Consider the following 56,851-nt stretch of genomic DNA (forward strand, 5'->3'; position numbering starts at 1 on the left):
GACGCTTCGCATCCGAGAACGAAGACGCGAGAGACCGGCCCCAGTCGGCTGGTTCGTCACCGGGAGGAAATGATGAGATTCTTCAACACAGCGGTTGGTGCCGTGGCGCTGGCTGCCGCCGCATTCGGCGGCCCGTCCCTTGCTCAGGACAAGGGCTATGTCGGCGTCGCGATGCCCACCAAGTCCTCGGCGCGCTGGATCGACGACGGCAACAACATGGTCAAGCAGCTGCAGGACGCCGGTTACGAGACCGACCTGCAGTACGCCGAGGACGACATCCCGAACCAGCTCGCGCAGATCGAGAACATGATCACCAAGGGCGTGAACGTGCTGGTGATCGCGGCCATCGACGGCACCACCCTCTCCAACGCGCTGGAGAACGCCGCCGCCTCCGACATCCCCGTGATCGCCTATGACCGGCTGATCCGCGATTCCGAGAACGTCGACTATTACGCCACCTTCGACAATTTCCAGGTCGGCGTGCTGCAGGCGCAGTCGATCGTGGATGCGCTGTTCAAGGACGGTGCCGAGGGGCCGTTCAACATCGAGCTCTTCGGCGGCTCGCCCGACGACAACAACGCCTATTTCTTCTACAACGGCGCGATGTCGGTCATCCAGCCGCTCATCGACGAGGGCAAGCTGGTGGTGAAGTCCGGCCAGATGGGCATGGACAAGGTCGGCACCCTGCGCTGGGACGGCTCGGTGGCCCAGGCCCGCATGGACAACCTGCTCTCCGCCCATTACACGAACGACCGCGTCGACGCGGTGCTCTCGCCTTATGACGGGCTGTCCATCGGCATCATCTCCTCGCTCAAGGGCGTGGGCTACGGCTCGGCCGAGCAGCCGATGCCCTACATCTCCGGGCAGGACGCCGAGGTGCAGTCGGTCAAGGCCATCCTGCGCGGCGACCAGTATTCCACCATCTTCAAGGACACCCGCGAGCTGGCCCGCGTGACCGTGGGCATGGTCGACGCGCTGCTCGAGGGCGGCGAGCCGGAGATCAACGACACCGAGACCTACGACAACGGCATGAAGGTGGTCCCCTCCTTCCTGCTCAAGCCGGTGCTGGTGACGAAGGACAACTGGAAAGAGGTCCTGATCGGCTCGGGCTACTACACCGAAGCCGAGATCGAGTGACAGGCTGGCAGGGCGCGGGCGGCATTGCCCCGCGCCCTGCCGAACCCGGCATGAGCCGCGCGCGACGGGCCCCCGGGCCCGCCGCCCCGGCGGAGCCTTGTCCAGCGGGGGCATGAATGGATACCATTCTCGAGATGCGCAACATCACCAAGACCTTTCCGGGGGTGAAGGCGCTCGACAACGTGAACATGAAGGTGCGGCGTGGCGAGATCCACGCGCTCTGCGGCGAGAACGGCGCCGGCAAGTCCACCCTCATGAAGATCCTCTCCGGGGTCTATCCCCACGGCTCCTACGAGGGCGCCATCTTCTACGAGGGGCAGGAGAAATCCTTTCGCGGCATCAATGACAGCGAGGCCGAGGGCATCGTCATCATCCACCAGGAGCTCGCGCTGGTGCCGCAGCTCTCCATCGCCGAGAACATCTTCCTCGGCAACGAATGCGCGAAGAACGGGGTGATCGACTGGTCGGAGACCTACCGGCGCACCGCCGAGCTGCTGGCCCGCGTGGGGCTGAAGGACAGCCCGCGCACCAAGATCTCCGATCTCGGGCTGGGCAAGCAGCAGCTCGTCGAGATCGCGAAGGCGCTGGCGAAGGACGTGAAGCTGCTCATCCTCGACGAGCCCACCTCCTCGCTCAACGAGAAGGACAGTGCGGCCCTGCTCGAGCTGATGCTGGAGTTCAAGCGCCGGGGCATCTCGGCCATCCTCATCAGCCACAAGCTCAACGAGGTGAGCAAGGTGTCGGACTCCATCACCGTGCTGCGCGACGGACAGTCGGTGAGCACGCGCGAGGTGGTGCCGGGCCAGATCTCGGAGGATGACATCATCCGCGAGATGGTGGGCCGCTCGCTCTCCGACCGCTACCCCCCGCGCGAGCCGAAGATCGGCGAGGTGCTGCTGGAGGTGAAGAACTGGAACGTGCGTGACCCGCAGCATTCCGAGCGCATGGCGGTGGACGACGTGTCCTTCTCGGTGCGCGCGGGCGAGGTGGTGGGCATCGCGGGGCTGATGGGCGCCGGGCGCACCGAGCTTGCGATGAGCCTCTTCGGCCGCTCCTGGGGCAGCGGCATCAACGGCACGGTGGAGATGCGCGGCCAGCCGGTGGACACCTCCACCGTGAAGAAGGCCATCGCCGCGGGCATCTGCTACGTGACGGAGGACCGCAAGTCCCTCGGCCTGGTGCTCGACGACTCGATCCGCCACAACACCACGCTGGCAAACCTCGAGGGCGTGTCCGAGCGCGGCATCATCGACAGCCAGCGCGAGATCTCGGTGGCCGAGGACTACCGCAAGCGGCTCAACGTGAAATCCTCCGGCATCGCGCAGGCGACCAAGAACCTCTCGGGCGGCAACCAGCAGAAGGTGGTGCTGGGCAAGTGGCTCTTCGCCGACCCGCAGATCCTGATCCTCGACGAGCCCACCCGCGGCATCGACGTGGGCGCCAAGTACGAAATCTACACCATCATCCGCGACCTCGCCGCCTCGGGCCGGGGGATCCTCGTGATCTCCTCGGAAATGCCCGAGCTGCTCGGCATCTGCGACCGGCTCTACGTGATGAACGAAGGGCGGTTCCTGGGCCAGATGCAGGCGGCCGAGGCCAGCCAGGAGAAAATCATGAGCATGATCATCCGTGCCGACGGGAGGGCCGCATGAGCGACGAGACCATCCAGCAGGGGGGGCGGGCCGCGCGCGGCTCCTCCTTCGGCTTCATCCGCAACCACATGCGCGAGTACGGGATTCTCGTGGCGCTCGTGGTCATCATGGCGCTGTTCCAGGTGCTCACCGGCGGCATCCTGCTGCGCCCGGTCAACCTCACAAACCTGCTGCTGCAGAACTCCTACATCGTCATCATGGCGGTGGGGATGATGCTGGTCATCGTCTCGGGCAACATCGACCTGTCGGTGGGCTCGGTGCTGGGCTTCGTCGGCGCGCTCTGCGCGGTGATGACCGTGCAATGGGGGGTGAACTGGTTCCTCGCCTCCATCGCCTGCCTCATCGTGGGCGGCGCCATCGGGGCGGCGCAGGGCTACTGGGTGGCCTACTGGAAGATCCCCTCCTTCATCGTCACCCTCGCGGGCATGCTGGTGTTCAAGGGGCTCTCGCTCTGGCTGCTCGACGGCGCCTCGGTGGGCCCGTTCCCGGCGAGCTTCGGCAAGATCGCCTCGGGCTTCATCCCCGACATCATGACGATGAAGGGCTTCTCGGTGATCTCGCTCATCCTTGGCGTGGCGACCACCGCGATCATGCTCTACCTCTCCTTCCGCTCCCGCGCGCGGGCCGAGCGCGGCGGCTCGGTGGACGAGCCCTTCGCCTTCTTCCTGGGCAAGAACGTGGTGATCGCCCTCGCGCTGCTCTACATGACCTGGACGCTGGCCGATTTCCGCGGCTTTCCCAACGTGCTCATCATCATGGCGCTGCTGATCGCGGTCTATTCCTTCGTGACCACCCGCACGGTCACCGGCCGGCGCATCTACGCGCTCGGCGGCAACGAGGGGGCGACCCGCCTCTCGGGCGTGGACACCAAGCGCCTCACCTTCCTCACCTTCGTGAACATGGGCGTGCTCACCGCGCTCGCCGGCCTCGTCTTTGCAGCAAGGCTCAACACCGCGACGCCGAAATCGGGCCTGGGCTTCGAGCTCGACGTGATCGCGGCCTGCTTCATCGGCGGCGCCTCCATGTCGGGCGGCGTGGGCACGGTGATCGGCGCCGTGGTGGGGGCCTTCATCATGGGCGTGATGAACAACGGCATGTCGATCCTGGGCATCGGCATCGACTATCAGCAGGTGATCAAGGGGCTGGTGCTGCTCGCCGCCGTGATCTTCGACGTTTACAACAAGAACAAGGCCTGAGGGCCGGGGAGACATACCGAAATGCTCATTTCCCAGATCAAGGATGCCGGCGGCGCGCTGCGCGTGGTGGTTCGCAACGGAACCGAGGCCTACACCGTGCGTGACGCGGCGTCCGTCTACGAGATCGCGCAGTCCTGCATCGCGAGCGGCACGAAGATGATCGACCGCATCAACGCCCTGGGCTTCGGCGAGGCGGTGGACCTCGAGCGCGCCTACGAGGAGGGCCGCGTGCTGCTGCCCATCACTCACCCCGACCTCACGCACATGCATCTCACCGGCACCGGGCTCACGCATCTGGGCTCCGCCTCCACCCGCTCGGCCATGCACGAGAAGGACAAGGCGGCGGCCGAGGAAGAGGTGCTGACGGACTCGATGAAGATGTTCCGCATGGGGCTGGAGGCCGGCCGGCCGAAGCCCGGCGAGGTGGGCGTGCAGCCCGAGTGGTTCTACAAGGGCAACGGCCATGCCGCCGTGGCCCCCGGCGCGCCCCTCGTTTCCCCCGCCTTCGCCGAGGACGGCGGCGAGGAGCCCGAGATCGCCGGCATCTACGTGAACGGGCCGGACGGCACGCCCTACCGGCTCGGCTTCGCGCTCGCCAACGAGTTTTCCGACCACGTGACCGAGCGGCAGAACTACCTGTTCCTCGCCCATTCCAAGCTGCGCCCCTGCTCCTTCGGCCCCGAGATGCTGCTGGGCGACCCGCCGGCCGACATCGCCGGCACCTCGCGCATCCTGCGCGACGGCAAGGCCTACTGGGAGAAGCCGTTCCTCTCGGGCGAGAAGAACATGTCCCACACCATCGCGAACCTCGAGCATCACCACTTCAAGTACGGCATCTTCCGCAGCCCGGGCGACGTGCATGTGCACATGTTCGGCACCGCCACGCTTTCCTTCGCCGACAAGATCTCCGTGGCGCCGGGCGACGTGTTCGAGATGGAGGCCGGGCCCTTCGGCCTGCCCCTGCGCAACCCGCTGGCCGTGGCCGCCCCCGAGCCCGCCTCGGGCGGCGCCTATGCCGTCGCCACCCTCTGACGCTCCTCATTCCGAACGGATACCCGACCGATGACCTTCAAACCCGCCGCCTGGCCCCGCCGCCTCCGTTCGCAGGAATGGTATGGCGGTGACAGCCGGGACAACATCTACCACCGCTCCTGGATGAAGAACCAGGGCCTGCCCGCCGACCTGTTCGACGGCCGCCCGGTGATCGGCATCTGCAACACCTGGTCCGAGCTCACGCCCTGCAACGCCCACCTGCGCGACCTCGCGCAGCGGGTGAAGAACGGCATCTACGAGGCCGGCGGCCTGCCGGTCGAGTTTCCGGTGTTCTCGCCGGGCGAGAGCTCGCTGCGCCCCACGGCGATGATGTACCGCAACCTCTGCGCCATGGACGTGGAGGAGGCGCTGCGCGCCAACCCGGTGGACGGCGTGGTGCTGATGGTGGGCTGCGACAAGTCCACGCCCGCGCTGCTGATGGGCGCGGCCTCGGCCGACATCCCGGCCATCGTGGTCACCGGCGGGCCGATGCTCAACGGCTGGTTCCGCGGTGAGCGCGTGGGCTCGGGCACCGCGCTGTGGCAGATGTCCGAGGCGATCAAGGCGGGCGAGATGACCCGGGATGATTTCCTCGAGGCCGAGATCGCCATGTCGCGCAGCCCCGGCTCGTGCAACACCATGGGCACCGCCTCCTCGATGGCGAGCATGGCCGAGGCGCTCGGCATGGCGCTCTCGGGCAATGCCGCCATCCCGGCGGTCGACGCGCGGCGCCGCGTGATGTCCCAGCTCACCGGAAGGCGCATCGTTCAGATGGTGAAGGACGACCTGAAACCTTCTGATATCCTTACGAAAGAAGCCTTCGAGAACGCCATTCGCACCAATGGCGCCATCGGCGGATCGACCAACGCCGTCGTCCACCTGCTGGCCATTGCGGGGCGCGTGGGCATCGACCTCACGCTCGCCGACTGGGACCGGCTGGGCCGCGACATCCCGACCATCGTCAACCTCATGCCCTCGGGCGAATACCTGATGGAGGAGTTCTTCTACGCGGGCGGCCTGCCGGTGGTGCTCAAGGCGCTGCTGGAGAGCGGCAACCTGCATGGCGACGCGCTCACCGTCTCCGGTCGCTCCATGGCCGAGGAGGTGAAGGATGTCACCAACTGGAACGAGGACGTCATCCGCCCGCTCGACCGCCCGCTCACCGAGCATGGCGGCATCGCGGTGCTGCGCGGCAACCTCGCGCCGCTGGGCGCGGTGCTCAAGCCCTCCGCCGCCTCGCCTGCGCTGATGAAGCACCGCGGCCGCGCGGTGGTCTTCGAGGACATCGACGACTACAAGGCGAAGATCAACGACGAGAGCCTTGATATCGACGAGACCTGCATCATGGTGATGAAGAACTGCGGGCCCCGCGGCTACCCCGGCATGGCCGAGGTGGGCAACATGGGCCTGCCGCCGAAGGTTTTGCGCAAGGGGATCAAGGACATGATCCGCATTTCTGACGCGCGCATGTCCGGCACCGCCTATGGCACGGTGGTGCTGCACGTGGCGCCGGAGGCCGCTGCCGGCGGCCCGCTCGCCATCGTGCAGAACGGCGACATGATCGAGATCGACGTGGAGGGCCGCCGCCTGCACCTCGATGTGCCGCAGGAGGAGATCGACGCGCGCCTGGCCGCCTGGGCCTCGCCGATCCGCACGCCGAAGGGCGGCTATGCCCAGCTCTTCCACGACCACGTGCTGGGCGCGGACCGGGGTGCGGATTTCGACTTCCTCGTCGGCTGCCGGGGCCACGAGGTTCCGCGCGACTCGCACTGAGGAGACGAGATGACCAAGCAGCCCTGGAAGGTCGCGGTCGTGGGCCTCGGCAAGATCGCCCACGACCAGCACCTGCCCTCCATCGCCCGGCTGCCGGAGTATGAGCTCGCCGCCACGGTGAGCCGCTCCGGCGGGGTGGAGGGGGTGGAGACCTTCACCGATCTCGGGGACATGCTGGCCGCCCGGCCGGACATCCCCGTCATCTCGCTCTGCGTGCCGCCGCAGGTGCGCTACGACATGGCGCGCGCGGCACTCGCCGCCGGGCGCCACGTGATGCTCGAAAAGCCCCCCGGCGCCACGCTGGGCGAGGTGGAGGATCTCGCCGCCTTCGCGAAGGAGCGCGGCCTCGTGCTCTACGCCACCTGGCATTCGCGCCACGCCCCCGCCGTGGCCCCGGCGCGGGAATGGATCGCCGATCGCAGCCCCTCCGCCGTGCGCATCAACTGGAAGGAGGATGTGCGCGAGTGGCACCCCGGCCAGCAGTGGATCTGGGAGCCCGGCGGGCTGGGGGTGTTCGACCCCGGCATCAACGCGCTCTCCATCCTCACCGCCATCTGGCCCGCGCCGCTTCGGCTGCTCTCGGCCGAGCTGGGCTTCCCGGAAAACCGCGCCACGCCGATCCGCGCCGACCTCGCCCTGCGCGATGCGGCCGGCACGCCGATGGAGGTCGCCTTCGACTGGGCGCATGACGGCCCGCCGCTGTGGGACCTCGAGGTCGACGCCTCCGGCGAGACGCTGAAGCTCTCGGGCGGCGGCAAGCGCATGGAAGTGGACGGCAAGCTGGTGCTCGAGGAGCAGGAGGCGGAATACGACGGGCTCTACACCGAGTTCGCCGGTCTCCTTGACAGCGGCGCCCGGGATGTCGACGTGACACCCCTGCGCATCGTCGCCGATGCCTTCCTGACCGGCCGGATCACCCGCACCGCGCCGTTCCACGACTGAACACGAAACGACCAGCCCCCGGGGCCGGGCCGCCGTGAGGGCGGGCGGTTCCCCGGGGGCTACGCACAGGAGACAGTCATGACAGACAGCTACACCCCCACCGGCCGGCATCTCATCGCCGGGGACTGGGTCACCTCCGCCACCACCTTCGACTCCGACCCGGTGAGCGGGCCCTCCGCGAAGATCAGCCTCGCCAGCGCGGCCGATGTCGACAACGCGGTGCAGGCCGCCGAGGAAGCCTTCTGGACCTATGGCTACACCACGCGCGAGGAGCGCGCGGTGTTCCTGGAGAAGATCGCCGAGGAGATCGAGGCGCGCGGCGCCATCATCACCGACATCGGCACCCGCGAGAGCGGCCTGCCCGCCGGCCGGCTCGAGGGTGAGCGCGGCCGCACCACCGGCCAGCTCCGCCTCTTCGCCGCGCATATCCGCAAGGGCGACTACCTCGACATCCGCCATGACAAGGCCCTGCCCGACCGCCAGCCGCTGCCGCGCCCGGACATCCGGCTGATGCAGCGCCCGCTCGGCCCCGTGGGCGTGTTCGGCGCCTCGAACTTCCCCCTCGCCTTCTCCACCGCGGGCGGCGACACCGCCTCCGCCCTCGCCGCCGGCTGCCCGGTGGTGGTGAAGGGCCACCCGGCCCACCCCGGCACCGGCGAGATCGTGGCCGAGGCGATCGACGCGGCGATCCGCGCCTGCGGCCTGCCGGCGGGCGTGTTCTCGCTGCTGCAGTCCAACACGCGCGAGGCCGGCGAGGCGCTGGTGCAGCACCCGCTCATCACCGCCGTGGGCTTCACCGGCTCGCTCGGCGGCGGCCGGGCGCTCTACGACCTCGCCTGCGCGCGGCCCAACCCGATCCCGTTCTACGGCGAGCTGGGCTCGGTGAACCCGATGTTCGTGCTGCCCGAGGCGCTGGCCGCCCGCGGCACCGAGATCGCCTCCGGCTGGGCGGGCTCGCTCACCATGGGCGTGGGCCAGTTCTGCACCAACCCCGGCGTGGCGGTGCTGATCGACGGCGCGGAGGCCGATGCCTTCGAGAAGGAGGCGGCCTCCGCCCTCTCCTCGGCCGAGGCACAGCCGATGCTGGTGGGCGGCATCGCCGATGCCTACCGCCGCGGCCGTGACACGCTCTCCGGCCACGAGGGCGTGCGCCACCCGCTGTGCTCCTCCGGCGAGGGCCGGCGCAACGCGCCCGACCTGCTGGTGACCAGCGGCGAGGCCTTCCTCGCCGACACCGGGCTGCACGCGGAGGTGTTCGGCCCCCTCGGCCTGCTGGTGCGCGCGGCCGACGAGGGCGAGATGCTCGACATCGCCCGCAGCATCGAGGGCCAGCTCACCTGCACCCTGCAGATGGACGCGGGCGACGCCGAGCTCGCCGGCGACCTGCTGCCGGTGCTCGAGCGCAAGGCCGGCCGGCTGCTGGCCAACGGCTTCCCCACCGGCGTGGAGGTCTGCGACGCGATGATGCACGGCGGCCCCTACCCGGCGGCCACCTCGCACACCACCTCGGTGGGCACCATGGCGATCCGCCGCTTCCTGCGCCCGGTGAGCTACCAGAACATTCCCGAGGGCCTGCTGCCCGCCGACCTGCAGGGCGGCGCGGAATGACGGCCGCGCCGGAGATCCGCAGCCTCGGCGCTCCGGCGGCGACCCTGGGCGAAGGCCCCTCCTGCGATCCCCTCACGGGGGTCGTGCACTGGTTTGACATCCTGGGCCGGCGGCTGTTCGAGCATGACCCGGAAAGCGGCGAGACGCGCGAGCACCCGCTGCCGATGCGCGCCTCCGCCATGGCCGCGGTGGACGGCGCGCGCCAGCTCCTCGTCTCCGAGACCGGGCTGCACCTGCGCGACCGCGCCACCGGCGCGCTCACCCCGCATCTCGCCATCGAGGCGGAGAACACCGCCACCCGCTCGAACGACGCGCGCACCCACCCCTCCGGCGCCTTCTGGATCGGCACCATGGGGCTGGAGGCCGAGCGTGGCGCCGGCGCCATCTACTGGTACCGCGACGGTGCGCTGCGCACGCTCTTCGAGGGCATCACCGTGCCCAACTCCATCTGCTTCTCGCCCGACGGCGCCACGGGCTATTTCTCCGACAGTCCCACCGGCGTGATCCGCCGCGTGCCGCTCGACCCCGCCACCGGCCTGCCCGCGGGCGAGGCCCGGCCCTTCGATGCCGGCCGCGGCCGCGGCGCGCCCGATGGCGCGGTCACCGATGCGGAGGGCTGTCTCTGGGTGGCGCGCTGGGACGGGGCCTGCATCGAGCGGCTCTCGCCCGAGGGGGCGCTGATGCTCACCTACGACCTGCCGGTGCCGCGCCCCACCTGCCCGGCCTTCTTCGGGCCCGATGCGGCGCGTCTGCTGGTGACCTCGGCGCAGGAGGGGCTCGACGCCGCCGCCCTCGCCGAAACCCCGCTCTCGGGCGAGACGCTGGAGCTGTTGCTGCCCGCGCCCTGCCCCGGCCGGCTGGACGCGCCGGTGCGCATCGGCTGAGCCTCAGCCGGGCGGCTGTGTCGGCAGGCGGCGGTCGTCGTCGATGAGCACCACCCGCGCGGGGCGGTCTTCGCCCCAGTTCCAGAACACGATGTTCTCCTCGCCCGGCTCGGCGCCGCGGGCGTAGCTCTGCACCCGCATCGCGGCATAGCCGGCCACGGCCAGCCGGGTCGCGAGCGCCTGCGAGGCCGGCACCCGGCCGTCCAGCATCTCGCGGTTCCAGTTCGGGCAGTCGAGCGCGGCCTGCCCCACGCCTTCGCCGGCAAGCGCGGCGGGGTCGGTGGCGTCGAACAGCGCCTCGGTCTCCACCGCATAGGCGCACAGGGTGAGCGGCTGCATCGGCCGGCCCAGCGGGCTTGCCTCGCGGATGGCGCCGAGCGGGGTGAGGGCGGTGTAGAGCGCCGGGGTGCCCGGCGCGTTGAACCGCCCGCCGAAGCGCCGCGCCCCCTCGCCCGACAGCGGCGCCCAGGCCCATTGCGGGTTGTGCGCCCGGTAGACGAGCCCCTTGAAGCGGGTGGCAGCGGCAGGCATCGGCGGATCTCCGGCAGGTCGGGCGGCGTGAGGCGGGGGCGAGGGCCCGGGATCAGTCCTCCCCCGGCTGTCCCGGCTCGAAGGAGATCTCCAGCGTCTTCGCCCGGATGAAGCCGTCCATCCCGTAGCAGGGGCGCAACTCGATCTCGATGTCGTCCTCATCCTGCGGCAGGCCGTGCTGGCCGGCACCGCCCCTGTCGCTTGCGCGCCGGAGGATGAGGCCCGCGATGACGTTCTGGCTGCTGAACCCGTCGAGCCGGAGGTCCGTGATGCCGGTCATGCTGAACGTCACGACTGCGTGCCTGTCCAGCCTGAAATGACCGTCGGAGCTGCGCTCGTCGGTCATGATCCAGCCATGTATCTTCAGGGCGCTGCGTCCGGCGCTGTTGAGGGACAGGCTGACGATTTCGGCATCATGAAAGCTCGGAACCTCTCCGAACCAGTTCAGCAGAGCATCGCCCCCGGCAACATCCGAATAATTCATCCGTGACCGCCCCGATGTGGTTTGTCTGCGGATATCGCTGAGACGGAGCCCGCGCTCCGCGCGTCAGGCATAGCCGCCGGCCATCACCCGGTCGAGCCAGGCATGCACCTGGTCGGCCCTGCCCTCGCGCACCAGCTGGTCGGGGGTCATGCCGCCGAAGCCGGGCAGCGGCTCGGAGCGAAACCAGGCATAGGCGGCGAGCTGCGAGCCCGCCATCGGCTCCACCCGGTTGAGGATCTCGACCATCTCGCGCAGCCGGGTCTGGGTCTTGCGCGCGGCAATGCGCGAGGCGCGGGAGAACGCGTCCTGCCCCAGCCCCAGGGTGCTGGCGATCTCGGTGCGGGTGGTGCGCAGCGCGGTGGCGATCCGCGCCGGGGAAAACACCTGACCCTCGATGAACTGTGCAAGCTGCATGACCGTCACCTCATGTTTCCTCACGCAATATAGCGTCAAGAAACCTGTGCTTCAAGTGACCGGGTCGGCGGCGGGCCCGGCGGCGCCGGGAAGCCCGCCCGCACGGGGCTGCCCGGGGCGTGACGCGGGTGGATCGCGCGGGGCTCGGGGTCCGGTCGCGCGCGTCAGGCCGGGGCGACGGATGCCCCGCGCAGGCCGGGCGCCGGGGCCTCCGCAGCGGTCCGGCCCGAGGCCGGGCTCACCAGCGTGCGGCGCACCGCGTCGCGCCAGCCCGCGTGGCGGGCCTCGCGCGCCTCGGCCGGCATCGCGGGCTCGAAACGGCGTTCCAGCGCCCATGTGCGCGCGAACTCCTCCGGCCCGGGGCAGAGCCCGGCCTGCATGGCGGCGAGGAAGGCGGCGCCGAGGGCGGTCGTCTCCTTCACCACCGGGCGGTCGACCGGGGCGCCGAGCATGTCGGCGAGGAACTGCATCGACCAGTCGGAAGCGGACATCCCGCCGTCCACCCGCAGCACCGTGTCGGTGGCGCCGTCCCAGTCTCCGCGCATGGCGTCGAACAGGTCGCGGGTCTGGTAGGCGACGCTCTCGAGGGCGGCGCGGGCAAGCTCGGCCGGGCCGGTGGCGCGGGTGATGCCATAGATGGCGCCGCGGCATTCCGCGTCCCACCAGGGCGCGCCGAGCCCGGTGAAGGCAGGCACCATGTAGAGGCCCGAGGCGGGGTCTGCCGCCTCGGCGAGGCCTTGTGTTTCAGAGGCTTCGCGGATGATCTTCAGGCCGTCGCGCAGCCATTGCACCACGGCGCCGGCGATGAAGATAGAGCCCTCCAGCGCGTAGGTCGGCGTGCCGCCGAGCTGGTAGGCAATGGTGGTGAGCAGCCGGTTCTGCGAGGTCACCGGCTCGGCCCCGGTGTTGAGCAGCGCGAAGCAGCCGGTGCCGTAGGTGCTCTTGAGCATGCCGGGGCGGAAGCAGGCCTGGCCGAGGGTGGCGGCCTGCTGGTCGCCCGCGACGCCGAGGATGGGGATCGGCCGGCCGAAGAGATCGGCCCGGGTCATGCCGAAGGGCGCGGCGCTGTCGCGCACGCGGGGCAGCATGGCGGCGGGGATGTCGAGGAGCTTCAGCAGGTCCTCCTCCCAGCGGCCGCGGTGGATGTCGTAGAGCATGGTGCGCGCGGCGTTCGTCGCGTCGGTCACGTGCTCGGCGCCGCCGGTGAGCTTCCAGATCAGGTAGGTGTCCACGGTGCCGAACAGCAGCTCGCCCCGGCGGGCGCGGGCGCGGGCACCCTCCACGTGGTCGAGGATCCAGGCGAGCTTTGTGGCGGAGAAATACGGGTCGAGGCGCAGGCCGGTGCGCGCGGCGAAGAGTGGCTCGCAGCCCTCCTCGCGCAGGCGGCGGCAGGTCTCGGCGGTGCGCCGGTCCTGCCAGACGATGGCGCGGTGCACCGGGCGGCCGGTGGCGCGCTCCCAGACCAGCGTGGTCTCGCGCTGGTTGGTGATGCCGATGGCGGCGATGTCGGAGGGGCCGAGGCCGGCGCGCTCCAGCGCCTCGCGGCAGGTGCCGGCGGTGGTGGACCAGATGTCCTCGGGCGCGTGCTCGACGCAGCCGGAGGCGGGGAAATGCTGGGCGAACTCCTCCTGCCCCACCGCCTTCACCTGCAGGGCCGCATCGAAGACGATGGCGCGGCTGGAGGTGGTGCCCTGGTCGATGGCGAGCACATGGGTCATTGCGGCTGGCTCCGGAGGTGGTGGGAAGAAGGGTCCGGCGCGGGCCGGGGGATGGCCCGCGCCGGGGGTGCGGGCGGCGGCTGTCACCGCCGCCCGGGCCTGCTCACTGCTGCCAGGACTTGATCAGCTCGTCGTAGCTCACCGTGATCGGCTCCGGCTTCTCGTTCTCCAGCTTCGGCTTCGGCGCGCCGGGCTGCTCCAGCCAGTACTCGGCGCTTTCCTCGTCGTTCAGCTTCGGCCCGAGGTCGCCCTGGATGCCGGCGCGCTCGAGGCGCGAGAGCACCTTCTCCTGGGCCTCGCACAGGCTGTCGAGGGCTTCCTGCGCGCTCTTGGCGCCGGAGGAGGCATCACCGATGTTCTGCCACCAGAGCTGCGCGAGCTTGGGGTAGTCCGGGATGTTGGTGCCGGTGGGGGTCCACTGGGTGCGGGCCGGCGAGCGGTAGAACTCCACCAGGCCGCCGAGCCTGGGCGCGCGCTCGGTGAAGCTCTCGTCCTCCACGGTCGACTTGCGGATGAAGGTGAGCCCCTCGTGGGACTTCTTCACGTCCACGGTCTTGGAGGTGACGAACTGGGCGTAGAGCCAGGCCGCCTTGGCGCGGTCCACGGGGGTGGATTCCATCAGCGTCCAGGAGCCCGCGTCCTGGTAGCCCACCTTCATGCCCTCTTCCCAGTACGCGCCGTGCGGGCTGGGGGCGAGGCGCCATTTCGGCGTGCCGTCATCGTTCATCACCGGCAGGCCGGGGGCGACCAGCGAGGCGACGAAGGTGGTGTACATGAACATCTGCTGGGCGATATTGCCCTGCGCGGGCACCGGGCCCGCCTCGGAGAAGGTCATGCCGGCGGCGGCGGGCGGCGTGTAGTTCTGCAGCCAGTCGATGTATTTCTCGATGGAGTAGACGGCGGCGGGAGAGTTGGTCGCCCCGCCCCGGGTCATGCACGAGCCCACGGGCTGGGAGTTCTCGTTCACCCGGATGCCCCATTCGTCCACCGGCAGGCCGTTGGGCGTGCCCTTGTCGCCGGCGCCGGCCATGGAGAGCCAGGCATCGGTGAAGCGCCAGCCGAGCGAGGGGTCCTTCTTGCCGTAGTCCATGTTGCCATAGACCTTCTGGCCGTCGATCTCGCGGCCGGTGAAGAACTCGGCGATGTCCTCGTAGGCCGACCAGTTGACCGGCACGCCCAGCTCGTAGCCGTATTTCTCCTTGAACTCGGCCATGATCTCGGGGTCGGTGAACCAGTCGTAGCGGAACCAGTAGAGGTTGGCGAACTGCTGGTCGGGCAGCTGGTAGATCTCGCCGTCCGGCCCGGTGGTGAAGGACAGCCCCATGAAATCGTCGAGGTCGAGCGTGGGCGAGGTGACATCGGCGCCCTCGCCTTCCATCCAGGCGGTGAGGTCGCGGGCCTGCTTGTAGCGCCAGTGGGTGCCGATGAGATCGGAATCGTTCACGTAGGCGTCGTAGATGTTCTCGCCGGACTGCATCTGCGTCTGCAGCTTCTCCACCACGTCGCCCTCGCCGATCAGGTCGTGGGTGAGGTTGATGCCGGTGATCTCGGAGAAGGCGCGCGCCAGCGTCTTGGACTCGTATTCATGCGTGGCGATGGTCTCGGACACCACGCGGATGTCCATGCCCCTGAAGGGCTCGGCGGCCTTCATGAACCATTCCATCTCCGCCTTCTGCTCGGCTTCGGAGAGCGAGGAGGGCTGGAATTCGGGCAGCCATTTCTCGATGGCCGCTTCGTCGGCCCATGCGCCGGACGATCCGGCGATGAGCGCCACCATTGCGGCGGTGGCCCGGAATGCGGATTTCATTGTTCTTTCCTCCCGTTGCGAATGTCCGGACCGGGTGCCCCAACGCCCCCGGCCCGACCGGCCCGGCTCAGGCCCAGCGGAACATTGCCGCTGCCCATGCCAGGCAGATGATGAGGGCGCCCCAGAGCGGGGCCCCGAAGATGGCCAGCCAGATCAGGCAGATGAAGGCCGATCCGAGCAGGCTGATGAAAAAGCGGTCTCCCGGCGTCGTCTCGAAGCGGAAGAGCCCCATGCGCGGCGCCTGCGGTGCCACGATCCCCCAGACGAGCATGCCCAGCAGCAGCAGGGCGATGACGCCGAAGAAGGTGGCTGTCGCGGGGGTCCATGCCATCCATGCCATGTCTGTGTCCCTCCCTCAGACCCGGCCCAGGGCGAAGCCCTTGGCGATGTAGTTGCGCACGAAGTAGATCACGAGCGCGCCGGGGATGATGGTGAGCACGCCGGCGGCCGCCAGCACCCCCCAGTCGAGCCCCGAAGCGGAGACGGTGCGGGTCATCGTCGCCACGATCGGCTTTGCGTCCACCGAGGTGAGGGTGCGCGAGAGCAAGAGCTCGACCCAGGAGAACATGAAGCAGAAGAACGCCGCCACCCCGATGCCCGATGCCACCAGCGGCATGAAGATCTTCACGAAGAAGCGCGGGAAGGAGTAGCCGTCGATATAGGCGGTCTCGTCGATCTCCTTCGGCACGCCGGACATGAAGCCCTCCAGGATCCACACCGCCAGCGGCACGTTGAACAGGCAATGCGCCAGTGCCACGGCGATATGCGTGTCGAAGAGCCCGATGGAGGAGTAGAGCTGGAAGAACGGCAGCGCGAAGACCGCGGGCGGCGCCATGCGGTTGGACAGCAGCCAGAAGAACAGGTGCTTGTCGCCCAGGAAGTGATAGCGCGAGAAGGCATAGGCCGCCGGCAGCGCCACCGCGATGGAGATCACCGTGTTCATCACCACGTAGATGATCGAGTTCACGTAGCCCATGTACCAGCTCGGGTCGGTGAGGATGATGGCGTAGTTCGCCAGCGTCGGGTTGTCCGGCCAGAGGGTGAAGGTGCTCAGGATCTCCTCGTTGGTCTTCAGGCTCATGTTCACCAGCCAGTAGATCGGCAGCATGAGGAAGACGAGGTAGAGCAGCGTGACAAGGGCGGAGCCGTTGAAGCGGCGCGATTGCATGACGGCGGCCATCACTTGCCCTCCGCTTTCTCGAGCGTCTTCATCACGGTGTAGAACACGTAGCTGAAGAGCAGGATGATGAGGAAATAGACGATGGAGAAGGCGGCGGCGGGGCCGAGGTCGAACTGGCCGATGGCCATCTTCACCAGGTCGATGGAGAGGAAGGTGGTGGCATTGCCCGGGCCGCCGCCGGTGACCACGAAGGGCTCGGTGTAGATCATGAAACTGTCCATGAAGCGCAGCAGCACGGCGATGAGGAGCACGCCCTGCATCTTGGGCAGCTCGATGTAGCGGAACACCTTCCAGCGCGAGGCGCTGTCGATCTTCGCGGCCTGGTAATAGGCGTCGGGGATCGATTTCAGCCCGGCGAAGCACAGCAGGGCGACGAGCGAGGTCCAGTGCCAGACATCCATCACCACCACGGTGATCCAGGCATCCTCCACGTCCCGGGTGTAGTTGTAGTCGATCCCGAGCGCGGCGAGCGTGTGGCCCAGCAGGCCGATGTCGACCCGGCCGAACACCTGCCAGATGGTGCCCACCACGTTCCAAGGGATCAGCAGCGGCAGCGCCATCAGGATGAGGCAGACGGAGGACCACACGCCCTTCTTGGGCATGTTCACCGCCACCACGATGCCGAGCGGGATCTCGATGGCCAGGATGATCGCCGAGAACAGGATCTGGCGCAGGAAGGCATCGCGGATGCGCTCGGAGGAGAGCACGTCCTCGAACCACTCGAGCCCCGCCCAGAAGAACTCGTTGTTGCCGAACGTGTCCTGCACCGAGTAGTTCACCACCGTCATCAGCGGGATGACGGCCGAGAAGGCCACCAGCACCAGAACGGGCAGCACCAGGAACCAGGCGCGATGGTTGGTTGTCTTGTTCATGCCTGGCCCTCCCCTGCGATGCGCCATCCGTCGCGGTAGACATTCACCCGCGAGGGCTCGAACACCACGCGGCGCGCGCCCTCGGGCACCGGTGCGCCCTCGGGCGAAAGCACGTTGATCTCGCGGTCGTGGAAGCGGGTGCGGATGATCTTGTGGCGGCCCACGTCCTCGATGCGGGTGATCTCCACCGGCAGGCCGGCCTCGCCCTCCACCAGGCGGGTGAACTCGGGGCGCACCCCGATCTCGAGCCCCTGCCCGCCCGGGTAGCGCGCGGCGAGCGGCACCTGCGCGCCCTCCACCGTGGCCATGGCGCCGTCGATGCTGGCAGGCAGCAGGTTCATGCCCGGCGAGCCGATGAAATAGCCCACGAAGGTGTGGGCGGGCCGCTCGAACAGCTCCTCCGGCGTGCCGATCTGCACCACCTCGCCCTCGCTCATCACCACCACGTGGTCGGCGAAGGTGAGCGCCTCGGTCTGGTCATGGGTCACGTAGATCATCGTGTGGCCGAATTCCTCGTGCAGCGCCTTCAGCTGGGTGCGCAGCTCCCATTTCATGTGCGGGTCGATCACGGTGAGCGGCTCGTCGAACAGGATGGCGTTCACGTTCTCGCGCACCATGCCGCGGCCGAGCGAGATCTTCTGCTTCGCGTCCGCCGTGAGGCCGCGGGCCTTGCGCTTCAGCACGTCTTCCATGCCGATCATCGCGGCGATGGCGCGCACCCGGCGGTCGACGTAATCGGCGTCGGCCCCCTTGTTGCGCAGCGGGAAGGCGAGGTTGTCGTAGACGGTCATCGTGTCGTAGACGACCGGGAACTGGAACACCTGCGCGATGTCGCGTGCCGCGGTGGGCAGGTCGGTCACGTCGGTGTCGCCGAACAGGATGCGGCCCTGGCTGGGGCGCAGCAGGCCGGAGATGATGTTGAGCAGCGTGGACTTGCCGCAGCCCGAGGGGCCGAGCAGCGCGTAGGCCGCCCCGTCCACCCACTCGTGGTTCAGCGTGGGCTTCAGCTGCCAGTCCGAGGGTGACTGCGGGTTCGGGCTGTAGGAATGTGCCAGGTCTTTGAGCGTGATGCGTGCCATTGTTCCCCCCTCAGGCCGCGCTGGCGTAGGACGCGGCGGCGATCAGCCGCTCGTCGGGGCCGAAGACGTAGACATGCGCGGGGTCGACATAGATCTCCGCCGGCGCGCCGTAGCGCAGCGGGTGCACGCCATGCACCAGCGCCACCCAGCGGTCTGCCCCGTGGTCGAGATGCACGAAGGTCTCCGAGCCGGTGATCTCGGTCACCGCCACCTTCGCGTGGAAGGCGAGCGCGTGCTCCACGGGGCGGGCGATGTGCAGGTGGTCGGGGCGGAAGCCGAGCTGCAGCGGCCCGTCGGGCAGGCCGGCGAGCGGGCCGGTGGCCTCCACGCTCTCGCCCGCGCCGTAATGCAGCCTGTCGCCGCGCTTCTCGGCGGCAAGGAAGTTCATCGGCGGGTCGGAGAACACGCGGGCGGTGGTGGCGTCGGCCGGCCGGCGATACACCTGCGGCGTGGGGCCGAACTGGCTCACCCTGCCCTGCCACAGGCACACGGTGTTGCCGCCCAGCAGCAGCGCCTCGTGCGGCTCGGTGGTGGCATAGACGAAGATGGCGCCGGAGGCCTCGAAGATCTTCGGGATCTCGGCGCGCAGCTCCTCGCGCAGCTTGTAGTCGAGGTTGGCGAGCGGCTCGTCGAGCAGCACGAGCCCTGCGTTCTTCACCAGCGCGCGGGCCAGCGCGCAGCGCTGCTGCTGGCCGCCGGAGAGCTCCAGCGGCTTGCGGGTGAGCTGGCGCTCGTTGAGCTTCATCAGGGCCGCCGCCTCGCGCACCCGGGCGTCGATCTCGGCCTTCGGCACACCGGCCACGCGCAGCGGCGAGGCGATGTTCTCGTAGACGGTCATCGCGGGGTAGTTGATGAACTGCTGGTAGACCATGGCCACCTTGCGGTCCTGCACCCGGCGGCCGGTGACATCCTCGCCCTCCCACAGGATGCGGCCCTCGCTGGGCTGGTCGAGCCCGGCCATCAGCCGCATGAGCGAGGTCTTGCCCGACAGGGTCGGGCCGAGCAGCACGTTCATCGTGCCCTTCGCAAGCGTGAGATCGGTGGGGTGTATCCACACCTCCCCGTCCACGACCTTCGAGGCGCCTTCAAGCACCAGGGTCATTCCGTCTCCTCCCTGTTCCGCGCGCCCCTCCCCGTGGAGGCGGCGCCGGCGCAGTATCTTTCTTCGTGTGCCGCGAGCCGCCCTCAGGCGGCGGCTGCGCGGCGGGTCCTGATCCAGGCGTCGAGCGCCCGGGTTTCGTCTTCGCTGAGCCGCAGCCCCATCTTGGAGCGCCGCCACAGCAGGTCTTCGGCCGAGCGCACCCATTCATGGGCCACCAGCCAGTCCACCTCGCGCTCGGTGAGGTTCCAGCCGAAATGCCGGCCGAGATCCTCCGCCCGCGCGGCATCGCCGAGCAACTCGAACGCCTCGGTGCCGTAGGCGCGCACGAGGCGGCGGGCCCAGCGGTCATCGAGGAAGGCGTATTGCCCCTTCAGCCGGGCGATCAGCGCCTCCACCTCGCCCACCGGGAAATTCCCGCCGGGCAGCGGTTTGCGCGCGGTCCAGGCCGCCCCCATCTGCGGGAACCAGGGCGCGAGCTTGGCCAGTGCCGCCTCCGACAGGCGGCGGTAGGTGGTGATCTTGCCGCCGAACACGTTGAGCGCCGGCAGGGCGCCCTCCGCGTCATCCACCTTCAGCACGTAGTCGCGCGTCGCGGCGGTGGCCGAGGAGGCGCCGTCGTCGTAGAGCGGGCGCACGCCGGAATAGGTCCAGACCACGTCCTCGCCCGTGAGCGGGGCGGCGAAATATTCCGAGGCGGCCTTGAGCAGGTAGGCCTGTTCCTCGGGCGTGCAGGTCGCGGTGCCCGGCGCGTCCTTGTGCTCCTGGTCGGTGGTGCCGATCAGGGTGAAGTCGGTCTCGTAGGGGATGGCGAAGATGATGCGCCCGTCCGCCTGCTGGAAGATGTAGGGCCGGTCATGCTCGAACAGCCGCTTCGTGACGATATGGCTGCCGCGCACCAGGCGGATATGGTCGGCGCTGTTCTGGCGCACGCGGTTGCGCAGCACGTCGTCGACCCAGGGGCCGGCGGCGTTCACCACCGCCTTCGCGTGCTCGATGCGCTCGGCGCCGGTGTCCATGTCGCGCAGGCGCACCTGCCAGGCCTCGCCCTGGCGCTCGGCGCCCTCCACCCGCACCCGGGTGCAGATGCGCGCGCCGCGGGCGGCGGCGTCCCGCGCGTTGAGCGCCACGAGGCGGCTGTCCTCCACCCAGCAGTCGGAATACTCGAACCCGCGGCGGAACTCCGGCTTCAGCGGCTTGCCGGCCGCGTCGCGCGTGAGGTCGAGCGAGCGGGTGGCCGGCAGGATCTTCCGCCCGCCGAGATGGTCGTAGATGAACAGGCCCAGCCGCAGCAGCCAGGCCGGGCGCAGCCCCTTGTGATGCGGCAGCACGAAGCGCAGCGGCCAGGAGATGTGCGGCATGGCGACGAGCAGCGTCTCGCGCTCGATCAGCGCCTCGCGCACCAGGCGGAACTCGTAATACTCGAGGTAGCGCAGCCCGCCGTGGAACAGCTTGGTGGAGGAGGAGGAGGTGGCCTGCGCCAGGTCCCCCTGCTCGGCCAGCAGCACCGAGAGGCCGCGGCCGGCGGCGTCACGGGCGATGCCGCAGCCGTTCACGCCGCCACCGATGATCAGGAGGTCGTAGCTGTCCGAGGGGCTTGTCATCGTGGCGGCTTTTGTTCGTTACCGTTCATTGCGTTTCCAGATGCCCCTAGTCATGCGCGGATTCGCGCGCTTCTGTCAACAGATTGGTGTTAAGAATTGATGTGACAGCCCGTGACGTGGCGGAAGCCGCGCGGCGGAGTGGCGCATTCAGCGCGATCTTGCGCCGGCAAGGCGCCAAGTGTTTGTATTGCAGGTGCAAAACGCATGTGCAGCAAGGCACAAGCCGGTTGCACGGCCCTGCCCGGTGGCCTATAGGAAGTGAACGAAAAACAACGAAAGCGAACATGCTCACCTCGGTCCGCCAGCAGCAGATCCTCGAGATCGCCCGCGAATCCGGCCATGTCGTGGTCGAAACCCTCGCCGAGCGCTTCGGCGTGAGCCCGCAGACCATCCGCCGCGACCTCAACGAACTGTGCGACCGCTCGCTGCTCGCGCGCACCCATGGCGGGGCGATGCTGCCCTCGGGCGTGGTGAACGTGGGCTACGACACCCGGCGCGACTTCATGTATGCCGAGAAGGAGGCCATCGGGAGGATCTGCGCCGAGCACATCCCCGACGGCAGCTCGATCTTCATCAACATCGGCACCACCACCGAGGCGGTGGCGCGCAACCTGATGCGCCAGCGCAACCTGATGGCCATCACCAACAACGTGAACGTGGCCACCACCCTCGCGGCCAACCCGAGCTGCGAGGTGGTGGTGGCCGGCGGCGTGCTGCGCCGCTCCGACGGCGGTATCATCGGCGAGGCGACCATCGATTTCATCCGCCAGTTCCGGGTGGATATCGGCGTGATCGGCGCCTCGGCCATCGACGCCGACGGCACCCTGCTCGATTTCGACTACCGCGAGGTGCGCGTGGCCCAGGCCATCATCGAGAACGCCCGGCGGGTGTTCCTCGTCGCCGATGCCTCGAAATTCGACCGCACCGCCCCGGTGCGCATCTGCCCCTTCACCAACCTCTCGGCGCTGTTCACCAACGCGCAACCCCCCGAGGCCATCATGGCCATGGCGCGGGAAAACGGCATCACGATCGAGATCGCGGGTGAGCCGCGGCCGGCGGGGGAAGCGGCCTGAGGGCGCGGGCGGCGGTGGCTTGCGCTCAGTGCCGGGTGGCGAAGCCGGGCTGGCTGGCGGGTGCCTCGAGCAGGGCGGCAAAGGCCGCGGCCGGCATCGGCTGGCCGAAGAGAAAGCCCTGTCCCTCCTCGCAGGCCTGGCGGCGCATGCGCCCGGCCTGCTCCAGGGTCTCCACGCCCTCCGCGATCACGCCGAGGTTGAAGCCCGCGGCGAGGCGGGTGACCGCGTCGATGATGGCGAGGTCATGCGGGCTGTCGCCGGCACCCACGAAGGAGCGGTCGATCTTCAGCCGGCTGGCGGGGAAATGCTTGAGCATGCTGAAGGAGGCGAAGCCGGTGCCGAAATCGTCGAAGGCGATGCCCACGCCGCGGGCGCGCAGGTATTGCAGCGGCGCGATCAGGGCGGCGTCGTTGGTGAGCATCACCTTCTCGGTGATCTCCAGCTCCAGCGCCTCCGGAGGTAGGCCGCTGTCGGAGAGCGCGCGGTCGACCGTGGCGACGAAGTTGCGGGTGTTGAACTGGCTGGCGAAGACATTCACCCCCACGCGCAGCGCCCGCCCGGTGTCGCGCCGCCAGGCGGCGGCCTGCGCGCAGGCGGTGCGCAGCACCCATTCGCCCACCGGGATGGCGAGGGAATCGCTCTCCAGCACCGTGATGAAGGCGGGCGGCGAGAGCAGGCCGCGCTCCGGGTGGTGCCAGCGGATCAGCGCCTCGGCGCCGGTGATCTCACCGTCGCGCAGCCGCACCTGGGGCTGGTAGAAGAGCTCGAACTCGCCCTGCTCCCAGGCTTGCCGCAGGCCGGAGCTGATGGCGCTGCGCCGGCGCGCGGAGAGGCGCAGGTCCTGGGTGAAGATGCGGGTGTTGTTCGCCCCGCTTGTCTTGGCGCGCAGCAGCGCGAGATCGGCGTTGCCGATCAGCTCGTCCGGGCCGGGGCCGCCCTCGGGCTCGGCATCCGCGATCCCGACATTGGCGCCGACATGCAGGATGTCCTTGCCCAGCCGGATCGGCTCGCGCACGGCGGCGATGAGCGCGTCCGCCAGCTCGGCGGCGCGGGAGAGGTCGGCCTCCGCCCCCTCGAGGCAGATGGCGAACTCGTCGCTGCCCAGCCGGGCCACGCTGCCCTGGGCGCGCAGCGCGTCGACCAGCCGGCGGGCGACCACCTGCAGCACCTCGTCGCCGATGCGGTGGCCGCGCATCGTGTTCACGTCCTTGAAGCCGTCGATGTCGAGCAGCAGCAGCAGCGCGCGATGCCCGGCCCCGGCGGCGCCGGACAGCCTGGCGCGCAGCGCGGCGCGGTCCTCCAGCCCGGTGAGCGCGTCGCGCCCCGGCGCGGGCGGGCCGGCGGCAAGCGGGCTCAGCTCGCGCAGCAGCGCGCCGAACATCGGCGCCCCGCCCTGCCGCCAGCCGTTGAGGCTGATCTCGACAGGCAGCTCGCGCCCGTCGCGGTGGCGCGCCATGGTGCGCATCGGCCGGGACAGCCGGGGCGCCGCCGCATCGGCCCGCCGGTCGAGCCCGTGGCGGTGGCGCTCCTGCAGGCGCTGCGGGATGATGAGGTCGAGCGGCTGGCCGAGCGCCTCGGCGGCGGAATAGCCGAACATCCGCTCCGCCGCGGCATTCCAGTCGATGATGCGGTTGGTGTGGTCGGCGCAGAGCACGGCATCGCCGGGCACGGCGCGCGGGGTGGCGGCGGTGGAACGGGCGCCGGCGAGCCCCTCGGCCGCCAGCGCCGCCAGCTCGCCCAGCAGGGCGACATGGGTGGCGGGCAGCGTGGCGCGCGTGCCGGGGGCCGCGACGCACAGGCAGCCCAGCAGCCGGCCGGCACTGTCACGCACCGGCGCGCCGGCGGCGAAGCCCAGCCCGGTGTCGCTGCCCGGCGGAAGCTCGCAGGGGGCGCCTGCCCGGGCGAGGGCCTCCAGCGTGCCGGGAGCGGCGACCGCGCAATCCGGCGATCCGGTGCGCAGCAGCACTTCCGGGGCGCCGCCGTCCTCCGCGCAGCGGGCGATACAGGCGAAGGGCACATCGAAGGCGAGTTGCGCGAGCCGCACCACCCGCTCAGATGGGCTCTGTACCGGCAGGGTTCCGTCGAGCGCGCCTGGTCCGGTGGTCGAGTCCGACGGCGCGGCCGGACGGGGTGCGTGCTCTCGGGGCATGGCCTTCTCGCTTCGATGAATGGCTCTGTTCGAAACAGTCCGCGTCGGGGGCCTGAAATGTGGCACCCTGCGGAGATCATTATTCAATTCCTCGGATCAACTAAAGGCATAGTTTCTGTCCGATTTCCACAACTTTGAGGGGAATCGGCCGGCATTTTCGGCTGCCGCCGCCGCGGGCCGGGCCGCGACGGCGGGGGGGGAGCCCCCGAGGGCCCCGCCCGCGCCCGCTACCAGACGCGCTCGAGCAGGGAGAGCCAGTTCTCGCCCATCACCCGGGCGATGCGCGAATCACTCCAGCCGGCGCGCTGCATGGCGGCGGTCATGTTGGGGTAGTCGGCGATGGTCTTGAGCCCCTCGGGGAACTCGACCTGCCAGAACTCGGTGAGCTGGCGACCGTCGCCCTTGTCGCGGTTGAGGTATTCGAAGAAGGGCGTGCCGTAGCCCTGGGTGAAATCGGTGCCGAAGCCGACGCTCTCCTCGCCCACGAGGTTGGAGATGTAGTCGATGGCGGCGACGTAATCGTCCACCGTCGCGGAATTGCCGGCGGCGAGGAAGGGCGGGAACATGGTCACCCCCACGAAGCCCTCGTGCTCGGCGATGAAGCGCAACTGCTCGTCGGTCTTGTTGCGCGGGTGGGCCTTCAGCCCGGCGGGCAGGCAGTGGGAATAGGCCACCGGCTTCTTCGAGGCGAGGATCACGTCGCGCGAGGTGGCGGGCCCGACATGGGAGAGGTCGCAGAGCATGCCGACGCGGTTCATCTCCGCCACGATGTCATGGCCGAAGTCCGACAGGCCGCTGTCGGTGCTCTCGTAGCAGCCCGAGCCCACGAGGTTCTGCGTGTTGTAGGTCATCTGCACGATGCCCACGCCCTGCTCCTTGAACAGCTCCACGAACTCCACCCGGTCCTCGAAGGCGGAGGTGTTCTGGAAGCCCAGCACGATGGCGGTGCGGCCCTCCTCCTTCGCGCGGCGGATGTCGGCCACGCTGCGCGCCTTCACGATCTGGTCGGCATGGGCGGCGAAATCGCGGTTCCAGCGGCCGATGTTGAGCATGGTGTCGCGAAAATTCTCCCACACCGAGCAGGTGCAGTTGGCCGCCGTGAGGCCGCCCTCGCGCATGGCGGCGAAGATGTCGGGGCCCCAGCGGGAGATGATGAGGCCGTCGAAGACGACGAGATCGTCGTGCAGGCGGGGTGCGGTCATTGGGTTTGGTCCTTGTTCACAGGTAGATGTTGCGCACGATGGCGTCATGGTCGCCGGCCATGGCCGCCACGTCGCCGCCGTCGACGACGCGCCCGTCGCGCAGCACGATGAAGCGGTCGGCGGCGCGGAAGGCGAGGTTGAGGTTCTGCTCGACCATCAGCAGGGTGACGCCATCGGCCTTGAGCTGGTCGATGATGCGGGCGATCTCCTCGCAGAACTGGGGGGAGAGGCCGCCCGAGGGCTCGTCGAGCAGCAGGAGCCGCGGGCGCGACATCATCGCCCGGCCGATGGCCACCATCTGCTGCTCGCCGCCCGAGAGGGTGCGCGCCGCCTGGGCGCGGCGCTCCGCGAGCCGGGGGAAGCGGGCGTAGACATGGGCGAGGGTCTCGCCGCTCTCCCGCCCGCCGCGGCGCATGGCGCCGAGGCGCAGGTTGTCCTCCACCGTGAGGTCGGGGAAGAGGTCGCGCGCCTGGCTCACCTGCGCCACGCCTTGCGCGAAGATGGCATGGGCCGGGCGGCCGGCAAGCTCGGTGCCCTCCAGCGAGACCGAGCCCGCGGAGGGGCGCACGAAGCCGCAGATGGCGTTCATCGAGGTCGACTTGCCGGAGCCGTTCGCCCCCAGCAGGGTGAGGCATTCGCCGCGGCGCACGTCGAAACCGGCGCCGCGCAGGATGGGTTTCGGCCCGTAGGCCACGTGCAGGTCGCGGATGGTGAGGAGTGTGTCAGGCATGTCCGAGATAGGCCTCCAGCACGGCGCGGTCGGCGCGGATTTCGTCGGGCGTGCCCTCGGCGATGCGCTTGCCGGCCGCCATCACCAGGATGCGGTCGGCCGAGGCCATCACCAGCTCCACCGCGTGCTCGATGAGCAGCACGGCAACGCCCTTCTCGCCCGTGAGCCGGGCGATGATCTCCATCATCTGGGCGCGGGCGACGGGCGAGAGCCCCACCGCCGGCTCGTCGAGCAGCAGCACCGGTGGCTCGCTCGCCACGGTGCGGATGATCTCGACGATCCGCTGCTGCCCGCCGGAGAGGGAGCCCGCCCGCGCATCGGCCATGTGGCCCATGCTCATGAGCTCCAGCAGGGCGCGGGCCTTGGCGATGGCGGCACGCTCGGCCTCCAGCGCCCGGCGGCGGCCCAGCAGCAGGTCGAGGAAGCTGCCCGGGGTTTCGGTGGTGAGCCCGGTGAGCACGTTTTCGAGCACGGTGAGGGCGGGGAACAGCCCGCCGTTCTGGAAGGTGCGGCGGATGCCGTGGCCGGCGATGGCATGCGGGCTGTCGCCCGCCACGTCCTGCCCGCGCAGCAGCACTCTTCCGCTCGTGGGGCGCACGTAGCCGGAGATGGCGTTGAACAGCGTGGTCTTGCCCGCGCCGTTCGGCCCGATCACCGCGCGCACCTGGCCCTCGGAGAGGCGGAAGGACACGTCGTCGAGCGCGGTGAGGCCGGCGAAGCGCACCCCCAGGCCCTCGACAGTGAGAAGCTCGGTCATCGGCTCACTCCCGGAAATGGCGTTCGAGGAACACGGGCGAAAGGCGGCGCAGCAGGCTCGCCAGCCCCTGGGGCAGGCACAGCAGCACCACGATCACCACGAGGCCGAAGAAGATCTCCTCCATCCCCGGGAAGGCGCGCACGTATTCGGGCAGCGCGGTGAGCAGCACGGCGCCCAGCACCGAGCCCAGCACCGAGCCCGTGCCCCCCACCAGCACCATGGCAAAGCCGACGATGAGCTGGGTGAGGCCGAAGCTCTCCGGAAACACCCGGCCGATATGCGCGGCAAAGAGCGCGCCGGCCACGCCGACGAGAAAGCCCGACCACATGAAGGCGGTCACGATCACCCGCGCGGTGGGGATGCCGAGCGAGGCGGTGGCGATCTCGTTCTCGCGCACCGCGACGATCGAGCGCCCGAGCCGCGAGCGCAGCAGGTTCAGCGTGCCCTTCACCAGCACCACGGTGACGGCGAGGAACACGTAGAACTGCGCCGTGTCATCGCCCAGCCGGAAGCCGAGGAAGCCCTCGCGCGGGATGGCGAGCCCGTCGGTGCCGCCGGTGAGCCGGTCGGCGTGGATGTAGAGCCAGCGCAACAGCTCGCCGAAGGCCAGCGTGACGATGGCGAGGTAGTAGAGCCGGATGCCGCGCAGCGCCACGGCGGAGGCGAGAAAGCCCCCCGCCGCGCCCACGAGGCCGGAAAGCGGGATGGTGGCGAGCCAGGGCAGGCCGAGGTCGTTCATCGCGATCACGCTGGCGTAGGCGCCGAGGCCGAAGAAGGCCACGTTGGCGAAGGCGAGCTGGCCGAGGCTGCCGATCACCATGTTGAAGCCCAGCGTGAGCAGGGTGGAGATCAGCATGCTGTTGAGCACGAACTGGGTGTAGGGGTTTGTGGCCAGCGGCAGGGCGCAGGCCAGCACCGGCACGGCCCAGAACAGCGCGGTGCGCAGGCGCAGGGTGGCGGGAGAGATGCTCATACCTTCACCACCGCCTTGCGGCCGAAGAGGCCGCGCGGGCGCACGAGCAGCACCAGGATGATCAGCAGGTAGGCGGTGATGTCGATCAGCGCCGTGTCGATGTAGGCGCCGGCGTATTGCTCGGCGAGGCCCAGCACCACGCCGCCCAGCACCGCGCCGCCGAGCGAGCCGAAGCCGCCCAGGGTCATCGCGGCGAAGCCCTTGATGAGGAAGCTCGCGCCGAGGTCGGGGTGCAGGAAGGAGACCGGGGCGATGAGGATGCCGCCCACCGCGCCGAGGGCCGCCCCCGTGCCCCAGCTCAGGTCGTGGAAGCGGCTCACGTTGATGCCCACGAGGCGCGCGCCGCGCTCCGACTGGTAGACCGCCTGCACCATCTTGCCGATGTCGGTGAAGGTGAGCATGGCGAAGAACAGCCCCAGCAGCACCGCCACGGTGGCGATGGTGAACAGTGCGTCGCCGGTCAGCACCACGTCGCCGAGGAAGATGGGCTCGATGTCGAACACCCGCGGCATGGGCAGCACCTCGCGCCCCCAGACCGTGCGGGCGATGCCGCGCAGCGTGTAGCCGAGCGCGATCGACATCAGCGCGAAGCCGATGTGCGGGCCGCCGCGGATGGGCCGGATCAGCCCGCGGCTGAAGCAGACCCCCAGCCCGAACATCGCGACCACCGCGATCACCGCCGCCGGCAGGAAGGCGAGGCCCAGCCCCACCACCAGCACGTAGGCCACGAAGGCCCCCGACATCACGAGGTCGCCATGTCCGAAATTCACCACCGTGGTGGAGCGGTAGACGACGGTGAGCGACAGCGCCACGAGGGCATAGATCGCCCCCTGCGATGCACCGCTCAGGGTGAGTTGCATCAGCATTGCTTGATCTCCGGGCTGGCGGCGCCGGCGCTCTGGCCGGCCGCCGCCGAGCGAAAGCGGCCCGAGCCGTTTTCGCTTCAACTGCTTGAAGCCGGGGCAAGACCCGTCACGGGGCGTGGCCCCGGGCCGGGTCTGCCCCGGAGCGCATCAGTAGGGCTGGCCCCAGGCCTTGAGCACCGTGGGCTTGCCGTCGACGAAGCCGGAGACGGCCGAGCCCTTCACGCCCTGGTGGTCGTCCGCCGTCCAGGTGATGGGGGCGGAGAGCACGCCGGTGTCGAGGTCGGAGATCTTGTCGAGCTCGGCGATGAGCTTCGAGCGGGTGAGGTCGGGCCCCGCCGCCTCCAGCGCCTTCACCAGCGCCACGCCCGAGCCGATGGCGATGTAGCTGAAGTTGGTCAGCTCCTCGTCGGGGTAGTACTTGTGGATCATGTCGGCCCATTTCTGCATGCCCGGGCCGTCGAGATTGTCCACGTAGGGGTGGATGACGTAGTAGTTCTTCACCGTTTCGAGGTCGCCCACGCGCTTGAGCGTGTTCTCGAGGTCGGTGCCCGCGGTGCCCATCACCGGGATGTCGCCCAGCCCGTATTTCTTCAGGTCGCGCAGGAAGATGGCGGTCTCGGCCTCGTAGAGGGCGGCGATGATGAAGTCCGGGCGGTCGGCGCGCATCTTCAGCACCTGGGCGGTGGCATCGGTCTGGCCGCGCTCCATGGTGAGCACCTCGGTGGGCTCCACCCCGTGTTCCTTGAGATACGCCTGCGCGGGGTTCGAGTAGGAATGCGCCCAGTCGTTCGAATGCTCGATGATCGCCACCTTCTTCGTGTCGGGGCGCGAGAGCACGAACTCGGCCATCGCCCGGCCATTGGCGTTGCCGGTGGGCACGCCGTGGAAGATGTTGGCGGCCACCGGGTCGGAGATGGTGTCGGAGACGGCATGCGCCACGATCCAGGGCAGGCCGGCCTCCTCGATCTCCGGGCGCAGCGCCACGGCGACGCCGGAGCAGGAATTGCCCTGCAGCATGAAGACCTCGTCCTGGAAGATGAGCTTCTTCGCCGCGGCGAGGCCCTTCGCGGTGTCGCAGCCGGTGTCCTCCTGCACCGCGACGAGCTTGCGCCCGTGCACGCCGCCCGCCTCGTTGATCATGTCGTAGAAGGCCATCAGCCCGATCTCGGCCTTGGAATAGGACGAGGCGTTGCCTGAGAACGGCCCCATCACGCCGATGGTGATGGCGTCGTCGGTGAGGCCGGTGGTCTCGTCGGCCAGCGCGGGGGCTGCAAGCAGCGCGGTGGCGGCGAGGAACGTCGGAAGTCTCTTCATTGCCCTTGCTCCCTGTTGCAAGTTGGGTCGCGGTCCCTTCGTGGTCCGTCGTTTGCTCCCCGGCCGCCGGCGGTGTTTTTATGATACCGGCTGACCTGTTTTTATCTTTGGTGGCCCGCTCAGCCCGGCACGCTCACGGCCGGGCGGACATGGGCGGCGAGGATCTGCTTCAGCGTCTGCAGCATCTCCGCGTAGTAATGGGTTTCCTTGCGCAGCACCGCCTGCACGGCCATGCCGCGGAACACGTTCATCACCAGGTTCAGCGCCACGCGGGCCGAGACACCCCCCTCCTCGCGCGAGATGAAGGTGGCCTCCCAGGCGGCCTCGAAGCGACCGTGCAGATCGAGGATCAGCGGCGCGAGCCGGGCGCGCAGCTCGGCATCGCCCCGGGCGGCGACGATGATCTCCAGCGAGGAGTAGAACCAGTTGCCGTTCAGCATCTCCTGCCACAGCAGGTCGACGAAGCTCTCGAGCCCGATCTCGCCCGCCCGCACCCGTGCGGCGAGGCGCTCCACGTCCTCGGCGAAGCCTTCGAACATCGCCTCGGTGGCGGCGGTGATGAGGTCGATCTTGCCGGGGTAATGGTGGGTCTGCGCCCCGCGCGACACCCCTGCCCGCTCGGCGATGCCTTGCGTGGAGGTGTTGGCATAGCCCAGCTCCATCAGCGAGGCGATGGTCGCCTCGTGGAGCAGGCGCCGGGTCTCGGCGCTGCGCTGGCTCTGGGTGCGTCGGGTGGCCGGCATCGGGCGTCTCGCAGTTAACATACCGACCAGAATGTTTGTAACTTCCGAGTCTGTCAAGCGCCGCGCGAGGGGCCCCCGCGCGGCGCCGGGGGCTCAGCCGATCACGTTCGCCTCCGGCCCGTAGGGAAAGCCGGTGATGTTCTCGGCCCCGGTCTCGCCCACCACGAGGATGTCATGCTCGCGGTAGCCCCCTGCCCCGGGCCGGCCGGCGGGGATGCGCAGCATCGGCTCCATCGAGATCACCATGCCGGGGGCGAGCGCGGTGTCGATGTCCTCGCGCAGCTCCAGCCCCGCCTCGCGGCCGTAGTAGTGCGAGAGCACGCCGAAGGAATGCCCGTAGCCGAAGGAGCGATACTCCAGCAGCCCCTCATCGGCGAGGAAGCGGTTGATCCCGGCGCAGATCTCGTCGCAGCGCGCGCCGGGGCGGATCAGCGACAGGCCCAGCTCGTGCGCGGCCACGTTGGCCCGCCAGATGCGCAGGGTCTCGGCGTCCGGCTCACCGAGGAAGAGCGTGCGCTCCAGCGCGGTGTAATAGCCCGCGATCATCGGGAAGGTGTTGAGGCTCAGCAGGTCGCCGGGGGCGAGGGCGCGGGTGGTCACCGGGTTGTGCGCGCCGTCGGTGTTGGGGCCGGACTGGAACCAAACCCAGGTGTCGCGCAGCTCCGTGTCAGGGAAGGCGCGGGCGATCTCGAGCTCCATCGCGTCGCGGCCCGCCATGGCGATGTCGATCTCGCGCGCGCCGGGGCGGATGGCCTCGCGCACCGCGGCACCGCCGAGATCGGCGATGCGCGCGCCCTCGCGGATGAGCGCGATCTCGGCGGCCGATTTCACCATGCGCCGGGCCATGAGCGGGCCGGAGATGTCCACCGGCTCGGCCACCGGCAGCGCGCCGCGCAGCGCCTCCTGGGCGGCGAGGGTGAGGTGGTCGGCCTCGATGCCGATGCGCCCGGCCCGGCCCGCGAGCCAGCCCACCGCGCGCCAGAAATTGCCGCGCTGCCAGTCGGTGTAGACGAGGTTTTCCGCGAGGCCCCGGCGCGCCGGCTGGCCGCCGTCGATATCGGCACTGACGGTGGTCACCGTGCTCGCCGTGATCACGCAGCCATAGGGCCGGCCGAAGGAGCAATAGAGAAAGCCGGTCGCCCAGGCGATGTTGTGCATCGAGGTGAGCAGCACGGCATCGAGGCCGAGCGCCTGCATCTCGGCGCGGATGGCGGCCTGGCGCGCGGCGTATTCCGCGGGCGCGAAGGGCAAGGGCGCGCGCGGCGCCTCCGGCATGCGGAAGCTCTGCGGGCGGTGGATCTGGTCGGTCATGCGGAGAGGTCTCCCGGTCGGGCCGGGCGGATCTCGGGCGCCCGGCGGATCACCCGGCGTACAGGAGGGGGGGCGCGAGGGCGCCACGCATCCCGGAGCATTGCGGCGACGCCATCGCCGCCCGGGGTGCGCGGGAAGGATATGACGCTCCGGCGGCGCGCCGGTCAAGCCCGGCGGGGTATGAGGCGGGATGGCCCCTGCCCTCAGCGCCACATGTCCTTCATGCGTGCGCGCAGGTCGACCGGCTGCACCTGCGGGCGGGCGGCGGCGCCGGCGGTGCCCTGCGCCGTCCAGGCGAAGCGCTCGAAGAGCGGCAGCATCGCCTCGGTGAGGAAGCGGCTGCGCGCGGCGTAGACATGCCGGTCGCCCCGCGCGCGCTGGCAGTGGGTGTAGAAGCGCAGGGGCGTGACGAGGTGCAGCGCGTCCCGCGCCCGGGTCATCGCGACGTAGAGCAGGCGGCGCTCCTCCTCGATCTCGGCGGAGGTGCCGGTGCCGAGGTCGGAGGGCATGCAGCCGTCCACGCAGTTGAGCACGAAGACATTGCGCCATTCCCGCCCCTTGGCGGAATGGATGGTGGAAAGCACGAGGTAATCGTCGTCGAGCAGCGGCACGCCGCTTTCGTCGGAGGTGGCGTCGGGCGGGTCGAGCGTGAGGTCGGTGAGGAAGGCGCTGCGCGAGCCGTGCCCGGCCGCGATCTGGCCGAGCTGCAGGAGGTCGGAGCGGCGGGTGTCCGCGTCCTCGTGCAGGCGCTCGAGATGCGGCTCGTACCACAGGCGCACCGCTTCGAGCTCGGCCGGCCAGGGGGCTTTCGTTGCACTCAGCATCATCTCGCGGAACTCGGGCCAGAAGGGGGCGGCGCGGGGGGGCAGCTTCACCGCGTCGAGCGCCTCCGCGATGCCGCTGCCCGCGAGCGCGTCGAGCACCGCGCCGGCGGTGGCGGCCCCGATGCCGGGGATGAGGCGGAGCACGCGGAAGCCCGCCACCCGGTCGCGCGGGTTCTCGCGCAGGCGCAGCACGGCGAGCAGGTCCTTCACATGCGCGCTGTCGAGGAACTTCAGCCCGCCGAACTTCACGAAGGGGATGTTGCGGCGGGTGAGCTCGACCTCCAGCGGGCCGGAGTGGCTCGCGGTGCGGAACAGCACCGCCTGGGATTTCAGCGCCGTGCCCTCCTCGCGTGCCTCCAGCACCGCGCGGCAGATGTAGCCCGCCTGTGCCGCCTCGTCATGCACGGTGACCAGCCGGGGCAGCGCGCCGGTGGTGCGGTCGGTCCAGAGCGTCTTGGAGAAGCGCTCCCGCGCCTCGCCGATCACCGCGTTGGCGGCGGCGAGCACGGGGGCGGTGGAGCGGTAGTTCTGCTCCAGCGTCACCACCCGGGCGCGGGGCGTGAACAGGCCGGGAAAGTCGAGGATGTTGCGCACCTCGGCGGCGCGGAAGCCGTAGATCGCCTGCGCGTCGTCCCCCACCACGGTGAGGCCGCGGCCCTCCGGCGAGAGGCCGAGCAGGATGGCGGCCTGCAGGCGGTTGGTGTCCTGGTACTCGTCCACCAGCACATGGTCGAAGCGCCCGCCGATCTCGGGCCCCAGCCCGGCCTCGGTCACCATCGCGCGCCAGTAGAGCAGGAGGTCGTCATAGTCGAGCACGCCCTGCGCCTGCTTGGCGTCCACGTAGGCGGCGAAGAGGCGGCGCAGCTCCGCCTCCCGGTCACGAAACTTCGGGTAGCCCTCGGCCAGCACCTGCTCGAGCGGCGCCTGGGCGTTCACCGCGCGCGAGTAGATGGCGAGGCAGGCGGATTTCGAGGGGAAGCGCGCCTCGGCCAGCGCGAAGCCCAGCTCGTGGCGCAGCAGGTTGATCAGGTCGGCGGAGTCTTCCCGGTCATGGATGGTGAAATTCTCGTCGAGCCCCACGAGGGGGGCGTATTCGCGCAGCAGCCGCGCGCCGATGCCGTGGAAGGTGCCGGCCCAGCCGAGGCCGCCGGCCAGCGCCTCGCCCTCCGCGCCCATCACCTCGCGGGCGATGCGCTCCACCCGGGCCGTCATCTCCTGTGCGGCGCGGCGCGAGAAGGTCATGATGAGCATGCGGCGCGGGTCGGCGCCCTGCAGCATCAGGTGCGCCACGCGGTGGGCGAGCGTGTTGGTCTTGCCCGAGCCGGCGCCGGCGATCACCAGCAGCGGGCCCGCGGCCTCCGCCCCGCCGCCATGCAGCACCGCCTCGCGCTGCGCGGGGTTCAGCCGGGCGAGGTGGGGGGCAAGCGGAGCGGGGTCTGTGGCACTGGTCTGCATCGGGCCCACGAAACAGTGTTTTCACTTTGTTCGCAAGCCCGAAACCGCCCCCCTCAGGAGGCGGCGGCCACTGGCCGGGGCTGCTCTCCCGCCCAGACCGGCATCATCGCGCTGGCGAGGCCGAGGAAGCTGCGGTAGCGCGCCTCGAGCAGCTCGGCATGGGTGGCCGAGGGGGTGAACGCCCGGGCGGGCGCGGTCATCGCCCCGGCGGCCTCGGTGATGCCCCCCGCAAGCCCCACGCCCACGGCGGCGGCGATGCAGGCGCCGAGCGCGCCGGTCTCCGGGCAGTCGGAGGTGGTGATGGGCATGCCGAGGATGTCGGCGAACATCTGCGGCCAGATGTCCGAGCGCACGGCCCCGCCCGAGAGCACCGCCGAGGACACCTCCGCCCCCGCGGCGCGCAGCACGTCGAGGTGGCGGCGGTGGCCGAAGACCACGCCCTCGAAGAGCGCGTAGAGCAGCTCGGCCCGGGTGTGCCAGCCCGCCAGCCGGTAGAAGCCGCCCTGGGCATGGTCGTCGAAGGAGGAGCCGTAGAGATAGGGGTGGTAATAGGGCAGGTCGGCCGAGGGGGTGACGCCCGCCACCGCGGCGGAGCAGGCGGCGGCGGCCCCGGCCGAGCCGCCCTCCCCCATGCCGGCGAACTCGCGGATGAACCACTCGAGGTTGGCCGCCGAGGTGGGGCTTGCCTCCACCACCATGTAGCGGTCGCGCTCGAGCACCGAGGTCATGAACACCAGCGCGTCGAGCTTCGGGCGGTCGACCACCACCTGGTTGATGCTCCAGGTGCCGGCGACGATGGAGGCCTCCCCGGTGCGCGAGACCCCCGAGCCCACGGCGGAGGCGACGATGTCGATCATCCCCGCCACCACCGGCGTGCCGGCGGCGAGGCCGGTGCGGGCGGCGGCCTCCGGCGTGACATGGCCCACCACCTCGCAGGTCTCGTGCACGGGGGGCAGGCGGTCGCGCAGCCCGGCGATGCCGTAGAGGCCGAGCAGCTCGTCGTCGTAGCGCCGCTCGGGAAAGCGGATGAGCCCGGCCACCGCGGCGTCGGAGATGTCGGTGGAGATGACGCCCGTGAGGTGGTGCACGATCACGTCCTTGCACAGCAGGAAATGCCCGGCCTGCGCGATCAGCCCGGGGTCGTGGCGCTGCGCCCAGGCGAGCAGAACGGGGGTCTGGGCGGCCCAGGTCTTCTGCAGCGAGAGCGCGTGGGCCCGGGCACGGGCCGGGCCCATCTCCTCCACCAGCGCCGCGGCGCGGGTGTCGATCGACTGGATGCCCTTCAGCGGCGCGCCGGCCCGGTCGAGCACGTAGAGCCCGTTGCCATGGCCCGCGGCGCCGATGCCGAGGATCTGCGCGGGGTCGACGCCCGAGCGGGCGAGGCAGTCGCGGATGGCGGTGGTGAGGCTTGCCGTGAGCTCGCCGATGTCGCGCTCCACGTGGCCCGGGCGGGGCTGTTCCGTGCGGCAGGGGCAGGAGCGCACCGCCACCTGGGTGCCCTCCGTGTCGAAGAGCACCGCCTTCACCATGGTGTTTCCGGCGTCGATACCGAGCAGGTATCCGGTCATGTTTTCCTCCCGTCTCGCATCTTCTGTCCCGGCGGCGGGCAGCCGCCGGGCGATGTCTTTCGAGCCTTGTCTACGGGCGGGGCACCCCCGCCCGCAAGGGTGTCAGCCCTTCTGGTAGAGCGCCATCGCGGCGGCACCGTCGGCGCCGTCATGGATGATAGCCATCAGCGCGCGGGTCACGGCGGCGGGGTTGTCGTGCTGGTAGACGTTGCGGCCATAGACCATGCCGCTCGCGCCCTGCCCCATCAGCGCCGCGGTCTTGTCGAAGACCCGGCCGATCTCGCCGCGCCCGCCGCCGCGCACCAGCACCGGGCAGCGTGCCGCCTCCACCACCCTGTGGAACTCCTCGGTGACATCCGTGGGGTCGGCCTTCACGATGTCGGCGCCCAGCTCGCGCGCCATGCGCACCAGCGCCACGATCTTGCCCGTGTCGCCGTCGACCATGTAGCCGCCCTTCTCGCTGGGGGTCTGCATCACCAGCGGCTCGACCATCAGCGGCATGCCGTATTTCTCGCACTCGCGCCGCACCTTCGAGACGTTCTCGATGCTCTGGCGCAGCAGGGCCGGCTCGTCGGGGATGAGGTAGAGGTTCACCACCGCGGCCACCGCGTCCATCTGGAGGGCGCCCACGAGCGGCTCCTCGGCGTTCTGCATCACGGTCCACATCTCGCGGTGGCGGATGGTGTTGTAGGCATTGCCCACGTCCACGCGCATCACCAGGGCGGGCTTGTGCGGCTCGGCGATGGTCTGCAGCACGTCGGCCTGGCCGTAGTTCATCTGGATCGCGTCGGGGGCGGCATCGACCAGCGCGCGGGTGACCGCGGTCACGTCCTCCAGCCCGGGGATGAAGGTGGGTTCGTTGAACACGCCGTGGTCGATGGCGACGTCGAGGCATTTCCCGTTGCGGAACATGCGGTTGATGCGGGCCTTGAATGATGCGGGCATGGGGGTGTTTCCTTCAGTTCGTCAGGTCTGTCGTGGCATCCGCCGGGGCGGGAAGCGGGGCGAGCGGGGGCAGAGACACCCCGTGGCGCGCGGCGAGGCCGGCGCGCAGCGCCTCGCCCTCGCGGGCGGTCTCCTCCCGGCTCCAGCCGAGGGTGTCGGCCATGAGCGAGAGGACGGATTCCGCGGCCGGGCCGGTGAGCCGGCCGGTGATGGCGATGCTGGTGCGGCGCAGCAGCAGGTCGGCGGCGCGTACCACGTCCTCCTCGCGCACGAGGTGGCGCAGCTCGGGGGCGGAATAGCCCGGCAGGCCGGGCAGCGGCGCGTCGCCCTCGCGCGCGCAGGCCCGGGCGACGGCGGCCGCGCGCATGCCGTAGCGGGAGAGGAGCGCGCGCAGGCGCGGCTCGGGGAGGCCGGTCTCGGCGGCGAGTTCGGCCACCACCCGTGGCAGGCTCCCGGGCGCGGGAAAGCCGCGGCCGCCGCCGATGGGCAGCGCGCGCGTGTCGGCCAGCCGCGGGCGGCCGAGACGGGCCAGCACCTTGTCGGCCACCAGCTCGCCGAAGGCGCGGAACGTGGTCCACTTGCCGCCGATGAGGCAGAACACCGGGTAGTCGCGCCCGCCCGCCGGGGCGATCTCGTGCACGAAATGGTTGCGCGAGATGCGCCCCACCGAGCCCTCGCCCGACCAGGGCAGCGGCCGCACGCCGGCGAAGGAGAAGACGATCTCCTCCGGCCGGATGTCGATGCCGGGGAAGATGAAGCGCACGGAATCGAGGATGTAGGCCTGTTCCTCGGGCGTGCAGGCCACGCCCTCAGCGCTGTCCACCCGGATGTCGGTGGAGCCGATCAGCACCCGGTCGAAGTAGCGGAACAGGATGCACACCCGGCCTTCCTGGTTCTCGTAGTAGATCATCTCGTCGCCCAGCTCGTCGTAGAGCACGGGGTTGTCGACGATCAGGTGCGAGCCCTTGGTGCCGCCGATCAGCCGCGGTGCGTCGGGGGCGAGGCCGGCGCGGTTTGCCGCATCGGTCCAGGCGCCGCCGGCGTTCACCACCAGCCCGGGTTTCAGCACGAGGCGCGCGCCGCTCACCCCGTCGGCGAGGGTGAGGGTGCCGTCAGGCCCCACCGCCTCGAGGGCGACATGGTTGAGCGCGATCGCCTCCGGGTTTGCCGCCATCGCGTCCTGCACCAGCTCGAGGCCGAGGCGCTCGGGGTAGGTGATCTGGGCGTCGTGGTAGGTGCCGGTGCAGCGCGCCTCGGGGTTGAGGTGCGGCCAGCGCCGGAAGGTGGCGGCACGGCCCTTGAAGGAGTGCCGCGGCAGGCCGGAGGCGCGCCCGGTGAAGAGGTCGTAGAGGCTGAGCCCCACCTTCACCAGCACCGCCCCTCGCCGCGCCGGCTTCTCGGTGAGGCGCAGCAGGCGCTGCAGCGCCGAGGTGAGGCCGGAGGCATAGTCGAACAGCGGCACCGTGGTGGGCAGCGGGCTCACGTAGTGCGGTGCGTTGCGCAGCAGGCGGTTGCGCTCGGCCAGGCTCTCGCGCACCAGGGCGAATTCGCCGGTTTCCATGTAGCGCAGCCCGCCGTGGATCATCCGCGAGAGCGCGCCGGAGGCGCCGGAGCAGTAGTCGTCCTTCTCGACGAGGGCCACGCGCACGCCCTGCAGGGCCAGTTCGCGGAAGGTGGAGATGCCGTTGATGCCGCCGCCGATGACGAGCACTTCGGGGGGCGGGCCGGACCGGAGCCGCGCCAGCCGCGCGGCCCGGCGTTCCGGGCTGAGGGGGGATCGGGCGTTCATGGACCTTCGGTCGAACCTTTCGCGGGGGGGGCAGGCTCCTCCAGCCGGGCCACCACGCGGCCGGCGGTGCGCTCGTCGGTCACCAGGGCGGTGAGGTAGCGCCCGCGCAGCACGCTGGCGATGGCCTCGGTCTTGGCCGCACCGGTGGCGACGCTGAAGGAGAAGGGAATGCGGGCGAGCTCGGCGGGTGCGAGGCTCACCACGTGGTGGTTGAGGGTGTAGTCCGCCAGCGCGCCATCGGCGGTGAGCAGGTGGGCGACGAGCTCGGCCTCGGCCCCCGCGGCGCGGATGGTGCCATCGTCGGAGCGGGCCATGGGCGTGAGGTCGAAGTAGCTCGAGGCCTCGTCATGCACCGAGCCGATGCCCACGATGGCGATGTCGGCGCGGCGCGCGAGCTCGAAGGTCTCCACGCAGGAGCGCACCCGCATCAGCGTGTCGCGCTCCTCCGCGGAGGCGGCGAACATCGGCACGTGCACGAGATGCGCCCGCCCGCAGAGCTTGCCGGCCAGCAGGGTGGAGAGGTGGTTCACGTCCGTGTAGTGCTTGCCCTGCACGCCGCCGGTGAGGGGCACCACGGTCACGTCATAGCGGCGCGTGGTCTCGAGCGCGTCGATGAGCGCGCTCACCCCCTTGCCGCCGGTGATGGCGATGGTCTGGCCGTCGCGCAGCTGCTCGGCGAGCAGGAGCGCCGCCGCCCGGCCGGCCGAGCGCAGGTTCGGCGCCTCCTCGGTGGAGACGGTGGGAGCCACCACGGCGCGGGTGAGGCCGGAGGCTGCGGTGAGCCGCGCGGCCAGCGCATCCGCGGTCTCGAAGGGCGAGCGGATGGTGATCTCGACGATGCCCATCTCCCGGCCCAGCCGGATGAGCCGGTTCACCGTGCCCACCGACTGGTTGATGATCTGGGCGATCTCGCTCTGCTTGCGGTTTTCCACGTAGTAGAGGCTCACCACGCGGTGGATGCGCTGCAGCTCCTCGATGCGGGTGCGGTCGGTGGTGGTCATGTCGCTCTCTCCTGTGTCACGTCCGCCCCCTCTTACCGGGACCGGTAGCGGTTGAGCACGTGGTCGAGAGAGACGGCGACGAGCAGGATGATGCCCTTGGTCATTTCCTGCCAGTAGGCGTTCACGTTGAGCAGGATGAGCGAGCTGGTGACGATGGAGAGCAGCGCCACGCCCAGCACCGCGCCGAACACCGAGCCGGTGCCGCCCTTGAGGCTGGCGCCGCCGATCACCGCCGCGGCGATGACGTTGAGCTCCATCCCCGTGCCGAAGGAGGGCGTGGCCGAGCCGAGCCGGGCCATGTAGATCGCCCCCGCGAGCCCGGCCATCAGCGCGGTGAAGACGGTGGCGATGAACTTCACCCGGTCGGTGCGGATGCCGGCATAGGCGGCGGCCTTCTCGTTGCTGCCGGTGTAGACCACCTTGCGAAAGAAGGTGCCGCGGCGCAGGGCGAGGTCGAACACCAGCACGATCACCGCAAAGATCAGGATTACCACCGGGATGCCGGCCACAGCACCCTGGCCCACGAACTTGAACTCCGCCGGCAGGGTGAAGAGCGAGAGCGGCGCGCCGCCGGTGATGACCATGCACAGGCCGCGCACGATCACCATCGCCGCGAGCGAGGCGATGAAATGCGACAGCCCGATGCGGGTGACGCAGAAGCCGATGCCCGCGCCCACGAGCCCCGAGGCGCCGATGCCCGCGAGGCTGGCGAGCCAGGGGTCGACCCCGGCGAGGAACAGCGTGCCCCCCACCACCATCGACAGGCAGACCACCGCGCCCACCGAGAGGTCGATGCCGCCCACGATGAGCAGCACGGTCATCCCCACCACAACGATGCCGTCCACCGAGAAGGACATCAGCATGGCCCGTATGTTCGACCAGGTGAGGAAATACGGCGAGGCGAAGCTCATCGCGACGAAAAGCGCGAGGATGATCAGCACCAGCCCGGTCTCGCGCTGCTGCAGCAGCCCGCGCAACAGGCCGGGGCCGGGGCGCGGGGCGGCGGCGGGGTGGGTCGTGGTGTCCATCTGGCTGTTCTCCCTGTGCACTCAGGCTGCCCCGGCGGCGGCGGCTTCCGGGGCCTCTGCCCCCGCCGTGCCGAGCCCGGAGGCCAGGTGCATGATGTTCTCTTCGCTCATGGCCGCGCCCGAGACGGCGCCGGCCACCCTGCCCTCGTGGATCACCAGCACCCGGTCGCACAGGCCGATGAGCTCGGTGAGTTCGGAGGAGATGACCACCACGCCGGTGCCGGCCTCGGCCAGGGCGCGGATGATGTCGTAGATCTCGGCGCGCGCGCCCACGTCGACCCCCCGGGTGGGCTCGTCGAGGAACACCAGCCGCGGGCCGATGGCGAGCAGCCGGGCGATGGCCACCTTCTGCTGGTTGCCGCCCGAGAGGGTGGAGACCGGGTCTGCCACCGAGCCGCACTTGAGCTTCACCCGCGCGCCCAGCGTCTCGGCCCGGGCGGTCTCGCGGCGCGGCTCGATCCAGCCCTTCGGCGCCACGGTGCGGATGTCGAGGGCCGAGATGTTGCGCGCGATGGGCAGCTCGAGGAACAGCCCCGCCCCCTTGCGGTCCTCCGAGAGATAGGCGACGCGGGCCGCCACGCTCGCGGCATGGTCGCGCGGGGCGAAGGGCGTGCCTTCCAGCACCACCCGGCCGGAGGCGCGCGGGCGCAACCCGCAGATCGCCTCGGCGATCTCTGTGCGCCCGGCGCCTATCAGCCCGGCGAGGCCGAGGATCTCGCCGCGCCTGAGCGCGAAGCTCACGTCATGGAACTGCCCGGCGCGGTCGGTGAGCGCCTCCACCTCCATCACGTGGCCCGGGCCCGTGCGCTGCGCCTTTGGCGGGAACAGCGCCTCGAGCTTGCGGCCCACCAGCTTGTCCACCACCTTCGCGGGGGTCATGTCGGCCACCCGGTCGGTGCCGATGTACTGGCCGTCGCGGAACACGGTGATGCGGTCGCAGATGTCGAAGATCTCCGACATGCGGTGGCTGATGTAGACCTGGCCGATGCCGCGGGCGCGCAACTCGCGCATCAGCCCGAACAGGGTGTCGGTCTCCGCCTCGGTGAGGGCGGCGGTGGGCTCGTCGAGGATGAGCACCTTCGCATCCAGGGTCAGCGCCTTCGCGATCTCCACCAGCTGCTGCTCGGCCAGCGACAGCTCGCGCACCAGCCGCGTGACCGGGATGGGCATCAGCCGGTCCATCACCTCCTGCGCGCGGGCGATGAGCGCGCGGCGGCTCACCAGCCAGCGCGGCGAGGCGGCGAGTGCGGCCATGCAGATGTTCTCGGCCACGCTCACGTCGCCGCAGAGCGCGATTTCCTGGTGGATGAGCCCGATGCCGAGGCGCTGCGCCTCCAGCGGGCTGCCGATGCGCACGGGCCTGCCCTCGACGCGGATCTCGCCCGCGTCGGGCTGCAGGATGCCGTCGGCGATGTTCATCAGGGTCGACTTGCCGGCGCCGTTCTCGCCCGCCAGCGCGTGGATCTCGCCGGGCATCAGGGTGAAGTTCACGCCGCGCAGCGCCTTCACCGGGCCGAAGGAGCGGGCGATGCCGCGCATGTCGAGAAGGGGTGTCTGGGTCATGATCGCTCTCCGGTGTCCCGGCCCGCGGGAGGGGGAAGGCCCCCCGCGGGCCGGGCGCCGCTCAGCCGGCCCGGCGGGCGGCGTAGTCTTCCCAGCGGAAGTCGTCGGCGTTCTCGGGGGTGACCATGGAGAAGCCGTTGTCGAGCACGGGGAAGGAGAACGGGTTCGCGCCGGAGCGCTGGTAGTCGTTCATCGGGTCGATGAGGTCGGGGTGGGCGGCGAGGAACAGCGCCATGAAGCCCATGTAGCCCTGCACGCCCTGGTTGGGGTTGATCGCGCCGAACATCTGCCCCGCCTTGATGAGGTCGAGCACCGAGGCGTTCACATCCACGCACATCACCCGGATGTCCTGGCTCGCCTCGATCGCCGCCTGGGCCGCACCCATGGCCGAGGAGGCCTCGGGCATGAACACCGCGCCGAGGCCGGGGTTGCCCTGCGCGAGGCTCGCCACCGCCTGGTAGGCCTTGTTGGGGTCCTGGTTGGTCACGGCGCGGCCCACCAGCTTCATGTCGGGGTATTTCTCCTCCATCCGGGCGATGAAGGCGGCCACGCGGCGGTCATGGTTGTCCTGGCCGGGGTTCTCCAGCACGGCGTATTCGCCCGAGCCGCCCATCGCCTCGGCGATGGCGTCGGCGGCGGCCGCGCCCTCGCGGGTGTTGTCGGAGGTGACATAGGCCACGCGCTGCGAATTCGGGCTGTCGGCGGCGAAGGTCACCACCGGGATGCCGGCGGCCGTGGCGCGGTTGATCGGCTCCACGAACGGGTCGGGGTTCATCGGGTGGAGCAGGATGCCGGCGGGCTCGCGCACCAGCACCTGCTCGAAGGAGGTGAGCTGCTTGTTCACGTCATACTCCGGCGTGCCGGTGAACTCGGCCTCGCAGCCCAGCTGCTCCGCGGCCTGGCGGAACATCTCGAACACCGGCTTCCAGTACTCGATGCCGCTCACCATCACGTTCATGTAGTAGGTCTCGCCCGGCGCGCAGGAAAAGGCCGGCCGGTCCTGCGCGAGGGCGGGGGCACTCACCGCGGCACAGATGGCGGTGGCCGCCAGAACGGTTCTCGAAATCATCGTCTTTCCTCCCTGCCCTGCTGCGAGGGCCCTGGTTGAGGCGCCGGATCGCTGCCCGGTCGCCTTGTCCGCGCCGCGGACCGGCGACGGAATGAATATTTTTCACAAACATGAATAAATTCAGAATCAGCCTGTCCGTCAACCCCCCCGCGAAATCCGCCGCCGTAAGGCCCCGTTAAGCCGGAGGGCGGAGAGTGTCTTCGCGCGTTGTGGGAGCGGTGCGCATCGGAGGTAGGTCCAGATGACGAGCAGGCGCTCGGGCGTCACCCTGATCTTGGTCGTGCTGAGCTTCCTCGCGGGGGTCGCGCTGCTGGTGTCCGTGCACATCGAGCTCGGCCAGCAGCGTGACGCGGTGCGCCACCAGGAGGAGGAACTGCCCATCCTCGTGCTGCGGTTCGAACGCTCGATCGGCTACGGCGGCTTCATCCACAATTACAAGAACTACGTGCTCCGCCCGCGGGAAACGGAGTATCGCGACGCCGCGATCGAGAACCATTTCGATGCCCTCGCCGTGATCGACCGGATCGAGCTGCTGGGAGAGCAGTTCGGCGTCTACACCACGCTGGCGGAGTCGCGGCGCACGCTCAAGGCCTATCGCGCCCAGATAAACTGGGTGACGCGGCTGCATGCCCAGGGCGCGGGCGCCCGCGAGATCGACACGATCGTGCGCATCTCCGACGCCCCGGCGCGGCGCGAGATCGACGTGCTGCACGAGGAGATCGGCGAGGTGATGCGCCGGCGGCTGAGCGTGATCGACCGGCGGATCGAGGCCATGCTCGTGATCTTCGCGCTCTTCCTCCTCGGCGGCATGGCGACTGTGTTCTCGCTCCTCGGCCGCGACCGCGAGCGCCTGCTCGCCCGACTGCGGCTCAAGACCCAGGACCTCGAGCAGTTCACCTCCATCGCCGCGCATGACCTGCGCGCCCCGCTGCGCCAGATCCCCAGTCTCATCCAGTGGGTGCACGAGGACCTGCAGGACGAGGGGCTCGTGCTGCCGCGCCGCGCCACGGTGAACCTCGAGCGCATCACCGCCCGGGTGCGCCAGCTCGACACGCTGCTCAACGAGTTGCTGAACTACCTGCAGATCGGCGCGCGGGAGGTGAAACCGGAGACGGTGGACCTGGGCGAGATGATCCCCGCCATCGGCGAGCTGCTGGTGCCGCCGGGCAGCCGGCTGCGCTGCGAGGGGCAGATGCCGCGCATCCTCGCGGTGAAGGTCGAGCTCGACATCGTGCTGCGCAATCTCATCAGCAATGCGGTGAAGCACGGCCCGCCCATCGGCGTGGAAATCACCGTGCGCTACCGCAGCCGGCGCGGCCTGCACGTGATCGAGGTGGCCGACAATGGCCCCGGCATCGCGCCCCAGCACCGCGAGCGGGTGTTCCAGATGTTCGCCACCCTCGGTCCGCGCCGCCCGGAGGACGAGGTCTCAGGCGTCGGCCTTGCGATGGTGCAGCGCGTGGTGCGCAACCGCGGCGGCAGCATCGCCATCCTCGATGCCGAGCCGCATGGCGCGATCTTCGAGGTGAGCCTGCCCAAGCTGTGAATCGCCCGCCCGCCGGCGGCCGCCGGGCCGCGGCCCCGCGTGGGGCGGCCCCTCGTCCGGGCCCGGCCCCTCGCGCCTGTCCCGCTGTTCGTGCCGCTCGCGGGTGCCCCGGGGGCCGGATGCATCGCTGCCGCGCCTCGCAGCGAGAGCGGCGGGGGCTGCCGTGCACCCCCGCACGCGCGCGCGTGGGCAGCGGACCTGAGGCGGAATGCGCCCGGCCGCAGGCCGGCTCTTCCCTTTGCCGGCATTTGCGCCTTCAATCGGCCGGCCCGGGCGCGCCGCGCGCCGGGACGAGCGAACCTGCCGGAGCCCCGCGATGAAACTCTACTACTCCCCCACCTCCCCCTACGTGCGCAAGGTGATGATCCTCGCCCGCGAAACCGGCCTCGACGGGCTGATCGAGCGCGTCGCCGTCCAGCCCAGCCCGGTCGCGCGCCCCGACGACCTGGCCGCCGATGCACCGCTGGGCAAGGTGCCGGCGCTGGTGACCGATGACGGCACGGTGCTCTACGACAGCCGGGTGATCTGCCAGTACCTCGACAGCCTGCACGACGGCCCCGCCTTCTGCCCCGCCGAGGGACAGGCGCGCTTCGACGCCCTGCGCCGCGAGGCGCTGGCCGACGGGCTGCTCGATGCCGCCCTGCTGGCGCGCTACGAGATCGCCCTGCGCCCCGAGGGCCTGCGCTGGCAGGAGTGGGTAAGCGGCCAGAAGGCCAAGATCCTCGGCGCGCTCGACGCGATGGAGGCCGAGGCCGGCCGCGCGCCGCAGACCGACCTCGGCGCCATCGCCATGTTCTGCGCCCTCGCCTATCTCGACTTCCGCTTCGCGGAGATGGACTGGCGCGCCGGCCGGCCCGTGCTCGCCGCCTGGTGGCAGGCGATGGCGGACCGGCCCGCGGTGGCCGGAACCGGGCCCGAGTGACCGGGCCCGGGCGGGCTCACTCCGCCGGGCTGGCCTGCGCCTCGGGCGCGGGCCGGCGCCCGGGGAAGAGGCGCCGCAGCGCCACGTAGAACACCGGCGTGAGGAACAGCCCCACGAAGGTGACCCCCAGCATGCCCGAGAACACCGCCGTGCCGAGGGACTGGCGCATCTCCGCGCCCGGCCCCTCGGCGATCATCAGCGGCACCACGCCGAGGATGAAGGCGAAGGCGGTCATCAGGATGGGGCGCAGGCGCAGCCGGCAGGCCTCGACCGCGGCATCGACCACGCCTGCCCCCCTGTCCTGCGCCTGCCGGGCGAACTCCACGATCAGGATGGCGTTCTTCGCCGCGAGGCCGATGAGCACGATGAGCCCGATCTGCACCAGCACGTTGTTGTCGAGCCCGCGCAGCGCCACGCCGGTGAGGGCCGCCAGCACGCCCAGCGGCACGATCAGGATGATCGCCAGCGGCATCACCCAGCTCTCGTACTGCGCCGCGAGGGCGAGGAACACGAACACCACCGACAGCCCGAAGATGTAGACCGCCGTGTTGCCGGTGTTGCGCTCCTGGAAGGCGAGCTCGGTCCACTGGCTGGTCATGCCGCGCGGCAGGATCTCGTCGGCCACGCCCTCCATCGCCATCAGCGCGTCGCCGGTCGAGACACCGGGGGCGGCATTGCCCTGCAGCGGCACGGAGGTGAGCATGTTGTAGCGCTGCACCAGCGTGGGCCCGGTGACGTCCTGGATCTCGACCAGCGTGCCCAGCGGCACCAGCGCGCCGGAGGCCGAGCGCACCTTGAGCTGCGCGATGTCCTCGCGGCTCACGCGGAACATCTGGTCGGCCTGGGCACGCACCTGGTAGACCCGGCCGAAGGCGTTGAAATCGTTCACATAGGCCGTGCCGAGGTTGATCGACAGCGTCTCGAAGATGTTCGGGATCGGCACATCGAGGATGCGCGCCTTCTCCCGGTCGATGGCGAGAAACACCTGCGGGCTCGCATCCGAGAAGGTGGTGAAGATGCCGGTGAGCCCGGGCAGCTGGTTGGCCGCCGCCGCCACCTCGCGCGCCGCGGCGAGGGCGCGGCTCATGTCCGCGCTGTCCTGGTCCTGGATCTGCAGCTTGAAGCCCCCGGAGGTGCCGATGCCGCGGATCGAGGGCGGCGGCAGCGCGATGATGAAGGCCTCGCGGATGCTGCCCAGCCGGGTGAAGAGATCGGCGATGATCTCGTTGGCGCCGAGCCCGTGCTCCAGCCGCTCCTCGAAAGGCTCGAAGCTGGCGAAGATCACGCCCGCGTTCGAGGCATTGGTGAAGGTCGCACCCGAGAAGCCGGCGAAGGCGACGGCGCTCCTCACCCCCGGGGTGTCCTCGATCACGCGGGAGGCCTCGCGGATCACCGCGTCGGTGCGCCCCAGCGAGGCGCCGTCGGGGAGCTGGACCACCACGATGCCGTAGCCCTGGTCCATCAGCGGGATGAAGCCGCGCGGCACCGCGCCCACCATGTGCACCGTGGCCCAGATCAGCCCGGCGAAGACGATCACCATCACCCCCAGCGCGGCCCATGTGCTCACCAGCCGGCGCACCACCCAGGCATAGCCGGAGGAGAGCCGGTCGAAGCCTGCGTTGAACCCGTCCGCCGCCTTGGCCGCCACGCGGCCGGCGATGGTGCCGGGCCGGGTTTCGCCCGCATGCGGCTTGAACAGCCAGGCCGCGAGCGCGGGCGAGAGGGTGAGCGAGTTCAGCGCCGAGATCGCGGTGGAGACCGCGATGGTGACCGCGAACTGCAGGTAGAACTGGCCGGAGATGCCGGGGATGAAGGCCGTGGGCACGAAGACCGCGATCAGCACCAGCGAGATGGCGATCACCGCCGCCCCCACCTCGTCCATCGTGCGGTGCGACGCGGCGTTGGGCGCGAGCCCGAGGGCGATGTTGCGCTCCACGTTCTCCACCACCACGATGGCGTCGTCCACCACGATGCCGATGGCGAGCACCAGCCCGAACAGCGTGAGCATGTTGAGCGAGAAGCCGAGCGCCAGCAGCACCGCGAGCGTGCCCACCAGCGACACCGGGATCGCCACGATCGGCACGATCGCCATGCGCCAGGACTGCAGGAACACGATGATCACGATCACCACCAGCACGATGGCCTCGAGGATGGTCTTGTAGACCTCGGTGATCGACTCGGCGATGAACTCGGTGGGGTTGTAGACCACGCGGTATTCGAGCCCGGGGGGGAAGTCCTCCGCCAGCCCCTCGATGGTGTGCTCGATCTCCTCGGCGGCGGCGAGCGCGTTGGTGCCCGGGCGCTGGAAGATCGCGAGCGCCACGGCGGGCTTGCCGTCGAGGTAGGAGTTGGTCACGTAGTCGCGCGCGCCGAGCTCGATGCGCGCCACGTCCTGGAGCTGGATCAGCCGCCCGTCCTCGCCGGATTTCACGATCACGTAGCGGAAGTCCCGCGCCTCGTCGAAGCGCCCCTGGGTGGTGACGGTGTACTGGAAGGCCGAGCCGTCATCCACCGGGGGCGCGCCCAGCGAGCCGCCCGACACCTGCACGTTCTGCTCGCGCAGCGACTGGACCACGTCGCCCGAGGTCATGCCGTAGGCGGCGAGCTTCTCGGGGTCGAGCCAGATGCGCAGGGCGTATTCGCGCTCGCCGAAGATGGTGAGGTCGCCCACGCCCTCGAGCCGCATCAGCACGTCGCGCACCCGGGAGCGGGCGTAGTTCGAGACGTAGAGCTGGTCATAGGTATCGTCGGGCGAGAGCATGTGGATGACCATCATCAGGTCGGGCGAGCTCTTGGTGGTGGTCACGCCGAGGCGGCGCACCTCCTCGGGCAGGCGCGGCTGGGCGATGGACACGCGGTTCTGCACCAGCACCTGCGCCTCGTCGAGGTCGGTGCCGAGCGCGAAGGTGATGGTGAGCGCCATCGCCCCGTCGTCGGAGGAATAGGAGGACATGTAGAGCATGTGCTCCACGCCGTTCACTTCCTGCTCGATGGGGGTGGCCACGGTGGCGGCCACGGTCTCGGCGTCGGCACCGGGGTATTGCGCGCGCACCACGATGGTGGGCGGCGCGATTTCGGGATACTGCGCGACGGGCAGCTGGGTGTAGGCGATCGACCCGAGGATCATCAGGAAGATCGACAGGACCGAGGCGAAGATCGGCCGGTCCACGAAGAAATGGGCAAATCTCATTGCGGCAGCCCGTCCGGGTCGAGCGCGTCGGGAAGCTCGGTCATCTCCGGGGCCACCTGGGCGCCGGGGCGCACGCGCATCAGCCCGTTCACCACCACGGTCTCCTCGCCGGTGAGGCCCTCGCGGATCACCCGGTAGCCGTCGATGCGCGGGCCCGGGCGCACGGGCCTGGTGGAGACGGTGCCATCCTCGGCCACCACGAACACCACCCGGCGGCCCTGGTCGGAGGAGATCGCCTCGTCGGGCAGCATCACGCCGGGGTGCGGCAGCGAGCCGGGCACCGAGATGCGGCCGAACATGCCGGCCTGCAGCACGCCGTCGGGGTTGGGGAAGCGGGCGCGCAGGCGCATGGTGCCGGTGGCGTCGTCGATGCGGTTCTCGGCGAAGTTCAGCACGCCCTCCACCGGGGCCTCGCGGCTGTCGGCGAGTTTCACCAGCACCTTCAGCCCGCCGCCGCGGTTGATCACCTCCGAGCGGCCGCGCAGGTCGCGCGCGTAGGCGAGGAAGCGGCGCTCGTCGATGTTGAAGTAGAAGTCGATCGGGTCGCGGGTGACGATGGTGGTGAGCACGGTGGTATCGGGCTGCACGAGGTTGCCCACCGAGAGGCGCCGGCGGTCGATCCGGCCCGAGATCGGCGCGCGCACGGCGCTGAACTCGAGGTCGAGCTCGGCGCGTTCGAGGGCGGCCTGCGCGCCGGCGAGCAGCGCGCGCGCGCCGTCATACTCGCGCCGCCGGTCGTCGAGCGCGGAGGTCGAGAGGTTGCCGCGCGATTCCAGCGCCTCGGCGCGCTCGAACTCCACCTTGGCGAAGGAAAGCCGGCTCTGGGCCACGTCCACCTCGGATCGGGCCTGGTTCACGGCCGAGGTATAGGCGCGCTGGTCGATGGTGAACAGCAGGTCGCCCTGCTCCACCAGCGCGCCGTCCTCGAAATGCACCGAGTCGAGGTAGCCGCCGACGCGGGCGCGGATCTCCACCGCGTCCACCGCCTCGAAACGGCCGGCGAACTCGTCCACTTCCACGATGTCGCGCACGACGGGCTTTGCAACGGTCACGGCCGGCGGACCCTGCTGGGCCGATGCCGGCAGGGCCGTGAAGGCGATGAGGGCGGCGAGGAGTGCGCCGCCGGATCTGGTCGCTGTCATCTTCCGGCCTTTCCGTGGGCGATCGCGGGGGCGGCGGTGGCAAGCTCTGCATGCATCACCCTATCCGATGGCGAGGCCCCTGTCCGTGTATTGTTTCTTTCGAACATGGCGGGCCCTGCCGCGCGGATATTTCCCGGCGAGAGGAAATTCTTGCGGAAACGCGCCTTGATTTCGAAGCTGCCAAGCAGCCGCGAGGCGAAGGTGGCGCCGGGGCGCCCGGTTTCGGGTGTATTTTCCAGCATCTCTGTGTCACCATGCATGCGTTTCGCGTACCCGAAGGTCCCGCGTACGAAGCCACTCCTGTTCATCGACCGCCTGTCCGGACCCGTTCCGGCCCCGGAGCCATGCCGGCTCCCGGAGAGGGCCGCCACGGCCGCGGGTGCGGTGTCCGCCGCGGCGGGAACGGGGGCTCCCGGAAGCACGGATCCGCGCAGCGGACCGAGGAGGTCGTGATGCGAAAGAAACTTCTTGCCGAAGCCTTCGGCACCTTCTGGCTGGTGTTCGGCGGCTGCGGAGCCGCCGTCCTGGCCGCCGCCTTTCCCGAACTGGGCATCGGCTTTGCCGGCGTCGCGCTGGCCTTCGGCCTCACGGTGTTGACCATGGCCTATGCGCTCGGCCCGATCTCGGGCGGACATTTCAACCCGGCGGTTTCGCTCGGCCTCTTCGTCGCGCGCCGCTTCCCGGCCGCGGAGCTCGGGCCATACGTCCTGGCTCAGCTCGCGGGTGCTGTAGTCGCCGCCGCGGTGCTCTTCGCCATCGCCTCCGGCGCGCCCGAGTGGAGCGCGGGCGGCTTCGCCACCAACGGCTACGGCGCGCTCTCGCCCGGGGGCTACACGCTCTTCGCCTGCCTGCTGGCCGAGGTGGTGCTCACCGCCTTCTTCCTGATCGTGATCCTGGGCGCCACCGCGCCGGCCGCCCCGGTGGGCTTCGCGCCGCTGGCCATCGGCCTCGCGCTCACGCTCATCCACCTGGTGGGCATCCCGGTCACCAACACCTCGGTGAACCCGGCGCGCTCCACCGGCGTCGCCTTCTTCGCCGACACGGCCGCCCTCTCGCAGCTCTGGCTGTTCTGGGTGGCGCCGCTCGTCGGCGGCGGCCTCGGCGGCCTGATCTGGCTGCAGCTCTTCGAACCGGGGCGCCTCGCGCCTCCGGGCATGGGCGATGAGCGCAAGGCGGGTTCCGCCGCCACCTCCGTGCGGCCGGAGCCCGGCACGGCGCGGGTGTTCTTCGGCCTGCGCCGCAAGCGCCGCCTGAGGCACTGAGGCGCGCGGCGCGCCGGGGCCGAGAGCGGTCCCGGCAGCCGCAAGGGTGGTGGCGCGAAGCGGTCCCCCCTCGGGGGCGCACTGTGTGCGGGCGCAGAGCATGAAGCGACTCCTTCTTTAGGGATCGCTAAACAACTGCGTTTGACATCCGCTGTCAAGCTGTTATTTAGTGACCACTATGGAACAGGAAAGCCGCCCCCGTAAAGGCCGTCCCCGCGGTTTTGACCGCGGCAGGGCCATCGACACCGCCATGGAGCTGTTCTGGCGCCATGGCTACGAGGGAGTATCGGTTGCCGATCTCACCTCGGCCATCGGCATTGCCGCGCCCAGCCTCTATGCCGCCTTCGGCAGCAAGGCCGGGCTCTACCGCGAGGTGATCGCCCGCTACGAGACGCGCGACGCGGCGGCGCATATCGCGCTGATGGACGGCGCCCCGGATGCCGAGACCGCGGCGCGGCGCATGCTCGAGAGCGTGGTGGGCATGCTCACCGCCTGCTCGGAGCCGCGCTGCTGCATGATCGCCTCCGGCATGGTGGCCTGCAGCGCCGAGCACGAGGACATCGCCGGGGAACTGGCCGCCCGGCGCGATCATTTCCGCGTCGAGATGGCGTCGCGGCTGGGCCGCTGGATGGAGCCGGAGCAGGCGGCCTCGCTGGCCCGCTATCTCATCGCCGTCATCCAGGGCATCTCGGTGCAGGCGCGCGACGGGGCCTCGGCGCGCGAGCTGGCACGCATCGTGGAGGCCGCCTGCGTGGTGTTCCGCGCCCCTGCCCCGGCGCAGTGAGCCGGCTCAGAGCAGCGCTTCCAGCGCCTCCAGCGTGTCGGCCTCGGCCGCCGGCTTGTCCCAGCGGATGCGGTTGACCCGCGGAAAGCGCATGGCGATGCCGGACTTGTGCCGCTTCGAGCGGTTGAGCCCCTCGAAGGCGATCTCCAGCACCAGTTCGGCGCGCACCGCGCGCACCGGGCCGAAACGCTCGGTGGTGTTGTCGCGCACGAAGCGGTCGATCCGGCGCAACTCCTCGTCGGTGAAGCCGAAATAGGCCTTGCCGACGGGCACGATCTCCTCCCCCCGCCACACCCCGAACGTGTAGTCCGAGTAATAGCCCGAGCGCTTGCCGTGGCCGCGCTGCGCGTAGAGCAGGATGGCGTCGACCAGGAAGGGGTCGCGCTTCCACTTGAACCAGGGCCCGCGCTGGCGCCCGGCGATATAGGGCGTGTCGCGCCGCTTGATCATCACGCCTTCCACGATGCTCTCGTGCGGGGCGTCGCGGGCGGTGGCGAGCTCGTCCCAGCTGGTGAAGGGCACCTCGGTGGAGAGGTCGAAGCGCGTGGGCTCCAGCCCGGCGAGCACCTCCGAGAGCCGCGCGCGCCGCTCGGTCTGCGGCAGGGGGCGCAGGTCTTCGCCGCGCAGGGTGAGCAGGTCGTAGGCGCGCAGCATGGCGGGGAAGCGGGCCATCAGCGGGCGCGAGACGGTCTTGCGGTTCAGCCGCTGCTGGAGGTCGGCGAAACTGCCCACGGCCTCGCCCCGCCGCACCAGCAGCTCGCCGTCGAGCGCGCCCTCGAAGTCCATCGCGGCGACCAGGTCGGGGAAGGCGGCGGAGATGTCCTCCCCCGTGCGCGACCACAGCCGGCGCGTGAGCCCCTCGGCCACCGCCTGCACGCGGATGCCGTCCCATTTCCACTCGGCGATGTAGTCTTCGGGCGGCAGGGCGGCGAGGCCCTCGGCGTCGATCGGGGTGGAGAGCATCACCGGGCGGAACGGCGCCTCGGCCGCGTTCACCGGCTTCTCGCCCCCGGCAAACCAGGCGAAGAGCTCGGCATAGGGCGGCTCGAGCCCGTGCCAGAGCTCGGTGATCTCCTCCACCGGCCTGTTGCCATAGGCCGCCAGCGCCGTGCGCGCCAGCCGGGCCGAGACGCCGACCCGCAGGCCCCCGGTGGCGAGTTTGAGCAGCGCGTAGCGCGAGGCGGTGGGGAGCCCGTCGAGCATCTGCGCCATCGCCTCCGGCACCTCGGCGCGGCTGAGGCGCGCGAGGCGGGTGACCGCCGCGCCCAGTGGGATGTCGCCCTCCTCCCCCGTCTCGGGCCAGATGAGCGCGATGGTCTCGGCCAGGTCGCCGACGAAATCGTAGGAGAGCGCGAAGAGCACGGGGTCGGTGCGCGCGCCCACCATCTCGCGCAGACGCGCCGGTGTCACCCGGCCCAGCGAGAGCTCGCCGGTGAGGGCGGCGAGCGCCCAGCCCCGGTCGGGGTCCGGCGCCTCGGCGAGATAGTCGCCGATCAGCCGCAGCTTGTCGTTGCGCGAGGGCGTGAAGGCGAGCCGGTCGAGCAGGGCCGCGAAGCGTCTCATGTCTCCTCCGCCTCGTCCTCGTAGCCCACCAGCCGCAGCGGCCGGGCGGCAAGGCCTTGGCCGAGGCACCAGTGCACCAGCGCGTCCTCCGCGCCATGGGTCACCCAGACCTCCGCCGCGCCGGTCTCGGCGATGGTGCGGGTGAGGGCCGGCCAGTCGCAATGGTCGGAGATCACCAGCGGCAGCTCGGTCATCCGCTGGCGGGCCCGGGCGCGCACCTGCATCCAGCCCGAGGCGAAGCACAGCAGCGGCTCGGCGAAGCGCTGCGCCCATTTCGCCGCGAAGGCCGAGGGCGGGGCGAGCACGATCTCGCCGGCGAATGTGCCGCGCCCGCGCTCCACCGTGGCCGGCTCCAGCGGCCCCAGCGCCACGCCCTCGGCCGCGTGGTAGGCGCAGAGCCGCTCCAGCGCGCCGTGCAGGTAGATCGGCCGCTGGTAGCCCGCCTCCCGCAGCAGCATGATCAGTCGCTGCGCCTTGCCGAGCGCGTAGGCCCCCACGAGATGCGTGCGCTCGGGAAACTGCGCCTGGCTCGCCAGCAGCTTGCCGATCTCGCCGGCGGGATCGGGGTGGCGGAACACCGGCAGGCCGAAGGTCGCCTCAGTGATGAAGAGGTCGCAGGGCACCGGCTCGAAGGGGGCGCAGGCGGGGTTGGGCGTGCGGGTGTAGTCGCCCGAGACCACCACGCGGGTGCCGCCGCGCTCCAGCAGGATCTGCGCCGAGCCGAGCACGTGGCCCGCGGGGTGGAAGCTCACGCGCACCCCGCCGAGGCTCACCGGCTCCTCCGCCGCCTGGCGCTGGCCGGCGAAATCCTCGCCGTAGCGGATGGCCATGATGTCGAGGGTCTGGCGCGTGGCGAGCACGGCGCCGTGGCCGGCGCGGGCATGGTCGGCATGGGCATGAGTGATGAGCGCGCGCGGCACCGGGCGCACGGGGTCGATGAAGAAATCCCCCTCCGGGCAGTAGAGCCCCTCCGGCCGCGGCAGGAGCAGGCTCATGCGCCCGCGCCCCGGCGGGGTGCGGCGGTGCGGCCGGGATATGCGGGACAGCGCTCCATGAAGCGGATGATGGGCGGGTGCGGGGCAAAGTCCAGCCCCGCGGGGCTCAGCCGGCCTGCCCCAGCGCGCGGGCCATGGTCTCTGGCGCGAGGTCATAGAGCGCGCTGAGATGCTCGGGCGTGAGCAGTTCCGCCGGCGGGCCGGAGGCGATGCGCCCGGCGGCGTCCACGGTCAGCACATGGTCGGCGAGGCGCAGGGCATGCGCCGGCTCATGGGTGGAGACGACGAGGCCCAGCCCCTGCCCCGCCAGCGCCTCCAGCCGGGCGAGCAGCCGCTCGCGGTTGCCGAAGTCGAGCGAGGCGGCGGGCTCGTCGAGCAGCAGCGCCGGGGCGGCCTGCGCCAGCGCCCGGGCGATGAGCACCAGCTGGCGCTGCCCGCCCGAGAGCCGGGTGACCGGCTCGGGCCCGAGATGCGCGATGCCCATGGTGGCGAGTGCGGCCTCCGCCGCCGCGCGGTCCGCCGGCCCCGGCGCGGCGAAGAGGCCGAGATGCGCCGTGCGCCCCTGCAGCACGAACTCTCGCGCCGGGTAGGCGAAGGGCGCGGCGAGTGACTGTGGCACGTAGGCGAGCCTGCGCGCGCGCTCGGCTCGGGTGAGCCGGTCGAGCGGCTCGCCGCCGAGCGCCACCTCTCCCCCCAGCGGCGGGATCAGCCCCAGCAGGGTGCGGAAGATGGTGGTCTTGCCCGCGCCGTTCGGTCCCAGCAGGCACAGCGTCTCGCCCGCCCGCAGGCTCAGCGAGATCCCGCGCGCGAGCACCCGGCCGCGGTGGCCGACAGCGAGGTCGCTGGCCGAGATCAGCTCCATGACGACCCCCGCCCCGGTGCGCCGCGCCCCCCGCCCGGGCCCGGGTGCCTCCTGCCGCCCGCTTCACGCCGTGGTCGGGCGGGGGCCACCGCGGCGTCGCGCCGGCACGGCGGCCGCGCGGCGCTGCCCGCGGTGGTGATCCCCCGGTGCCGATGCGCCCTGCGCAGGCCAGTCCGGCTCAGCTCCATCCCCGGTCGCTCCGTGCCAGCAGGCCGAGGAAGATCGGCGCGCCGATGACCGCGGTGAGGATGCCCAGCGGCACCTCTGTCGTGGCCATGCTGCGCGCCGCCGTGTCGACCGCCACGAGGAAGGCGGCGCCGAGCAGGGTCGCCACCGGCAGCAGCCGCTCGAAGCCCGGGCCGGTGATCAGCCGCGCCACATGCGGCACCATCAGCCCGATCCAGCCCACCACGCCGGCCACCGCCACCGCCGAGGCGCTCATCAGCGTGGCCGAGAGCACCACGACGAGGCGCAGCCGCGCGGTGTCGACCCCGAGGGCCTTCGCCTCGTCCTCTCCCAGCGCGAGTAGCCCGATGCGCCAGCGCAGGGCGACGAGCGGCAGGAGGCCGAGCAGGATGGCGGGGCCGGCGAGCCCGAGGTCGCCGCCCTGCAGGCCGGCGAGGCTGCCGAGCAGCCAGAAGGTGATGGCGGGGAGCTGGTCCTCCGGGTCGGCCAGCACCTTGACGAGCGAGATGCCCGCCCCCGCCAGCGCCCCCACCGCGATGCCGCAGAGCGCGAGGGCGAGGATGTCCTGGCCGCGCCCAAGCCCGCTTGCCACCGCCACCACCAGCGCCACCGTGGCGAGGCCGCTGCCGAAGCTGAGCCCGAGGATCGCCACCACCGGCAGGCCGAGGAAGATGCCCAGCACCGCCCCCAGCCCCGCGCCGGTGGATACCCCGAGAATGTCGGGCGAGACCAGCGGGTTGCGGAAGGTCACCTGGTAGGCGGCGCCGGCAGCCGAGAGCGCCGCCCCCACGAGGGCTGCCCCCAGCACCCGCGGCAGGCGGATGTTGAACAGCACCGTGGCCGCGGCGTCGGCCGGGGCCTCGCCGGCGAGGCGCCCGGCGATGAGCGAGAGAATGCGCCCGGGGCCGAGATCGAACGGCCCGGCGCCGAGGCCGATGACCAGCGCGAGCCCCAGCAGCGCCGCCGCGAGGGCGATCTGCGCCGCCCCCGGCGTGCGGGCGCGGCCGGCCCGGGCCTGCTCGCCTGC

The 56,851-nt window shown here is 70.5% G+C and carries 46 protein-coding genes and 2 pseudogenes (1 of these 48 running past the window's edge); 13 read left to right on the forward strand and 35 right to left on the reverse strand.

Going from position 1 to position 56,851, the window contains the following annotated elements; all coding sequences use genetic code 11:
• The first annotated feature begins 72 nt into the window (after positions 1-72).
• The 8 genes from chvE (at position 73) to D3P35_RS15200 (ending at position 10,224) form a co-directional block, all read left to right on the forward strand.
• Complete coding sequence (gene chvE, locus D3P35_RS15165) at positions 73-1,137, forward strand: multiple monosaccharide ABC transporter substrate-binding protein (RefSeq protein WP_118135585.1); 1,065 nt, start codon at positions 73-75, stop codon at positions 1,135-1,137.
• Between the two features lie 116 nt (positions 1,138-1,253).
• Entirely contained in the window at positions 1,254-2,789 is a 1,536-nt protein-coding gene (mmsA, locus tag D3P35_RS15170) for a multiple monosaccharide ABC transporter ATP-binding protein (RefSeq protein WP_118135586.1), read from the forward strand.
• Entirely contained in the window at positions 2,786-3,985 is a 1,200-nt protein-coding gene (gene mmsB, locus D3P35_RS15175) for a multiple monosaccharide ABC transporter permease (protein ID WP_118135587.1), read from the forward strand. The genes mmsA and mmsB overlap by 4 nt, the downstream gene beginning before the upstream one ends.
• Positions 3,986-4,006: 21 nt before the next feature.
• Complete coding sequence (gene araD1 / locus D3P35_RS15180; protein ID WP_118135588.1) at positions 4,007-5,017, forward strand: AraD1 family protein; 1,011 nt, start codon at positions 4,007-4,009, stop codon at positions 5,015-5,017.
• Positions 5,018-5,047: 30 nt separating this feature from the next.
• Positions 5,048-6,790, forward strand: coding sequence for an L-arabinonate dehydratase (gene araD / locus D3P35_RS15185; RefSeq protein ID WP_118135589.1), 1,743 nt, complete (start codon positions 5,048-5,050; stop codon positions 6,788-6,790).
• A 9-nt stretch (positions 6,791-6,799) separates the two neighbouring features.
• Positions 6,800-7,732: a Gfo/Idh/MocA family protein gene (locus tag D3P35_RS15190; protein WP_118135590.1), complete on the forward strand. Its 933-nt coding sequence runs from the start codon at positions 6,800-6,802 to the stop codon at positions 7,730-7,732.
• A 78-nt stretch (positions 7,733-7,810) separates the two neighbouring features.
• Positions 7,811-9,340 (forward strand): aldehyde dehydrogenase (NADP(+)), encoded by a 1,530-nt coding sequence (locus D3P35_RS15195; protein ID WP_118135591.1) that lies wholly within the window; start codon positions 7,811-7,813, stop codon positions 9,338-9,340.
• Positions 9,337-10,224, forward strand: a complete 888-nt coding sequence (locus tag D3P35_RS15200) for an SMP-30/gluconolactonase/LRE family protein (RefSeq protein WP_118135592.1) — start codon at positions 9,337-9,339, stop codon at positions 10,222-10,224. Before D3P35_RS15195 ends, D3P35_RS15200 begins: the two co-directional genes overlap by 4 nt.
• A 3-nt stretch (positions 10,225-10,227) precedes the next feature.
• On the opposite strand, the gene D3P35_RS15205 is transcribed toward D3P35_RS15200, so the two are convergent.
• The 11 genes and pseudogenes from D3P35_RS15205 to glpD all read right to left on the reverse strand — a co-directional run bounded on the left by D3P35_RS15205 (position 10,228) and on the right by glpD (position 21,012).
• On the reverse strand, positions 10,228-10,755 hold the full coding sequence (locus tag D3P35_RS15205) for an RES family NAD+ phosphorylase (RefSeq protein WP_118135593.1): 528 nt from the start codon (positions 10,753-10,755) through the stop codon (positions 10,228-10,230).
• Positions 10,756-10,807: 52 nt separating this feature from the next.
• On the reverse strand, positions 10,808-11,239 hold the full coding sequence (locus D3P35_RS15210; RefSeq protein WP_118135594.1) for an Imm50 family immunity protein: 432 nt from the start codon (positions 11,237-11,239) through the stop codon (positions 10,808-10,810).
• A 63-nt stretch (positions 11,240-11,302) separates the two neighbouring features.
• A complete protein-coding gene (locus D3P35_RS15215) occupies positions 11,303-11,653 on the reverse strand; it encodes an antitoxin Xre/MbcA/ParS toxin-binding domain-containing protein (protein ID WP_118135644.1) in 351 nt (116 codons plus the stop codon).
• A 242-nt stretch (positions 11,654-11,895) separates the two neighbouring features.
• Positions 11,896-13,371: pseudogene (glpK, locus tag D3P35_RS15220) on the reverse strand (glycerol kinase GlpK); the annotation flags it as partial.
• Positions 13,372-13,474: 103 nt separating this feature from the next.
• Positions 13,475-15,178, reverse strand: a complete 1,704-nt coding sequence (locus D3P35_RS15225; RefSeq protein ID WP_118135596.1) for an ABC transporter substrate-binding protein — start codon at positions 15,176-15,178, stop codon at positions 13,475-13,477.
• A gap of 67 nt (positions 15,179-15,245) precedes the next feature.
• Entirely contained in the window at positions 15,246-15,518 is a 273-nt protein-coding gene (locus tag D3P35_RS15230; protein WP_118135597.1) for a DUF2160 domain-containing protein, read from the reverse strand.
• Between the two features lie 15 nt (positions 15,519-15,533).
• Complete coding sequence (locus D3P35_RS15235; RefSeq protein WP_118135598.1) at positions 15,534-16,358, reverse strand: carbohydrate ABC transporter permease; 825 nt, start codon at positions 16,356-16,358, stop codon at positions 15,534-15,536.
• Positions 16,358-17,230, reverse strand: a complete 873-nt coding sequence (locus D3P35_RS15240; protein ID WP_118135599.1) for a carbohydrate ABC transporter permease — start codon at positions 17,228-17,230, stop codon at positions 16,358-16,360. The genes D3P35_RS15235 and D3P35_RS15240 overlap by 1 nt, the downstream gene beginning before the upstream one ends.
• A complete protein-coding gene (locus D3P35_RS15245; RefSeq protein WP_118135600.1) occupies positions 17,227-18,309 on the reverse strand; it encodes an ABC transporter ATP-binding protein in 1,083 nt (360 codons plus the stop codon). The genes D3P35_RS15240 and D3P35_RS15245 overlap by 4 nt, the downstream gene beginning before the upstream one ends.
• A gap of 10 nt (positions 18,310-18,319) precedes the next feature.
• Positions 18,320-19,411, reverse strand: coding sequence for an ABC transporter ATP-binding protein (locus D3P35_RS15250; protein ID WP_118135601.1), 1,092 nt, complete (start codon positions 19,409-19,411; stop codon positions 18,320-18,322).
• Between the two features lie 83 nt (positions 19,412-19,494).
• Positions 19,495-21,012: a glycerol-3-phosphate dehydrogenase gene (gene glpD, locus D3P35_RS15255; protein WP_118135602.1), complete on the reverse strand. Its 1,518-nt coding sequence runs from the start codon at positions 21,010-21,012 to the stop codon at positions 19,495-19,497.
• Between the two features lie 284 nt (positions 21,013-21,296).
• Here glpD and D3P35_RS15260 point away from each other — a divergent pair, with 284 nt between their 5' ends.
• Entirely contained in the window at positions 21,297-22,085 is a 789-nt protein-coding gene (locus D3P35_RS15260; protein ID WP_118135603.1) for a DeoR/GlpR family DNA-binding transcription regulator, read from the forward strand.
• A 25-nt stretch (positions 22,086-22,110) separates the two neighbouring features.
• Here D3P35_RS15260 and D3P35_RS15265 read toward each other — a convergent pair whose 3' ends face one another.
• The 17 genes from D3P35_RS15265 to D3P35_RS15345 form a co-directional block, all read right to left on the reverse strand.
• Entirely contained in the window at positions 22,111-24,129 is a 2,019-nt protein-coding gene (locus tag D3P35_RS15265; protein WP_157982165.1) for a bifunctional diguanylate cyclase/phosphodiesterase, read from the reverse strand.
• A 332-nt stretch (positions 24,130-24,461) separates the two neighbouring features.
• Positions 24,462-25,436: a dipeptidase gene (locus tag D3P35_RS15270; RefSeq protein WP_118135605.1), complete on the reverse strand. Its 975-nt coding sequence runs from the start codon at positions 25,434-25,436 to the stop codon at positions 24,462-24,464.
• Between the two features lie 16 nt (positions 25,437-25,452).
• A complete protein-coding gene (locus D3P35_RS15275; RefSeq protein ID WP_118135606.1) occupies positions 25,453-26,166 on the reverse strand; it encodes an ABC transporter ATP-binding protein in 714 nt (237 codons plus the stop codon).
• Positions 26,159-26,923 carry an ABC transporter ATP-binding protein gene (locus D3P35_RS15280; RefSeq protein ID WP_118135607.1) on the reverse strand — a complete coding sequence of 255 codons (765 nt, stop codon included), beginning with the start codon at positions 26,921-26,923 and terminating at the stop codon, positions 26,159-26,161. The genes D3P35_RS15275 and D3P35_RS15280 overlap by 8 nt, the downstream gene beginning before the upstream one ends.
• A gap of 4 nt (positions 26,924-26,927) precedes the next feature.
• On the reverse strand, positions 26,928-27,896 hold the full coding sequence (locus D3P35_RS15285; RefSeq protein WP_118135608.1) for a branched-chain amino acid ABC transporter permease: 969 nt from the start codon (positions 27,894-27,896) through the stop codon (positions 26,928-26,930).
• Positions 27,893-28,762, reverse strand: a complete 870-nt coding sequence (locus D3P35_RS15290) for a branched-chain amino acid ABC transporter permease (protein WP_118135609.1) — start codon at positions 28,760-28,762, stop codon at positions 27,893-27,895. The genes D3P35_RS15285 and D3P35_RS15290 overlap by 4 nt, the downstream gene beginning before the upstream one ends.
• A gap of 147 nt (positions 28,763-28,909) precedes the next feature.
• Positions 28,910-30,076, reverse strand: a complete 1,167-nt coding sequence (locus D3P35_RS15295) for an ABC transporter substrate-binding protein (protein WP_118135610.1) — start codon at positions 30,074-30,076, stop codon at positions 28,910-28,912.
• A 119-nt stretch (positions 30,077-30,195) separates the two neighbouring features.
• The gene (locus D3P35_RS15300) at positions 30,196-30,819 is read right to left on the reverse strand and encodes a TetR/AcrR family transcriptional regulator (protein WP_118135611.1); all 624 of its coding nucleotides are present in this window, start codon (positions 30,817-30,819) and stop codon (positions 30,196-30,198) included.
• 93 nt (positions 30,820-30,912) lie between these two features.
• Entirely contained in the window at positions 30,913-32,130 is a 1,218-nt protein-coding gene (locus D3P35_RS15305) for an aminopeptidase P family protein (protein ID WP_118135612.1), read from the reverse strand.
• A 203-nt stretch (positions 32,131-32,333) separates the two neighbouring features.
• Complete coding sequence (locus D3P35_RS15310; RefSeq protein ID WP_118135613.1) at positions 32,334-34,409, reverse strand: ATP-dependent helicase; 2,076 nt, start codon at positions 34,407-34,409, stop codon at positions 32,334-32,336.
• 53 nt (positions 34,410-34,462) lie between these two features.
• A complete protein-coding gene (locus tag D3P35_RS15315) occupies positions 34,463-35,977 on the reverse strand; it encodes an FGGY-family carbohydrate kinase (RefSeq protein ID WP_118135614.1) in 1,515 nt (504 codons plus the stop codon).
• Between the two features lie 102 nt (positions 35,978-36,079).
• The gene (locus D3P35_RS15320; RefSeq protein WP_118135615.1) at positions 36,080-36,922 is read right to left on the reverse strand and encodes a class I fructose-bisphosphate aldolase; all 843 of its coding nucleotides are present in this window, start codon (positions 36,920-36,922) and stop codon (positions 36,080-36,082) included.
• 13 nt (positions 36,923-36,935) lie between these two features.
• Positions 36,936-38,711, reverse strand: a complete 1,776-nt coding sequence (locus D3P35_RS15325; RefSeq protein ID WP_118135616.1) for a glycerol-3-phosphate dehydrogenase/oxidase — start codon at positions 38,709-38,711, stop codon at positions 36,936-36,938.
• A complete protein-coding gene (locus D3P35_RS15330; protein WP_118135617.1) occupies positions 38,708-39,712 on the reverse strand; it encodes a sugar-binding transcriptional regulator in 1,005 nt (334 codons plus the stop codon). The genes D3P35_RS15325 and D3P35_RS15330 overlap by 4 nt, the downstream gene beginning before the upstream one ends.
• A 32-nt stretch (positions 39,713-39,744) precedes the next feature.
• Positions 39,745-40,740 carry an ABC transporter permease gene (locus D3P35_RS15335; RefSeq protein WP_118135618.1) on the reverse strand — a complete coding sequence of 332 codons (996 nt, stop codon included), beginning with the start codon at positions 40,738-40,740 and terminating at the stop codon, positions 39,745-39,747.
• A 21-nt stretch (positions 40,741-40,761) separates the two neighbouring features.
• Entirely contained in the window at positions 40,762-42,303 is a 1,542-nt protein-coding gene (locus tag D3P35_RS15340) for a sugar ABC transporter ATP-binding protein (protein ID WP_118135619.1), read from the reverse strand.
• Positions 42,304-42,364: 61 nt separating this feature from the next.
• Positions 42,365-43,372, reverse strand: coding sequence for a substrate-binding domain-containing protein (locus D3P35_RS15345; protein ID WP_118135620.1), 1,008 nt, complete (start codon positions 43,370-43,372; stop codon positions 42,365-42,367).
• Positions 43,373-43,613: 241 nt separating this feature from the next.
• Here D3P35_RS15345 and D3P35_RS15350 point away from each other — a divergent pair, with 241 nt between their 5' ends.
• Both D3P35_RS15350 and D3P35_RS15355 read left to right on the forward strand, forming a co-directional pair.
• Positions 43,614-44,918: an ATP-binding protein gene (locus D3P35_RS15350; RefSeq protein ID WP_118135621.1), complete on the forward strand. Its 1,305-nt coding sequence runs from the start codon at positions 43,614-43,616 to the stop codon at positions 44,916-44,918.
• A gap of 316 nt (positions 44,919-45,234) precedes the next feature.
• Positions 45,235-45,840, forward strand: a complete 606-nt coding sequence (locus tag D3P35_RS15355) for a glutathione S-transferase N-terminal domain-containing protein (protein WP_118135622.1) — start codon at positions 45,235-45,237, stop codon at positions 45,838-45,840.
• A gap of 16 nt (positions 45,841-45,856) precedes the next feature.
• On the opposite strand, the gene D3P35_RS15360 is transcribed toward D3P35_RS15355, so the two are convergent.
• The 3 genes from D3P35_RS15360 to D3P35_RS26205 are packed head-to-tail and all read right to left on the reverse strand — an operon-like array spanning position 45,857 to position 50,480.
• Positions 45,857-49,030: an efflux RND transporter permease subunit gene (locus D3P35_RS15360; RefSeq protein WP_118135623.1), complete on the reverse strand. Its 3,174-nt coding sequence runs from the start codon at positions 49,028-49,030 to the stop codon at positions 45,857-45,859.
• Positions 49,027-50,172, reverse strand: a complete 1,146-nt coding sequence (locus tag D3P35_RS15365) for an efflux RND transporter periplasmic adaptor subunit (RefSeq protein ID WP_118135624.1) — start codon at positions 50,170-50,172, stop codon at positions 49,027-49,029. The genes D3P35_RS15360 and D3P35_RS15365 overlap by 4 nt, the downstream gene beginning before the upstream one ends.
• A complete protein-coding gene (locus tag D3P35_RS26205; RefSeq protein ID WP_157982166.1) occupies positions 50,169-50,480 on the reverse strand; it encodes a hypothetical protein in 312 nt (103 codons plus the stop codon). Before D3P35_RS26205 ends, D3P35_RS15365 begins: the two co-directional genes overlap by 4 nt.
• Before the next feature lie 144 nt (positions 50,481-50,624).
• Between D3P35_RS26205 and aqpZ the strand changes: the two are divergent.
• Positions 50,625-51,287 (forward strand): annotated as a pseudogene (aqpZ, locus tag D3P35_RS15370) (aquaporin Z); the annotation flags it as partial.
• 397 nt (positions 51,288-51,684) lie between these two features.
• Positions 51,685-52,218 (forward strand): TetR/AcrR family transcriptional regulator, encoded by a 534-nt coding sequence (locus tag D3P35_RS15375; RefSeq protein ID WP_198670639.1) that lies wholly within the window; start codon positions 51,685-51,687, stop codon positions 52,216-52,218.
• Positions 52,219-52,224: 6 nt separating this feature from the next.
• Here the strand turns inward: D3P35_RS15375 and D3P35_RS15380 are convergent, their stop codons facing one another.
• The 4 genes from D3P35_RS15380 to D3P35_RS15395 form a co-directional block, all read right to left on the reverse strand.
• Positions 52,225-53,781 carry a cisplatin damage response ATP-dependent DNA ligase gene (locus D3P35_RS15380; RefSeq protein ID WP_118135627.1) on the reverse strand — a complete coding sequence of 519 codons (1,557 nt, stop codon included), beginning with the start codon at positions 53,779-53,781 and terminating at the stop codon, positions 52,225-52,227.
• Positions 53,778-54,776 carry a ligase-associated DNA damage response exonuclease gene (locus D3P35_RS15385; RefSeq protein ID WP_118135628.1) on the reverse strand — a complete coding sequence of 333 codons (999 nt, stop codon included), beginning with the start codon at positions 54,774-54,776 and terminating at the stop codon, positions 53,778-53,780. The genes D3P35_RS15380 and D3P35_RS15385 overlap by 4 nt, the downstream gene beginning before the upstream one ends.
• A gap of 106 nt (positions 54,777-54,882) precedes the next feature.
• On the reverse strand, positions 54,883-55,638 hold the full coding sequence (locus D3P35_RS15390; RefSeq protein ID WP_118135629.1) for an ABC transporter ATP-binding protein: 756 nt from the start codon (positions 55,636-55,638) through the stop codon (positions 54,883-54,885).
• Positions 55,639-55,816: 178 nt separating this feature from the next.
• Positions 55,817-56,851: the 3' portion of an iron ABC transporter permease gene (locus D3P35_RS15395; protein ID WP_118135630.1), read on the reverse strand. 6 nt of this gene lie beyond the right edge of the window; 1,035 of the gene's 1,041 nt are visible here — the last part of the coding sequence; its start codon lies off the right edge, out of view; the stop codon is at positions 55,817-55,819.

The organism is Oceanicella sp. SM1341 (assembly GCF_003448965.1).
Lineage (GTDB): Bacteria > Pseudomonadota > Alphaproteobacteria > Rhodobacterales > Rhodobacteraceae > Paroceanicella.

Excerpts from the sequence above, each read along its gene's own strand:
- chvE (WP_118135585.1), top strand. The coding sequence starts at position 73 with ATGAGATTCTTCAACACAGCGGTTGGTGCCGTGGCGCTGGCTGCCGCC.
- mmsA (WP_118135586.1), top strand. The coding sequence starts at position 1,254 with ATGGATACCATTCTCGAGATGCGCAACATCACCAAGACCTTTCCGGGG.
- mmsB (WP_118135587.1), top strand. The coding sequence starts at position 2,786 with ATGAGCGACGAGACCATCCAGCAGGGGGGGCGGGCCGCGCGCGGCTCC.
- araD1 (WP_118135588.1), top strand. The coding sequence starts at position 4,007 with ATGCTCATTTCCCAGATCAAGGATGCCGGCGGCGCGCTGCGCGTGGTG.
- araD (WP_118135589.1), top strand. The coding sequence starts at position 5,048 with ATGACCTTCAAACCCGCCGCCTGGCCCCGCCGCCTCCGTTCGCAGGAA.
- D3P35_RS15190 (WP_118135590.1), top strand. The coding sequence starts at position 6,800 with ATGACCAAGCAGCCCTGGAAGGTCGCGGTCGTGGGCCTCGGCAAGATC.
- D3P35_RS15195 (WP_118135591.1), top strand. The coding sequence starts at position 7,811 with ATGACAGACAGCTACACCCCCACCGGCCGGCATCTCATCGCCGGGGAC.
- D3P35_RS15200 (WP_118135592.1), top strand. The coding sequence starts at position 9,337 with ATGACGGCCGCGCCGGAGATCCGCAGCCTCGGCGCTCCGGCGGCGACC.
- D3P35_RS15205 (WP_118135593.1), bottom strand. The coding sequence starts at position 10,755 with ATGCCTGCCGCTGCCACCCGCTTCAAGGGGCTCGTCTACCGGGCGCAC.
- D3P35_RS15210 (WP_118135594.1), bottom strand. The coding sequence starts at position 11,239 with ATGAATTATTCGGATGTTGCCGGGGGCGATGCTCTGCTGAACTGGTTC.
- D3P35_RS15215 (WP_118135644.1), bottom strand. The coding sequence starts at position 11,653 with ATGCAGCTTGCACAGTTCATCGAGGGTCAGGTGTTTTCCCCGGCGCGG.
- D3P35_RS15225 (WP_118135596.1), bottom strand. The coding sequence starts at position 15,178 with ATGAAATCCGCATTCCGGGCCACCGCCGCAATGGTGGCGCTCATCGCC.
- D3P35_RS15230 (WP_118135597.1), bottom strand. The coding sequence starts at position 15,518 with ATGGCATGGATGGCATGGACCCCCGCGACAGCCACCTTCTTCGGCGTC.
- D3P35_RS15235 (WP_118135598.1), bottom strand. The coding sequence starts at position 16,358 with ATGGCCGCCGTCATGCAATCGCGCCGCTTCAACGGCTCCGCCCTTGTC.
- D3P35_RS15240 (WP_118135599.1), bottom strand. The coding sequence starts at position 17,230 with ATGAACAAGACAACCAACCATCGCGCCTGGTTCCTGGTGCTGCCCGTT.
- D3P35_RS15245 (WP_118135600.1), bottom strand. The coding sequence starts at position 18,309 with ATGGCACGCATCACGCTCAAAGACCTGGCACATTCCTACAGCCCGAAC.
- D3P35_RS15250 (WP_118135601.1), bottom strand. The coding sequence starts at position 19,411 with ATGACCCTGGTGCTTGAAGGCGCCTCGAAGGTCGTGGACGGGGAGGTG.
- glpD (WP_118135602.1), bottom strand. The coding sequence starts at position 21,012 with ATGACAAGCCCCTCGGACAGCTACGACCTCCTGATCATCGGTGGCGGC.
- D3P35_RS15260 (WP_118135603.1), top strand. The coding sequence starts at position 21,297 with ATGCTCACCTCGGTCCGCCAGCAGCAGATCCTCGAGATCGCCCGCGAA.
- D3P35_RS15270 (WP_118135605.1), bottom strand. The coding sequence starts at position 25,436 with ATGACCGCACCCCGCCTGCACGACGATCTCGTCGTCTTCGACGGCCTC.
- D3P35_RS15275 (WP_118135606.1), bottom strand. The coding sequence starts at position 26,166 with ATGCCTGACACACTCCTCACCATCCGCGACCTGCACGTGGCCTACGGG.
- D3P35_RS15280 (WP_118135607.1), bottom strand. The coding sequence starts at position 26,923 with ATGACCGAGCTTCTCACTGTCGAGGGCCTGGGGGTGCGCTTCGCCGGC.
- D3P35_RS15285 (WP_118135608.1), bottom strand. The coding sequence starts at position 27,896 with ATGAGCATCTCTCCCGCCACCCTGCGCCTGCGCACCGCGCTGTTCTGG.
- D3P35_RS15290 (WP_118135609.1), bottom strand. The coding sequence starts at position 28,762 with ATGCTGATGCAACTCACCCTGAGCGGTGCATCGCAGGGGGCGATCTAT.
- D3P35_RS15295 (WP_118135610.1), bottom strand. The coding sequence starts at position 30,076 with ATGAAGAGACTTCCGACGTTCCTCGCCGCCACCGCGCTGCTTGCAGCC.
- D3P35_RS15300 (WP_118135611.1), bottom strand. The coding sequence starts at position 30,819 with ATGCCGGCCACCCGACGCACCCAGAGCCAGCGCAGCGCCGAGACCCGG.
- D3P35_RS15305 (WP_118135612.1), bottom strand. The coding sequence starts at position 32,130 with ATGACCGACCAGATCCACCGCCCGCAGAGCTTCCGCATGCCGGAGGCG.
- D3P35_RS15310 (WP_118135613.1), bottom strand. The coding sequence starts at position 34,409 with ATGCAGACCAGTGCCACAGACCCCGCTCCGCTTGCCCCCCACCTCGCC.
- D3P35_RS15315 (WP_118135614.1), bottom strand. The coding sequence starts at position 35,977 with ATGACCGGATACCTGCTCGGTATCGACGCCGGAAACACCATGGTGAAG.
- D3P35_RS15320 (WP_118135615.1), bottom strand. The coding sequence starts at position 36,922 with ATGCCCGCATCATTCAAGGCCCGCATCAACCGCATGTTCCGCAACGGG.
- D3P35_RS15325 (WP_118135616.1), bottom strand. The coding sequence starts at position 38,711 with ATGAACGCCCGATCCCCCCTCAGCCCGGAACGCCGGGCCGCGCGGCTG.
- D3P35_RS15330 (WP_118135617.1), bottom strand. The coding sequence starts at position 39,712 with ATGACCACCACCGACCGCACCCGCATCGAGGAGCTGCAGCGCATCCAC.
- D3P35_RS15335 (WP_118135618.1), bottom strand. The coding sequence starts at position 40,740 with ATGGACACCACGACCCACCCCGCCGCCGCCCCGCGCCCCGGCCCCGGC.
- D3P35_RS15340 (WP_118135619.1), bottom strand. The coding sequence starts at position 42,303 with ATGACCCAGACACCCCTTCTCGACATGCGCGGCATCGCCCGCTCCTTC.
- D3P35_RS15345 (WP_118135620.1), bottom strand. The coding sequence starts at position 43,372 with ATGATTTCGAGAACCGTTCTGGCGGCCACCGCCATCTGTGCCGCGGTG.
- D3P35_RS15350 (WP_118135621.1), top strand. The coding sequence starts at position 43,614 with ATGACGAGCAGGCGCTCGGGCGTCACCCTGATCTTGGTCGTGCTGAGC.
- D3P35_RS15355 (WP_118135622.1), top strand. The coding sequence starts at position 45,235 with ATGAAACTCTACTACTCCCCCACCTCCCCCTACGTGCGCAAGGTGATG.
- D3P35_RS15360 (WP_118135623.1), bottom strand. The coding sequence starts at position 49,030 with ATGAGATTTGCCCATTTCTTCGTGGACCGGCCGATCTTCGCCTCGGTC.
- D3P35_RS15365 (WP_118135624.1), bottom strand. The coding sequence starts at position 50,172 with ATGACAGCGACCAGATCCGGCGGCGCACTCCTCGCCGCCCTCATCGCC.
- D3P35_RS26205 (WP_157982166.1), bottom strand. The coding sequence starts at position 50,480 with ATGAACAGGAGTGGCTTCGTACGCGGGACCTTCGGGTACGCGAAACGC.
- D3P35_RS15375 (WP_198670639.1), top strand. The coding sequence starts at position 51,685 with ATGGAGCTGTTCTGGCGCCATGGCTACGAGGGAGTATCGGTTGCCGAT.
- D3P35_RS15380 (WP_118135627.1), bottom strand. The coding sequence starts at position 53,781 with ATGAGACGCTTCGCGGCCCTGCTCGACCGGCTCGCCTTCACGCCCTCG.
- D3P35_RS15385 (WP_118135628.1), bottom strand. The coding sequence starts at position 54,776 with ATGAGCCTGCTCCTGCCGCGGCCGGAGGGGCTCTACTGCCCGGAGGGG.
- D3P35_RS15390 (WP_118135629.1), bottom strand. The coding sequence starts at position 55,638 with ATGGAGCTGATCTCGGCCAGCGACCTCGCTGTCGGCCACCGCGGCCGG.